Annotated in this window: 65 protein-coding genes and 1 tRNA gene (2 of these 66 only partly in view); 42 read left to right on the top strand and 24 right to left on the bottom strand. The window is 58.8% G+C overall.

Going from position 1 to position 52,032, the window contains the following annotated elements; translation table 11 throughout:
• Both AO353_RS27560 and AO353_RS27555 read left to right on the top strand, forming a co-directional pair.
• A protein-coding gene (locus AO353_RS27560) for an NUDIX domain-containing protein (RefSeq protein WP_054597826.1) crosses the window boundary here: on the top strand, positions 1–501 show its 3' portion. Its footprint begins 93 nt before the window's first position; 501 of the gene's 594 nt are visible here — the last part of the coding sequence; its start codon lies off the left edge, out of view; it ends in the stop codon at positions 499–501.
• A gap of 222 nt (positions 502–723) precedes the next feature.
• Complete coding sequence (locus tag AO353_RS27555) at positions 724–915, top strand: hypothetical protein (protein WP_054597825.1); 192 nt, start codon at positions 724–726, stop codon at positions 913–915.
• A gap of 80 nt (positions 916–995) precedes the next feature.
• On the opposite strand, the gene AO353_RS27550 is transcribed toward AO353_RS27555, so the two are convergent.
• The 5 genes from AO353_RS27550 to AO353_RS27530 all read right to left on the bottom strand — a co-directional run bounded on the left by AO353_RS27550 (position 996) and on the right by AO353_RS27530 (position 4,722).
• Positions 996–1,196: a hypothetical protein gene (locus tag AO353_RS27550; RefSeq protein ID WP_054598363.1), complete on the bottom strand. Its 201-nt coding sequence runs from the start codon at positions 1,194–1,196 to the stop codon at positions 996–998.
• Positions 1,197–1,287: 91 nt separating this feature from the next.
• Positions 1,288–2,001 (bottom strand): SOS response-associated peptidase family protein, encoded by a 714-nt coding sequence (locus tag AO353_RS27545; RefSeq protein WP_054597824.1) that lies wholly within the window; start codon positions 1,999–2,001, stop codon positions 1,288–1,290.
• Positions 2,002–2,029: 28 nt separating this feature from the next.
• On the bottom strand, positions 2,030–2,677 hold the full coding sequence (locus tag AO353_RS27540; RefSeq protein ID WP_054597823.1) for a TetR/AcrR family transcriptional regulator: 648 nt from the start codon (positions 2,675–2,677) through the stop codon (positions 2,030–2,032).
• Positions 2,670–3,521 (bottom strand): 3-hydroxybutyryl-CoA dehydrogenase, encoded by an 852-nt coding sequence (locus tag AO353_RS27535; protein ID WP_054597822.1) that lies wholly within the window; start codon positions 3,519–3,521, stop codon positions 2,670–2,672. The genes AO353_RS27540 and AO353_RS27535 overlap by 8 nt, the downstream gene beginning before the upstream one ends.
• A 16-nt stretch (positions 3,522–3,537) precedes the next feature.
• On the bottom strand, positions 3,538–4,722 hold the full coding sequence (locus AO353_RS27530) for an acetyl-CoA C-acyltransferase family protein (protein WP_054597821.1): 1,185 nt from the start codon (positions 4,720–4,722) through the stop codon (positions 3,538–3,540).
• Positions 4,723–4,855: 133 nt separating this feature from the next.
• Here AO353_RS27530 and AO353_RS27525 point away from each other — a divergent pair, with 133 nt between their 5' ends.
• Positions 4,856–5,878 carry an AraC family transcriptional regulator gene (locus tag AO353_RS27525; protein ID WP_054597820.1) on the top strand — a complete coding sequence of 341 codons (1,023 nt, stop codon included), beginning with the start codon at positions 4,856–4,858 and terminating at the stop codon, positions 5,876–5,878.
• A gap of 160 nt (positions 5,879–6,038) precedes the next feature.
• On the opposite strand, the gene AO353_RS27520 is transcribed toward AO353_RS27525, so the two are convergent.
• The 6 genes from AO353_RS27520 to AO353_RS27495 form a co-directional block, all read right to left on the bottom strand.
• On the bottom strand, positions 6,039–6,452 hold the full coding sequence (locus AO353_RS27520) for a VOC family protein (protein ID WP_054597819.1): 414 nt from the start codon (positions 6,450–6,452) through the stop codon (positions 6,039–6,041).
• A gap of 217 nt (positions 6,453–6,669) precedes the next feature.
• Positions 6,670–8,133 carry a GDL motif peptide-associated radical SAM/SPASM maturase gene (locus AO353_RS27515; RefSeq protein ID WP_054597818.1) on the bottom strand — a complete coding sequence of 488 codons (1,464 nt, stop codon included), beginning with the start codon at positions 8,131–8,133 and terminating at the stop codon, positions 6,670–6,672.
• 152 nt (positions 8,134–8,285) lie between these two features.
• On the bottom strand, positions 8,286–8,867 hold the full coding sequence (locus AO353_RS27510) for a DUF1842 domain-containing protein (protein ID WP_054597817.1): 582 nt from the start codon (positions 8,865–8,867) through the stop codon (positions 8,286–8,288).
• Positions 8,868–8,920: 53 nt separating this feature from the next.
• Positions 8,921–9,553: a DUF1842 domain-containing protein gene (locus AO353_RS27505; RefSeq protein WP_054597816.1), complete on the bottom strand. Its 633-nt coding sequence runs from the start codon at positions 9,551–9,553 to the stop codon at positions 8,921–8,923.
• A gap of 40 nt (positions 9,554–9,593) precedes the next feature.
• Entirely contained in the window at positions 9,594–9,782 is a 189-nt protein-coding gene (locus tag AO353_RS27500; protein ID WP_054597815.1) for a DUF1843 domain-containing protein, read from the bottom strand.
• Positions 9,783–10,095: 313 nt separating this feature from the next.
• Positions 10,096–11,637: an FAD-dependent oxidoreductase gene (locus AO353_RS27495; protein WP_054597814.1), complete on the bottom strand. Its 1,542-nt coding sequence runs from the start codon at positions 11,635–11,637 to the stop codon at positions 10,096–10,098.
• Positions 11,638–11,849: 212 nt separating this feature from the next.
• On the opposite strand from AO353_RS27495, the gene AO353_RS27490 reads away from it, so the two are divergent.
• The 4 genes from AO353_RS27490 to AO353_RS27475 all read left to right on the top strand — a co-directional run bounded on the left by AO353_RS27490 (position 11,850) and on the right by AO353_RS27475 (position 15,879).
• Positions 11,850–12,374 carry a cupin domain-containing protein gene (locus tag AO353_RS27490; RefSeq protein WP_054597813.1) on the top strand — a complete coding sequence of 175 codons (525 nt, stop codon included), beginning with the start codon at positions 11,850–11,852 and terminating at the stop codon, positions 12,372–12,374.
• 262 nt (positions 12,375–12,636) lie between these two features.
• The gene (locus AO353_RS27485; RefSeq protein WP_054597812.1) at positions 12,637–13,926 is read left to right on the top strand and encodes an NAD(P)/FAD-dependent oxidoreductase; all 1,290 of its coding nucleotides are present in this window, start codon (positions 12,637–12,639) and stop codon (positions 13,924–13,926) included.
• Between the two features lie 25 nt (positions 13,927–13,951).
• Positions 13,952–14,509 carry a helix-turn-helix domain-containing protein gene (locus tag AO353_RS27480; RefSeq protein WP_019689871.1) on the top strand — a complete coding sequence of 186 codons (558 nt, stop codon included), beginning with the start codon at positions 13,952–13,954 and terminating at the stop codon, positions 14,507–14,509.
• 23 nt (positions 14,510–14,532) lie between these two features.
• Positions 14,533–15,879 carry a glutamine synthetase family protein gene (locus tag AO353_RS27475; protein ID WP_054597811.1) on the top strand — a complete coding sequence of 449 codons (1,347 nt, stop codon included), beginning with the start codon at positions 14,533–14,535 and terminating at the stop codon, positions 15,877–15,879.
• A gap of 48 nt (positions 15,880–15,927) precedes the next feature.
• On the opposite strand, the gene AO353_RS27470 is transcribed toward AO353_RS27475, so the two are convergent.
• Positions 15,928–16,602 (bottom strand): DUF3313 domain-containing protein, encoded by a 675-nt coding sequence (locus tag AO353_RS27470; RefSeq protein WP_054597810.1) that lies wholly within the window; start codon positions 16,600–16,602, stop codon positions 15,928–15,930.
• A gap of 405 nt (positions 16,603–17,007) precedes the next feature.
• Here AO353_RS27470 and AO353_RS27465 point away from each other — a divergent pair.
• The 3 genes from AO353_RS27465 (at position 17,008) to AO353_RS27455 (ending at position 19,645) form a co-directional block, all read left to right on the top strand.
• Positions 17,008–17,081 (top strand) — tRNA-Cys (locus AO353_RS27465).
• A 400-nt stretch (positions 17,082–17,481) separates the two neighbouring features.
• Positions 17,482–18,354 (top strand): hypothetical protein, encoded by an 873-nt coding sequence (locus AO353_RS27460; protein ID WP_146016091.1) that lies wholly within the window; start codon positions 17,482–17,484, stop codon positions 18,352–18,354.
• A gap of 292 nt (positions 18,355–18,646) precedes the next feature.
• Positions 18,647–19,645 carry a hypothetical protein gene (locus AO353_RS27455; protein ID WP_054597808.1) on the top strand — a complete coding sequence of 333 codons (999 nt, stop codon included), beginning with the start codon at positions 18,647–18,649 and terminating at the stop codon, positions 19,643–19,645.
• A gap of 360 nt (positions 19,646–20,005) precedes the next feature.
• Here the strand turns inward: AO353_RS27455 and AO353_RS27450 are convergent, their stop codons facing one another.
• The 12 genes from AO353_RS27450 to AO353_RS27405 all read right to left on the bottom strand — a co-directional run bounded on the left by AO353_RS27450 (position 20,006) and on the right by AO353_RS27405 (position 25,633).
• A complete protein-coding gene (locus tag AO353_RS27450; RefSeq protein ID WP_054597807.1) occupies positions 20,006–21,070 on the bottom strand; it encodes a tyrosine-type recombinase/integrase in 1,065 nt (354 codons plus the stop codon).
• Positions 21,071–21,073: 3 nt separating this feature from the next.
• Complete coding sequence (locus AO353_RS27445) at positions 21,074–21,331, bottom strand: DUF4224 domain-containing protein (RefSeq protein ID WP_054598362.1); 258 nt, start codon at positions 21,329–21,331, stop codon at positions 21,074–21,076.
• Between the two features lie 2 nt (positions 21,332–21,333).
• Positions 21,334–21,570: a hypothetical protein gene (locus tag AO353_RS27440; RefSeq protein ID WP_054597806.1), complete on the bottom strand. Its 237-nt coding sequence runs from the start codon at positions 21,568–21,570 to the stop codon at positions 21,334–21,336.
• Positions 21,571–21,658: 88 nt separating this feature from the next.
• Entirely contained in the window at positions 21,659–21,880 is a 222-nt protein-coding gene (locus tag AO353_RS27435; RefSeq protein WP_054597805.1) for a hypothetical protein, read from the bottom strand.
• On the bottom strand, positions 21,877–22,296 hold the full coding sequence (locus tag AO353_RS27430) for a hypothetical protein (protein ID WP_054597804.1): 420 nt from the start codon (positions 22,294–22,296) through the stop codon (positions 21,877–21,879). Before AO353_RS27430 ends, AO353_RS27435 begins: the two co-directional genes overlap by 4 nt.
• Before the next feature lie 59 nt (positions 22,297–22,355).
• Entirely contained in the window at positions 22,356–22,673 is a 318-nt protein-coding gene (locus AO353_RS27425) for a pyocin activator PrtN family protein (protein WP_054597803.1), read from the bottom strand.
• 4 nt (positions 22,674–22,677) lie between these two features.
• Positions 22,678–22,845 (bottom strand): hypothetical protein, encoded by a 168-nt coding sequence (locus AO353_RS31260; protein WP_158246525.1) that lies wholly within the window; start codon positions 22,843–22,845, stop codon positions 22,678–22,680.
• Positions 22,832–23,113 carry a phage antirepressor KilAC domain-containing protein gene (locus tag AO353_RS27420; protein ID WP_054597802.1) on the bottom strand — a complete coding sequence of 94 codons (282 nt, stop codon included), beginning with the start codon at positions 23,111–23,113 and terminating at the stop codon, positions 22,832–22,834. Before AO353_RS27420 ends, AO353_RS31260 begins: the two co-directional genes overlap by 14 nt.
• Before the next feature lie 10 nt (positions 23,114–23,123).
• Complete coding sequence (locus tag AO353_RS27415) at positions 23,124–23,714, bottom strand: hypothetical protein (protein WP_054597801.1); 591 nt, start codon at positions 23,712–23,714, stop codon at positions 23,124–23,126.
• Positions 23,711–23,887, bottom strand: coding sequence for a hypothetical protein (locus AO353_RS31440; RefSeq protein ID WP_173859990.1), 177 nt, complete (start codon positions 23,885–23,887; stop codon positions 23,711–23,713). The genes AO353_RS27415 and AO353_RS31440 overlap by 4 nt, the downstream gene beginning before the upstream one ends.
• Positions 23,888–23,973: 86 nt before the next feature.
• Entirely contained in the window at positions 23,974–24,999 is a 1,026-nt protein-coding gene (locus AO353_RS31015; RefSeq protein ID WP_102667272.1) for a hypothetical protein, read from the bottom strand.
• 28 nt (positions 25,000–25,027) lie between these two features.
• On the bottom strand, positions 25,028–25,633 hold the full coding sequence (locus tag AO353_RS27405; protein ID WP_237142942.1) for a LexA family protein: 606 nt from the start codon (positions 25,631–25,633) through the stop codon (positions 25,028–25,030).
• Positions 25,634–25,773: 140 nt separating this feature from the next.
• Between AO353_RS27405 and AO353_RS27400 the strand changes: the two genes are divergently transcribed.
• From AO353_RS27400 to AO353_RS27250, 32 genes are all read left to right on the top strand, one after another.
• The gene (locus tag AO353_RS27400; protein ID WP_054597799.1) at positions 25,774–26,007 is read left to right on the top strand and encodes a hypothetical protein; all 234 of its coding nucleotides are present in this window, start codon (positions 25,774–25,776) and stop codon (positions 26,005–26,007) included.
• A 331-nt stretch (positions 26,008–26,338) separates the two neighbouring features.
• Positions 26,339–26,857, top strand: a complete 519-nt coding sequence (locus AO353_RS27395; RefSeq protein ID WP_054597798.1) for a phage regulatory CII family protein — start codon at positions 26,339–26,341, stop codon at positions 26,855–26,857.
• Positions 26,850–27,077: a TraR/DksA family transcriptional regulator gene (locus AO353_RS30255; RefSeq protein ID WP_081013837.1), complete on the top strand. Its 228-nt coding sequence runs from the start codon at positions 26,850–26,852 to the stop codon at positions 27,075–27,077. Before AO353_RS27395 ends, AO353_RS30255 begins: the two co-directional genes overlap by 8 nt.
• Positions 27,067–29,283, top strand: a complete 2,217-nt coding sequence (locus tag AO353_RS27390) for a VapE domain-containing protein (RefSeq protein WP_054597797.1) — start codon at positions 27,067–27,069, stop codon at positions 29,281–29,283. The genes AO353_RS30255 and AO353_RS27390 overlap by 11 nt, the downstream gene beginning before the upstream one ends.
• Positions 29,276–29,638 (top strand): hypothetical protein, encoded by a 363-nt coding sequence (locus tag AO353_RS27385; RefSeq protein ID WP_054597796.1) that lies wholly within the window; start codon positions 29,276–29,278, stop codon positions 29,636–29,638. The genes AO353_RS27390 and AO353_RS27385 overlap by 8 nt, the downstream gene beginning before the upstream one ends.
• Positions 29,639–30,163: 525 nt before the next feature.
• Positions 30,164–30,502: a phage holin family protein gene (locus AO353_RS27380; RefSeq protein WP_054597795.1), complete on the top strand. Its 339-nt coding sequence runs from the start codon at positions 30,164–30,166 to the stop codon at positions 30,500–30,502.
• Positions 30,503–30,633: 131 nt separating this feature from the next.
• Entirely contained in the window at positions 30,634–31,158 is a 525-nt protein-coding gene (locus tag AO353_RS27375; protein WP_054597794.1) for a terminase small subunit, read from the top strand.
• A 43-nt stretch (positions 31,159–31,201) separates the two neighbouring features.
• Positions 31,202–33,091 carry a phage terminase large subunit family protein gene (locus AO353_RS27370; protein ID WP_054597793.1) on the top strand — a complete coding sequence of 630 codons (1,890 nt, stop codon included), beginning with the start codon at positions 31,202–31,204 and terminating at the stop codon, positions 33,089–33,091.
• Positions 33,092–33,101: 10 nt separating this feature from the next.
• Entirely contained in the window at positions 33,102–33,317 is a 216-nt protein-coding gene (locus AO353_RS27365; protein WP_054597792.1) for a hypothetical protein, read from the top strand.
• Between the two features lie 2 nt (positions 33,318–33,319).
• On the top strand, positions 33,320–34,930 hold the full coding sequence (locus AO353_RS27360; RefSeq protein ID WP_054597791.1) for a phage portal protein: 1,611 nt from the start codon (positions 33,320–33,322) through the stop codon (positions 34,928–34,930).
• Between the two features lie 2 nt (positions 34,931–34,932).
• Complete coding sequence (locus tag AO353_RS27355; protein WP_054597790.1) at positions 34,933–36,165, top strand: S49 family peptidase; 1,233 nt, start codon at positions 34,933–34,935, stop codon at positions 36,163–36,165.
• A gap of 12 nt (positions 36,166–36,177) precedes the next feature.
• Positions 36,178–36,528 carry a head decoration protein gene (locus AO353_RS27350; protein ID WP_054597789.1) on the top strand — a complete coding sequence of 117 codons (351 nt, stop codon included), beginning with the start codon at positions 36,178–36,180 and terminating at the stop codon, positions 36,526–36,528.
• Positions 36,529–36,540: 12 nt separating this feature from the next.
• Positions 36,541–37,569 carry a major capsid protein gene (locus AO353_RS27345; protein ID WP_054597788.1) on the top strand — a complete coding sequence of 343 codons (1,029 nt, stop codon included), beginning with the start codon at positions 36,541–36,543 and terminating at the stop codon, positions 37,567–37,569.
• A 1-nt stretch (position 37,570) separates the two neighbouring features.
• Positions 37,571–37,795, top strand: a complete 225-nt coding sequence (locus tag AO353_RS27340; protein ID WP_054597787.1) for a hypothetical protein — start codon at positions 37,571–37,573, stop codon at positions 37,793–37,795.
• A 2-nt stretch (positions 37,796–37,797) separates the two neighbouring features.
• Complete coding sequence (locus AO353_RS27335; RefSeq protein ID WP_054597786.1) at positions 37,798–38,112, top strand: head-tail joining protein; 315 nt, start codon at positions 37,798–37,800, stop codon at positions 38,110–38,112.
• Positions 38,109–38,774 carry a hypothetical protein gene (locus AO353_RS27330; RefSeq protein WP_054597785.1) on the top strand — a complete coding sequence of 222 codons (666 nt, stop codon included), beginning with the start codon at positions 38,109–38,111 and terminating at the stop codon, positions 38,772–38,774. The genes AO353_RS27335 and AO353_RS27330 overlap by 4 nt, the downstream gene beginning before the upstream one ends.
• Positions 38,767–39,279 (top strand): hypothetical protein, encoded by a 513-nt coding sequence (locus tag AO353_RS27325; protein WP_054597784.1) that lies wholly within the window; start codon positions 38,767–38,769, stop codon positions 39,277–39,279. The genes AO353_RS27330 and AO353_RS27325 overlap by 8 nt, the downstream gene beginning before the upstream one ends.
• Entirely contained in the window at positions 39,276–39,839 is a 564-nt protein-coding gene (locus AO353_RS27320) for a phage baseplate assembly protein V (protein WP_054597783.1), read from the top strand. The genes AO353_RS27325 and AO353_RS27320 overlap by 4 nt, the downstream gene beginning before the upstream one ends.
• A gap of 57 nt (positions 39,840–39,896) precedes the next feature.
• Positions 39,897–40,124 (top strand): hypothetical protein, encoded by a 228-nt coding sequence (locus tag AO353_RS27315; protein WP_054597782.1) that lies wholly within the window; start codon positions 39,897–39,899, stop codon positions 40,122–40,124.
• 5 nt (positions 40,125–40,129) lie between these two features.
• Positions 40,130–40,456 carry a GPW/gp25 family protein gene (locus AO353_RS27310; RefSeq protein WP_054597781.1) on the top strand — a complete coding sequence of 109 codons (327 nt, stop codon included), beginning with the start codon at positions 40,130–40,132 and terminating at the stop codon, positions 40,454–40,456.
• Complete coding sequence (locus AO353_RS27305) at positions 40,453–41,334, top strand: baseplate assembly protein (protein WP_054597780.1); 882 nt, start codon at positions 40,453–40,455, stop codon at positions 41,332–41,334. The genes AO353_RS27310 and AO353_RS27305 overlap by 4 nt, the downstream gene beginning before the upstream one ends.
• A 1-nt stretch (position 41,335) precedes the next feature.
• Positions 41,336–41,941 carry a phage tail protein I gene (locus tag AO353_RS27300; RefSeq protein WP_054597779.1) on the top strand — a complete coding sequence of 202 codons (606 nt, stop codon included), beginning with the start codon at positions 41,336–41,338 and terminating at the stop codon, positions 41,939–41,941.
• Positions 41,938–43,470: a phage tail protein gene (locus AO353_RS27295; protein ID WP_054597778.1), complete on the top strand. Its 1,533-nt coding sequence runs from the start codon at positions 41,938–41,940 to the stop codon at positions 43,468–43,470. The genes AO353_RS27300 and AO353_RS27295 overlap by 4 nt, the downstream gene beginning before the upstream one ends.
• Before the next feature lie 3 nt (positions 43,471–43,473).
• Positions 43,474–43,935, top strand: a complete 462-nt coding sequence (locus tag AO353_RS27290) for a phage tail assembly chaperone (protein WP_081013836.1) — start codon at positions 43,474–43,476, stop codon at positions 43,933–43,935.
• A 104-nt stretch (positions 43,936–44,039) separates the two neighbouring features.
• Positions 44,040–45,206 (top strand): phage tail sheath family protein, encoded by a 1,167-nt coding sequence (locus AO353_RS27285; RefSeq protein ID WP_054597777.1) that lies wholly within the window; start codon positions 44,040–44,042, stop codon positions 45,204–45,206.
• 12 nt (positions 45,207–45,218) lie between these two features.
• The gene (locus AO353_RS27280; protein WP_054597776.1) at positions 45,219–45,722 is read left to right on the top strand and encodes a phage major tail tube protein; all 504 of its coding nucleotides are present in this window, start codon (positions 45,219–45,221) and stop codon (positions 45,720–45,722) included.
• A 14-nt stretch (positions 45,723–45,736) separates the two neighbouring features.
• Positions 45,737–46,336 carry a phage tail assembly protein gene (locus tag AO353_RS31985; protein ID WP_054597775.1) on the top strand — a complete coding sequence of 200 codons (600 nt, stop codon included), beginning with the start codon at positions 45,737–45,739 and terminating at the stop codon, positions 46,334–46,336.
• Positions 46,337–46,486: 150 nt separating this feature from the next.
• The gene (locus AO353_RS27270; RefSeq protein ID WP_054597774.1) at positions 46,487–49,336 is read left to right on the top strand and encodes a phage tail tape measure protein; all 2,850 of its coding nucleotides are present in this window, start codon (positions 46,487–46,489) and stop codon (positions 49,334–49,336) included.
• A 9-nt stretch (positions 49,337–49,345) separates the two neighbouring features.
• Positions 49,346–50,191, top strand: coding sequence for a phage tail protein (locus AO353_RS27265; RefSeq protein ID WP_054597773.1), 846 nt, complete (start codon positions 49,346–49,348; stop codon positions 50,189–50,191).
• Positions 50,166–50,372 (top strand): tail protein X, encoded by a 207-nt coding sequence (locus AO353_RS27260; protein WP_054597772.1) that lies wholly within the window; start codon positions 50,166–50,168, stop codon positions 50,370–50,372. The genes AO353_RS27265 and AO353_RS27260 overlap by 26 nt, the downstream gene beginning before the upstream one ends.
• Before the next feature lie 97 nt (positions 50,373–50,469).
• Positions 50,470–51,516: a phage late control D family protein gene (locus tag AO353_RS27255; protein WP_054597771.1), complete on the top strand. Its 1,047-nt coding sequence runs from the start codon at positions 50,470–50,472 to the stop codon at positions 51,514–51,516.
• A 48-nt stretch (positions 51,517–51,564) separates the two neighbouring features.
• Positions 51,565–52,032 carry the 5' portion of a glycoside hydrolase family 19 protein gene (locus AO353_RS27250; protein ID WP_054597770.1) on the top strand. 192 nt of this gene lie beyond the right edge of the window, so the window shows 468 of its 660 coding nt (coding positions 1–468); its start codon is at positions 51,565–51,567; its stop codon lies off the right edge, out of view.

The following is a 52,032-nucleotide window of genomic DNA, read 5'->3' as shown; positions in this document are numbered from 1 at the left end:
CGCAACAATGGCGTTTGGCAGCGACAAACCCGTGAGGTCTACGACCGTGGCAATGGTGCCGCCATTCTGCTGTTCAATCGCGCGCAAAAAACCATCGTACTGACCCGCCAGTTCAGGTTGCCGGTCTTCGTCAACGGTCATGACGGCTTGCTGGTTGAAGTGGCGGCGGGGTTGCTGGAAGGCGCCTCACCGCAAGAACGCATTCGCGCTGAAGCGGAGGAGGAAACCGGCTATCGCGTTCATGACGTACAGAAGGTCTTTGAGGCTTACATGAGCCCCGGGTCGGTGACCGAGAAACTGCATTTTTTTGTGGCTGAATATGATGCTGCTTCACGCGTCGGATCGGGTGGTGGGCTGGAGGTTGAAACGGAGGACCTTGAGGTGCTGGAGCTGAAGTTCGATGAGGCACTCGAGGCGTTTTACAGTGGGCAGATCGTCGACGCGAAAACCATCATGCTGCTGCAGTACGCGGCGATGAAGGATATTTTTGCGGCGGTTTAGGCTTGGATTTTCGCCGGGCAAAAAAAAAGCCCGCGGGAGAAGGCGGGCCGAAAGTTTCTTGAATGAGCGGCGAGGAATATATCCGCCAAGCGTCGAAATCACTGTGAAAGATGTTTCATATGCACGCCTCGGATCATTCGACCGTTCAACCTATTGAGCCCACAGAACGCTAAACCGGGTGTAAGTTAGGTTCGGACTGTCTGTACTCGAATGGAGGTGACTATGAGTGCTCCGATGCTTAGCAAAATGCAGATGAACGGTTATCAAGTGGTCAGCGTCAACAGCGGTCTCTGGAAGGTCTGTACCCGTAGCGACCGGCTCGGGTCCTTTGGCAGTCGAGAAGAAGCGCTGGCCTACGCCGCGTCATTACCCGCCCGTTCATCCAGAACGAAAGCCGTTCCCAATACACAGTGAGGCGATCATCCGGATGAGTGTGTCGGTCTGCCTTCCAGCCGCGCAAACGAAAAAGAGCCCGCTTATAGCGGGCTCATTCGTCAGGCGTTATCAGTCGACTCAGGTTTGCGTCGATCCTTGCCGGCAGGATTACCGGTGTTCAGAAGTCTTCTCTCCACCATCACATTTTCAAGTGCCTGGCGGTCTGAAGGTTGCAGCTGATGTTCCCTCTCTTTGAGCTCAAGCAGGATCGGGCTGGACCAAGTGCGATAGGTCCGCTCGGCCATTCGAATCGGGTTCATTTTCGTCTCCCAGACCAAGTGCTCGCTAACAGCGCGACACGTTTCCATACCGCGAAAATCCTAGTCGAGAAACCGCGGTGTCGCCACCCGATCAGCCATTGCTTTTGTGATCGCCAGTGATGATCTTACCGATCGGCGTGATGAGATCCGGTCTCTGGTTTTTCACGTTGCCGATTGCCATATCCACCTTGAACCACTCGAAGGTTTCGGCAGGCTCGCCCTGGTGCAGCACCATCTGCTCGGCGCTCTCCTTGGGCATCGCCAGGTTGAGCCACTCGCGGGCCAACTCCGGTGACAGCACCACCGGTCGCCGATCATGTAGATCGACCAGGCCACCGCCACTGTCTGCGGTGAAAATCACAAAACCATCGTCCTTCTTCGGTTCCCGGCCGCCCGCAGGATACTGACCAATGGCCGCGCAGAGTATGGGAGCGCGATCCCGGCGCCGGATAAGGTAAGGCTGTTTATTCGGGCCGCCTTCATAAACCCATTCGAACCAGTTATCGATGGGCACGATGGCGCGGTGCGGCCAGATCGCCCGGAAGAATGAGCCGTGTGCGACTTTCTCGACTCGGGTATTGATCGGCACAGAGTTGTCTTTCGACCAGGCTGGTCGCCATCCCCAGCGTACCCTGTCAGCGTGCAGGGTTTCGCCTTCGAGGTGGAAGAGCGCGACCTGGGTCGATGGCGCGACGTTGTACAGACCCAGAGGCTGGTCGCCCACAGTATTGACCAGGGCATTGGGCATGCTCAGCGCCGCGACGAAGTCGTGGATACCTCGGTACTGCGAAAGTCTTCCACACATTGGAAAATCCTCCGGTGGAGCTTTCAGCTTAGCCGAGTCGCGCCCAGGGCGGAGGCGCCGCGAGCGGATCTAATGTCTGAAGGACTGGCAGATCGCAGGAGGTATGGGCCAGCAAACCTGCAATGGCCCCGGTCAGCAGATTCTCCAGCAGTTCGTTGCGTTCCCGATCCTCTAGCGGGTGCAGCGCCAGCCAGCTGGGTGCGCTGTTGAGCATGCTGGCAATGGTGTGTCCGGCAGCCAGTAATCCTTGTTCACTGAATCGGCGCGAGGGACAGAGGATCATCAGCAATTGCCGTTCGTAATGCTCCTGCAACTGCCGAACATGCACTTGCTGATCCTCGTTCAGGCAACCGCAGTCGCGCTCCACCAGGCGAAAATGCCAGGGCATTTCCCGATGCAGGCTCAGGTGCGCATGGATGACGTCGTGCAGGCTGTCACGCAGGTCTCGCGGCTGTCGCTCGAGGCGTCCGAGGGTCGCCAGCAGCTCCTCGTAAAACTCTTCGATCAAGTCGAGCAACAAGTGCTGCTTGCTCGGGTAATGGTGATACAGCGAGCCTGGGGCAAGCCCCAGGAACGCTGCCAGCTCACGCATGCCGACCTGGCCAAAACCCTTGCTGGCGAACAGCTCCAGGGCCTTGTCCCGGCTCTCGGCGAAGCGTGAGCAACGCTCAGCCATAGGTATGGAAACCGCGGCCGGTCTTGCGCCCCAGGTAACCAGCCGCGACCATTTCCTTGAGCAGCGGCGCGGGGCGGTACTTGCTGTCGTTGAAGCCGTCGTAGAAGGCCTGCATGATCGCCAGCAAGGTATCCAGGCCAATCAGGTCGGCCAGCGCCAACGGGCCTATCGGCTGATTGCAACCCAGACGCATGCCTGCATCGATGTCTTCGGCGCTGGCCAGGCCTTCCTGAAACACCAGGATCGCTTCGTTGATCATCGGCACCAGAATCCGGTTCACCACAAAGCCCGGACGGTTACCAGCGGTGATCGCGGTCTTGCCCAGGCGTTGCGCCAGTTCCAGGGCCAGGGTGTGCGTGGCGTCGCTGGTTTGCAGGCCGCGGATCACTTCGATCAACCCCATCACCGGCACGGGGTTGAAGAAGTGCAGGCCGATGAAACGCGCCGGCGAACTGACGCTCGCGGCGAGCTCGGTGATCGACAACGATGAGGTGTTGGAAGCAATCACGCAGTCGGCGCTGACCTGAGCGGCGATCTGTTGCAACACCCGCAGTTTCAGTTCGAGGTTTTCGGTCGCGGCCTCGATCACTAACTGCACATTGTGCAGGGTGCTGTAGTCGGTGCTGGTGCTGATCTTGTCCAATGCCGCAAGCTTTTGCGCCTCGGTCAGCGATGCCTTGGCGACCTGCCGGTCGAGGTTCTTGCCCACGGTCGCCAGCGCTTTTTGCAGGGCGCTGTCGGAGATGTCCAGCAAGGTCACGTTGAAACCGGCCAGTGCGCAGATTTGCGCAATGCCGTTGCCCATGGTGCCGGCGCCGATGACGCCAATGTTCTGCAGATTCATCGTCATGTCCTTTCCGTCAAACCCGTTCGAACAACACGGCAATGCCTTGGCCGCCGCCAATGCACATGGTCGCCAGGGCATAACGTCCCTGAATCCGATGCAGTTCGTGAATGGCCTTGGTCGCGATGATTGCGCCAGTAGCGCCCACTGGATGGCCCAGGGAGATGCCCGAACCGTTGGGGTTGACCTTCTCGGGATCGAAGCCCAGCTCTTGCGCCACGGCACAGGCCTGGGCCGCGAAGGCTTCGTTGGACTCGATGACATCAAGGTCGGCCACGGTCAGGCCCGCGCGCTTGAGCACCAGGCGAGTGGCGGGAATCGGTCCAAGTCCCATCATCGACGGCTCAACACCGGCGTGGGCATACCCCACCAGTCGGGCCATCGGCTTGAGGCCTTGTTCCTGGACAACTTGCCCGGTGGCCATGATCAGCGCGCCAGCGCCATCATTGAGGCCGGAGGCGTTGCCGGCGGTGACGCTGCCGTCTTTTTTGAATGCGGGTTTCATGCCGCTCAATTGCTCGAAGCTGACCTCTGCCCGTACATGCTCATCCGTCGCAAACGAAACCGTGCCTTTGCGGCTCGCCACTTCGATCGGCACGATCTGCCCGGTAAAACGTCCTTCGGCAATCGCCCGGGCAGCACGCTGCTGGCTGAGCAGCGCCAGTTGATCCTGGGTCTGACGGGAGATGCCGTAGTGCTCGGCGATGTTTTCTGCGGTGATGCCCATGTGGAAGCCTGCAAACGGGTCTTGCAGCACGCCGAGCATGTAGTCGATGCCCTGAATGTCGCCCATTCGTGCACCCCAGCGCGCCTGTGGCAACAAGTAGGCACCACGGCTCATCGACTCGACGCCACCGGCCAGCGCGGCCCCGGTATCCCCCAGCATCAGACTTTGTGCGGCACTGACAATCGCCTGCAAACCCGAACCGCAGAGGCGGTTGACGTTGAAGGCCGGGGTCTCTTTCGGCAGGCCGGCATTCATCGCCACGGCCCGTGAAATGTAGGCGTCGCGCGCCTCCGTCGGGATCACATGCCCCATCACCGCATGACCGATGTGCTCGGGCGCCAGGCCTGAACGTTCAATGGCTGCGCGGCACACGTCGGTTGCCAACTGGATAGGCGGCACATCCTTGAGTGAACCGCCAAAACTGCCGATGGCAGAACGGACCGCGCTCACAACAAAAATATCGGAAGGGTTCATGTGGTTTTCCTGAAAGAGGTCTTTTTTGTTGGGTACGAGTCTAGAATCAGCAACGCCGCTGGCCTATGCCGGAACTGTTCAACGGTGATGGCGTTTTTTGCCACTTTCAGATGCTGAGGAGAGAGACGAGCACATGCGGGATACGGATTCGGTGGCGGTCTATTTCATGTATCCAATGATCCATGCCCTGCGTGAAAATCCGCAGCGTCTGCGGTCGGTACTCGAGCAGGTGGGAATCGATCCGGCACTGATGGATCAGCCTACGGCGCGGGTGCCGGCCACTGCTTTTGCGGCGTTATGGCTGGTGCAGATTCGTGAGCTGAACGACGAGTTCTTTCAGCTGGACTCCCACGGCATGCCGCCAGGCAGTTTCGCCTTGATCTGTCGGGCATTGATTCAGGAGCCGACGCTGGAAAAAGCCATGCGTCAGTGCCTGGCCAATTTCGGCCTGTTCCTGCGGGACTTTCGCGGCACGTTAACGGTGCGTGGCAAGCGTGCAGTCATCAGCTTGCAGACTCAGGCGCAAAACAGCGACGTCGCACACTTCGGTGAAGAGACGTTTCTGGTGTTGATGATCAGCCTGCTGTGCTGGCTCGGCGGGCGGCGCATTCCCATTGATCGTGCGGACTTTCGTCATGAGCGGTTGTCGCTCAATGATGATTCATTGCTCTGGGGCGCCAACCTGACCTTCGGCGCCGAGCGCACCGAGATCGAGTTCGACAGCCGTTATCTGCAATTGCCGGTGGTTCAGGACCTTGCTTCACTCAAGGCATTTTTGCGCAGTGCACCGCAGTGGCTGGTGATTCGTTTCCGTAACCAGCATGGCCTGGCATCGCAGGTTCATCAGCGTTTGCGCAACAGCCATTACAGCCAATGGCCGACCCTGGAGGCGTTCGCGATCGAACAGCATTTGAGCCCCAGCACCGTTCGCCGAAAGCTGGAGCGTGAAGGCTGTTCATTCCAGGAGATCAAGGACGAAGTACGCCGCGGTGTTGCCTTTGAACAGCTGCGCCAGAGCCAATCGAGCATCACCGCGATTGCCGAGCAGATCGGTTTTCAGGAGCCCAGCGCGTTCCATCGGGCGTTCAAGAAATGGACCGGTGAGAGTCCGGGGCGTTACCGGGCGAGGTTCCAGGGCAAGCGCCTCGATGCCTGAGAAGTATCTGTGGCGAGGGAGCTTGCTCCCGCTGGACTGCGTAGCAGGCCCAATTCAGGGCCACTTCGCGCCCCAGCGGGAGCAAGCTCCCTCGTCACAACTGCGGTTTTGCCTGAAACACCGGCTTAAGTGAACAGCACTGCACTCATCGAATAGCGTTTTACTTGTCGGCTTCGCAATTGACCATCCATGGCACCCCGAAACGGTCAACCAGCATGCCGAAGCGTGCGGCCCAGAACGTCGCCTCCAGCGGCATTTGAATGGTGCCCCGGTCCGCCAGCGCGGTAAAAATTCGCTCGGCTTCAGCGATGCTGGTGACATTCAGCGAAACAAAGCAACCGTTGATGCCGTGGTAGGGCCGCTCAGGTGTGGTGTCGGAGCCCATGAGGACCTGGTCGTCGACCACCAGCCGGGTATGCATGATCAGGTCATGGCTACTCGCCGGAATTTGATCGCGAGCCGGCGACTCGCCGAAGGTCATCATCATTTCAAGGGTGCCTTGCAGGCATTGCGCATAGAACGTGAAGGCTGCTTTGCAATCACCGTTGAAGATCAGGTAGGGATTGATTTTCATCGTCAGCTCCAGGAACGCAGAGGGAAAGGGCACTATTTTTTCCAGCGTGCCCGCGTGGGTAAACCATGGGAAAGACGTTCAGCTATCGAGTAGCAGGGGGCTAATTATGGCTGACAGGTGTGGTTTTTTTAGATGATTTTGTTTGCTGCGAGCGAGGGTTATTACCGGTGGAAAAAAGATTGCAGGGGGCGAGTTGCCCCCTGGTATTCAGGCCTCGCTACATCAAGTTGCTTTGCGGCAATCCCAGCAGTCCGGTCAGCGTATTGAGGATGGTTTGTTGCCGGGCGCGGTTGACCTGGTGCTCGGCTTCTGCGGCAGCGACATCGGCAGCGCAGTGAGGGCAGGTCACTTCGTGTGCATGGATGTACTGCAAGCAGCCACGACACAGCGCCAGTTGTGGCGGAATACGTCCTTCGTCAGGCGATTTCTGGCCCTGGTTCGCCCAGGCCAGTTTGATCACCTGGCCACTGTCGCTGACGCTGTTGACCTTCTCGCCGGTGTCGATGCGTTCGGTAATCAGGTCAAAACGTCCGACGGCGAAGGAGGTTTTCGCAGCGTCCTCGAGTTTGACAATTCGTTCGCGCAGTCCCTTTTTCTGCAGATCCAGCGCACGGTAGTGACAGTAGGGATTGTTGCCGGGTTTGCCGAGTAAGGAGTGCGAGGTCCAGGTACAGCCGCCACGGCAGACATCGTTGTAGTAGCAGCTTCGGCAGTAGCCCCACAGATCCTCGACACCGCGCAGGCGGCCAAAGTGCATGCCTTCGCTGTAGTGCCAGATATCGTGCAAGCTCATGTTGCGCACGTTGCCGCCGGAAAAGCCCACCGTTGCCAATGAAGGGCAGCCTTTGACGGTGCCGTCGGCTTCGAGTGCCAGCACGGTTTGCCCGGCCGCGCACCCGCTCCAGTGCACGCGCTCGTCGCCAAAACCACGCCACATATGCTCGTAAGGGCCGTAGTAACCAATATTGTTGCCCACGTTCATCAGCAGGCCGCGATCAACCCCCTCGCGGTAAAGGCGTGCCAGCAACGGCATCACTTCAAGCAGTTGATAGGGCTGCAACAGCAACTCGGGGTGGTCGACGGCATTGCCCATGGCGACCGTCAGCTGGATCTGCCAGTGGGTGGCGCCGAGTTCGATGATCAAGTCCATCAGTTCGGGCAGATCGGGCAGGGTGGCCGCGCCGATCTGGGTGTTGACGCTCACCGCAAGCCCCGACTGTTTGGCGCGTCGCAGGGTATCGATAGCCTTGTCGAACGAGCCCGGAACATTGCGTACGGCGTCATGCAGCGGAGCCAGTCCATCCAGCGAAACACCGACGCCATTGAGCCCGGCATCCACTGCCGCCTGCATTTTTGCCGGCGTCAGGTTGCGGCCACCAGTTTGTATCGCGCAATACATGCCGTGATCGTGGATCGCCTGGATCAGCTGAGTCCAGTCCTTGCGCAAATAGGCTTCACCGCCGATCAAGGTGATCTCGCGGGTGCCGAGTGCCGCCAGGGAATCGATGACATCCAGGCATTCCCGGGTGTTCAGTTCATCCGGGCGTCGATGGCCTGCGCGGGAGCCGCAATGCAGGCATTTGAGATCGCAGGCCAGGGTGATTTCCCAGACCACATGGACCGGCACGTAACGTTTGAGGTCGGTTTCACTGAGGTAGCGGGCGGGGCGATTGTCTGACATGGGAAATCCTTGCGCACAGACACGTACGCGGCACGAATCCATCGAAGTGTTCGCGCCTTCCTTAGCGTCGATGGCGCGAGCGGATTTACCTCTGGGGTTGAAAAGTCCCGGGCTCGGTCAGTGGTGATCTGACCCCGCCCGGGCATTGCCGGTTAGCGTGCTTCCAGTCGGGCGATTTCTGCTTGCAACTGCTCAAGCGCACTGCGCAAGGCGCCGCTGTTGGCCAGTTGCTGCTCGCCCTGGCTCACCACGGATTTCAGCTGCGCCAGGTCACCGCTGGCTTGCGCTTGCTGCACGGCGACGGCGTAGAGCGGGCGCACAACATGTGACGGATGCTCCGGGTGCTGAGCCGGGGCCTGGCTGACAGCCGCATGTCTGACTGTCGTCCAGTGGTCCTGATCGTAGTACTTGTAGTCGGCAAAACCGCTGGCCCAATCGGCGCCTAGAATGCCGCGTAGGTCGAAGGTCTGGGCGATCTGGCTGTAAGGGCCACTCGGGCTGCCATCCAAAGTGAGGATGATGTGGTTTTCCGTATCGGCGGTCAGTTTGGCCTCGGAATACTCACCCCATACCCGGGCACGAAAGTTGAGGGGTGGATACGTGCTTTGAAAAATGCTCGCAACACCGCTGACTTTCTTGTTGACGGTATCCACCAGCAGATCCAGGGTTAAAACCGGTGCGCCGAGTAGCGAGCTGGAAACGTTGAGGCGCGTGTGAAAAAGTCCAATTGACATGGTGCAACTCCCTTAATTGTATTCAGGACAAGCCAGGCACATTCAGTTGCCGGTCAGCGGCGTTCCAGTCGGCCGATTTCACCCTTGGCGGCCTCAAGCGCACTTTGCAGCTGTGGTTGCTGGTCCAGTTGTTGTTTGGCAAGGCTCGCCAGATTTTTCATCTGCGCCAGGTCACCGCTGGCGATGGCACTCTGAATCGGCGCGGCGTACAGCGGCATGATCGGCGGATACGGCAGGATGACCGGGCCCGGTTCCAATGGCGGTAAATAGGCCCTGGAGGGCACTGACTCGACGAGATGGGCGGGCGCATTGACCTTGACCCAGCGCTGACCATTGAAGTACTCGTAGTTGGCGACGCCTGCTTTCCAGTCGCTACCGACCACCAGATGCAACTTGAAATTCACGATGGAGTTAGAGCTCGGGCCACCTTGGTTGCCTTGAACGGTGATGAGGATTTTGCTGACGCCGGGTTTCATCACCGTCATGTAGGTATATTCACCCCAGACATCGGAATGCACATCCAGCGGCGGGTTGGTTGCCTGAGTGATGGCGGCAGTACCGCTCACCGTTTGCTCAGGTGTAAACACCAGCAGATTGAGCGCCAGACTTTGTGCGCCTGGTTGCTGAGTACCAATTTGATAGCAGAGTGGGAATAAACCGACAGATTGTTGAGAAGAACCAGACATAATTATTGCCTCCATTGCAATAGGGGAGCGGAAACAGTGCTTAGTGCTGTTCCAGGCGTGCGACTTCCTTAGCCAACTGCTCGTACGCGCTACTGAGTTCTTTGGGTTCTGGCTTGGATGTATCGCGTTGTTTCAATAAAGCTTTCATTTGCGGCAGCTTGCCTTCCGAGATCGCACTTTGGATTGCGACCCCGTAAGGGGGGACTGGGTGACGAGTTGAGGTGCTCATATCGATCCCTTCCGTGGTGTATGTGGACACTGCTGTCATCAGCAGTTTTTGCAGTTAAGCAGGGGTTGATAAATATGCAATGGGCAATGGGCTAGTACGGCTGATAAATTGTTAATATTATTTTATTAATAGCGACGCGTTAGGACGTTGGCCGTTTGTTATCAGGATCGGCGATGAGGGAAAGTGTGCTGGGTTCTTTTCTCATAAGCAGGGCAAGTTCTTATCGCCATTGATAATGAATATGTGCGGTTGTTTAATTTACGGGTAATTAAGTACGATAGCTCCAATAAAGGCATCGTTTTATTGTGAATCTTCAGCCTTCCTGAGCGGCAATTCGTCGAATGATCTGCAAGGCTTCTTCGCGCAGCAACGGCTGCTTCATCCGCTCGGCTAACAAGGCCATTTTCCGCGAGTATTCGCAGGCGACCACCGCCTCGACCTGTTCGCCCTTGCACAGCAGCGCGATGAAGGCGTATTGCTCGGGGTTGCCTTCGAAGACGATCCGGTCCCATTGGTCGGCATGACCGAGCATCTCGAAGGTCTTGTCGAAGTGATAGGTCCAGAAGAACGGCACATCCACATAGTGTGTATCAGCGCCCAGCATGTTTTGCGCGGCGATCCGTGCCTGCTGCTGGGCCAGGCGCCAGTGCTCGATGCGTGTGGGGAAACCTTGCAATGTAAAGGAGGCGATGTCGCCGGCGGCCCACAGGCCAGGCGCAGCTCGCATGCCTTCGTCTACCGGTAGCCCGCCGTCATCGTCCAGCTCAACACCTTCGAGCAGGTCGGTGACCGGGTTGACGCCGATGCCGATCAGCACCAGGTCGGCGGGAAGTCGATGGCCATTCTCGAGCAGAACGGCCTCGACGTTGTCCTGGCCTTCGAACGCCTTCGGCTGGGTATTGGCATGAAAGACCACGCCGTTGTCTTCGTGCAGGGACAAAATCGCCAGGCCGATGCGCTCACCGAACAGTGTACTGAACGGCGTTTCATGGTGCGCGACGACGCTGACTTCCAGGCCATGGCGGCGCAAGGCCGATGCCGACTCCAGGCCGATGAAGCTGGCACCGATGATGACCACGCGAGAGCCGGGTTTTGCGATGTGCAGAATACGCTCGGCGTCTGCTCGAGAACGTAGCGCTAGGATGTTATGCAGATGCGCACCATCTACCGACAGCGGCCTGGGTTCCCCGCCACTGGCCAGGAGCGCGGCGTCGTAGTCGAAAGTACGCCCGTCACCCAGGGAAACCCTTTTGGCGGCCACATCGAGACGGATGACCTCACCTTGAACCCGCTCGATGTGCTGTTCGTTGTAAAAGCGTTCATCGAGCAGCGGTGGCGTTTCTTCGACGGACATTTCCCCGGCAAGGACATATTTGCTCAGCACCGTGCGGTCATAGCCGGGGTCCGTTTCGCGATCGATCAACACCAGGCGACCGGCAAAGCCGTGTTCACGCAGGGCGGCTGTTGCCGCTGTGCCCGCAGCGCCTGCACCGACGATCACGAAGCAGCGTGAATCAGGGGCACGATTCACTTCGATGGGGGCAAGGGGCTGGTCGTCCACATGTACATCGCCATCGACGATCTTGACCGGATAACGGGTCAACCCATTCAGGGCTGGCGGTTCGCACAACCGGCCATCCTCGACCGTGAACATCGCCTTGTGCCATGGGCAAATCAGCCGACCATTGCAGACAATGCCTTCGTCCAACGGAGCCTGCGCGTGCGGACATTCGCCTTGATAGGCGTAGACCCGTTCGCCGGCCCGCAACAGCACGATCTTCAGTGAGCCGATTTCAACGCGAGTACCGCGGTCTTCACGAAGGTCGGTAAAACGGGCGACGTTGTGCAGGGACATGACCACTCTCTGGGGCGGGATTTTCCGTTGGCGCCGGCAGTGGCGGGGGAGTGTCAGTGAAACTGCGGCCCCGTCTGGCAGGCTCGACCCTTACAGTAAAGCAGTGAAATCGATTGCCCATCGGCACCCTCCATCTACGCTCCAAGGAGCGCTTGCGCTGCGTTACACGCTATGCAAACTGTCGCGACACCACCTGACTGATGGTCTTTAACATGACGGATAGCAAACCCGACAGACACACTCCCAGCGCTCAGGACATCGTCGCTGCACTCGACCTGGAACCCCATGTGGAAGGCGGTTATTACCGCCGGACCTTTCAGTCGGATCAGCAGCCCATGATCGAGACTGCAGGTGGTCGGCGTTATGCGATGACCTCGATCTATTACCTGCTGACGGCTGCGTCTCCCGTCGGCCACTTTCATTTGAACCGATCCGACATCGTTCACTACTACCATCTGGGCGATGCGATTCGATACTTCCTCATTTACCCGGACGGCACGTTGAAAACCGTGGAGATGGGCAATGACGTCACTGCCGGGCAGTGCCTGCAATTGCATGTGCCGGGCGGTGTCTGGAAGGCTTCGCAGCTCGTGGCTGGACCGGCCGCTTACGGCCTGATCAGTGAAGCCGTTTCGCCAGGGTTTGATTTTGCGGATATGCAATTGGGCTGTCGGCGCGGGCTCAGCGAGCTGTTTCCAGAGCATTCGGCGCTGTTTGAGCGACTGGCGCGAGAATAAAACAGTAAGACCAGCACGCACTCCGTAGCAGCTGTCGAGCCTGCGAGGCTGCGTTCGGCTGCATAGCAGTCGTAAAACCCGCCTATACGGTTGATCTGGTCGACCGTGCTGCATGAATTTACGAGTGCTGCGCACTCGAACGCAGGCTCGACAGCTGCTACTGGTCATCCGGTCTGCGAGGGATGAGCAGGATGTTGCGCTCGTGAAATTTATTCTGTAGTTTTTCATGAAATTATAAAAACATAATTTCATGGGTGCCCGAATGTTTCAGCAGTCCTCGCAGCATGTCGCCAGCTATTACGCCCACAGTTGCGCTGATCGCCTGTTGAGCCGAGCCGTTCTGGAAGGTGAACACACTGCCGAGGTGCTGATCATTGGTGCCGGTTTCAGCGGTCTGCATACCGCATTGCGCCTGGCCTTGGCGGGCAAGCGCGTGACATTGCTGGAAGCCAGCCGCGTCGCCTGGGCAGCCTCGGGGCGCAATGGTGGGCAGGCGATTCTCGGCTGGTCGTGTGACATGCCGCCCCTGGAGACTGCGCTGGGTTATGAACGCGCGCGGCGCTTGTGGGACGGCATGCGCTGGGCGGCGCAGGAGTTGCGCGGGTTGCCGGCGCGCCATGGTTTCGACTGCGATTATCGCCCCGGCCACTTGTGGACGTCGGTCATGCCGCGTCGGGTCAGTCTCCTGACCGAGTGGCAACGCGAGGCCAGCCATAAGTGGGGCCACGATGGCCTGCAATTCATAACGCGTGAGCAGTTACCGCAGTGGGTCGCCAGCGAGCGTTATCAGGCGGGGCTCTATGACCCCGAAGGCGGCCATCTGAATCCATTGAAGCTGGCGCTTGGCCTGGCCGCAGCCATCGAGCGTGCTGGCGGCTGCATCTTTGAGCAGAGCAAAGCGCTGAGCTATCGCGAAGAAGGCGATCAGTACCGGGTGACTACCGAGCGCGGGAGCATTCGGGCAAATGTCCTGGTGCTGGCGTGCAACGCCTATCTCGATCAACTCGATCCTGAATTGGCCAGTTGTGTGCTGCCGGTGGGCACTTATCAGGTGGCCACCGCGCCGCTGACCGCCGAGCAAGCCAGCGCGCTGTTGCCGAGTAATGTCTGCGTCACCGACAACCAGTTTGTCCTCGATTATTTCCGTCGCACGCCGGATAACCGCTTGTTGTTCGGTGGCGGCTGCACCTATCTGGGCGGGATGCCCAAAGACATCGCCGCCGCGACACGACCCTATCTGGAGCGGGTCTTCCCGCAGCTCAAGGGTGTCGAGCTGGAGTTTGCCTGGGGCGGGCATATCGACCTGACCCTCAAGCGCACCCCCGACATTGGCCGGCGCGGCGACCTCTACTGGCTACAGGGTTATTCCGGGCATGGAGTGCTTCCAACATTGGCGGGGGCTCGCGCCGTGTCCGATGCGATTCTCGGTCAGCCGGACGAGTTGGCCTTGTACCAGTGTTTGCGTAATGACAGCTTTCCCGGCGGTAAATACCTGGCAGCGCCATTGGAAGCGATCGGCAAGGCCTGGTACCGACTGCGCGACAGCATTTGATGAGTCATCTTCCGGAATTACTGGCATGAACAAGCAAGAAGAAATCGCCGCGCTGGCGATCCTGATCCACGATCTGCGCAAGCACAAGAAATACACCCTCAAGGAATTGGCCGACAAAATCGACCGTTCCGTGGGCTTTCTTTCGCAAGTCGAACGTGGCTTGTCACGGCCGACCGTGGCAGACCTGACCGCGATCAGCGAAACCCTCGGCGTGCCAACCACCTATTTTTACAGCCTGCCAAAACCCAAGGTGTTGCCTTGGGTGACCCGGCCGGATGAGCGCCGCACGTTGTACTACGCCAACGGAATTACCGACATTCTGGTCTCGCCGAAGATCAGGGCCTCGTTCTCGATGCTCGAAAGCCAATTGGAGGCCGGCGCCAGCAGTGGCGAGCGGCACTTGAGCGACAGCTCCGAGCAGGGCGGCTATGTGCTGGAAGGTGCGTTGACGCTGTGGTTGGGCGATGACGACGAGCCGGTCACCTTGCAGGCCGGTGATAGTTTTCAGCTCGACAGTCACACACGCTGTCGCTACGGCAACCTCACTGACCAGCTCACGCGAGTGCTTTGGGTTTACACCTGATAACAATAAAAGGAACAACAACGATGGATGCTGCCTGCTCTGATCTGCTGGCTGAGGTTCGTGCTTTTCGCCAACGCTACCCCGAGGTGCGCTATGTCGACCTGATCTCCCTGGACATTCCCGGGCATTTCTACGGCAAGCGCTATCCGATAGAGATGCTCGAAAAGGTGGCTGCCGGCAGCGCCCTCAAGCTGCCGCAGAACTGCGTGTTACTGGGCGTGCAGGGTGGGCTGTTCAAAATCGGCGACTACTGTTTTAACGACGGCGACCCGGATGCTCTGCGGCGCCTGGTGCCCGGCACGCTCAAGCCGGTGAGCTGGGAATCCAAGCCACTGGGTCAGATGCTGATCACCTCGGACGGCACCGAGAAGCCAATCGTCTTCGAGCCCCGCGAGGTCCTCGCGCAGGTGTTGGAGCGGTTGCGTGGCAAAGGTATTCATCCGGTGGTGGCGTTCGAGCTGGAGTTCTATCTGTTCGATAAACAGCTGCGCGACGGGCAGCCGCAGTTCCCCCGCGATCAGCTGTCGGACGATGCCGATGATCAACCGAACATGCACATCGAGCGGCTGTCGCGCTTTTCGCCAGTGCTCGATGAAATGGTCGAAGCGGCGAGGGCGCAAGGCATCGATACCACGGTGATCACTGCCGAACTTGGGCCGGGCCAGTTCGAGATCAACTTCGGTCATCTTGATGACGGCTTGCGTGCTGCCGACTGGGCGGCGCTGTTTTGCCGTAGCACCCGTGGCGTCGCGCTCAAACACGGTTACCGCGCCAGCTTCATGGCCAAGCCTTACTTGCAGCATCCGGGCAGCGGCATGCATGTGCATGTCAGCCTCTATGATGCCGAGGGTAAAAACCTGCTGGCCGCCAACCAGCAGCAAGCACTGCGGCATGCGGTGGCCGGCTGCCTGGAACTGTTGCCGCATTGCATGCCGATCTTCGCGCCGAACCAGAACGCCTTCCGGCGTTTGGGCGGTACGGTGAACGCGGCGACACGTGCCAGTTGGGGTTTCGAGGATCGCGATGCGTGCGTGCGGATTCCCGATTCGGATTCGAAAAATTTGCGTATCGAGCATCGCCTGGCGGGCGCGGATGCCAACCCGTATCTCGTGCTGGCAGCGATTCTGGTGGGGTTGGAGCAGGGGCTGGAAGCCGGTCGCGAGCCGATCGCAGCGCTCAATGAAGATCGCAACAGCGGGATCGATTTTCCGCTGGAAATGCTCGAAGCCGTGCGCGCCATGCAGCATCAGCCACAACTGCGTGAGGGTTTGGGGGCGGAGTTTGTTGATGTGTACTGCGAGAACAAGCGCCAGGACCACCTGGCTTTTATGCAGGAGATCAGTGCGCGCGAGTATCGCTGGTATCTGTAACGACCGCCGACTCAGCCCTGTGAACTGAGTCGGCGTTTTACCCTGTTGTTAGCGAAGGAATGCCTGCATGTCGCTGGTCAGCTTCTTCAGTGCTGCCTTGAAGTCGTTGGCTGTCACCTGCTGGCTTGTATTCTCCAACTGTTCACCGAAGACCTTGCGAGCGACTTTAGCCACGGTTTGGCCGTTGCTCGCGTCAACCATCTCAGCTTCGATGTACAACTCGGTGTCTTGGTCGCGGTGACCGGTGGCCGCCTGAGTCGCACCTATCGCAGCTGCGACCGGAACCACTTCATACCATTTCATGCCTTCGTTAGAGGCTGTGACCCCGGTAATCGCGGCGCGTACGATCAGGACTCGCGAACCGGCAGGGGCCGACTGAACGTTTGGCACCACACGGTACTTCTGGCTCAGTGTGCTCTTGGCACTGTCCGTCATGTAGGTTTGCAGCTGATCCAGCGTCTGGCGGTTGACTCGCTCATTGGGCTTGGGGGCCGGGTACAGTTCCAGTTGCTTGAAGGCCACCGTGTTGTAAGCGTTCGGGTTCCAGGAAGGCGTCACCCAACGCATGGCTTTCTCGCCGCTGGGGGTGGTGACTTCTTGCAGGTTGCTGTAGTTGGGAAGAAACCCCGAGTATTGTTCCTTCTGTATCACTTTTGAGGTGCAACCGCCAAGCAGCAGGCCGGTCAAGGCAACGCCGATAAGCAAGTTTCTGGATAGGTCCATATTTTTACTCCATGGGTTGAAACGTTTTATTCAGGTCGCCTTAGTGGTAAGGCCGGCATTATCCGTGTCGATGTCGTACCTCACTCAGCCACAGCCCGCCAGAAACCTGGATCCCTCGCGAATCAGCGTAGGTACGAATGGCGAAATATCCAGTAGTGATGCTCGTGGGCGCATTGCCCCGTGATATCGTCTGCCCGCCTGTGGAGTGTATCCGGTAGGGAGCTATAGAATTTTTTTCTTCCTGTCCTTGACATGCCCGGCGAACACGTCCAGAATTGCGTCCATTCCTGATTCAGGAACGAGAAAAACCCTTTAGATATCAAAGGGTTGGAAACAGATAGCAATCCAGTTTCCCTCTCCAGTTTTTATGCGTTTGATGTTGTTTTTAAGGCATCGGACGTTTGGGGCCGAGTAGCAAAATGGTTATGCAGCGGATTGCAAATCCGCCTACGCCGGTTCGATTCCGACCTCGGCCTCCACTATTAAAACCCCGTAGATCAAAGATCTACGGGGTTTTTTATTGCCTGCGATTTGGTAAGTGTTCCGCAACTTTTTGGAGGTGTTCCGCAACCTGCTGGCTTTTTTCGTGGGTAATTGCACTGACTTGACCGCCCGTTTGCATTCGATCTGACCAGTCATTTGCATCGGACTTGACCAGCAGGCTTCGTAACCATGACCGGCAGAGAACGGCCAAGTACGGACATTCGGAGGGTTTGTTACGAAACAGGGAGCGATTCACTCGATTGATCCTGTGAGGCCGCGTGATCAACTCAACTCAACGATGATGATTGTCAGTGGCGAGCGTGCCGAGATAGGCTCCCTCTTCGACGCTCATCGGCGTCGATGGGGTTTCAAATCGAAGAAGGGACGCGAGAATTAATGACTTCAATCATATGCTGGAACAACAAAAGCGAAGATTGGTATCCAGGTCTTTGGGCTGTTGCAGACTCTAGGGTCTCAAGTGGCACAGGGACAATGACGGACAGCTTGCAAAAATTGTTTGTTTTACCCGTTAATATATATCAGGGTGAAGCCACGGTAACTCGAGAGCATTCTCATAAAATCCTGAGTGTTTGTTACGGGTTTGCGGGTAGCACTCTCATCGGGACTAGCGTAAAAGACATCTTGGCGTTGTGCTTGGACAATCTGACTGAGACAAATTATTACGACGAGAACGGTGATATATCTATGTCAATCGAAGAACGAATCCCAAGCATTGAGGAGATTGCTAAATTAACGCAAAAAATAGCGCAAAAGTATCTGATGGCGGTGGGGGCTTATGATCCCAATAGGGCTCGCTGTGAAATAGTAATTTTCGGCTTCTGCAAAAAACATAACGATACAAAACTTTATGTCCTAAATAACTCTCCAGAACAGCCGGCGAAAATTAGCTTTGAAGAGAGAAATATTTCTGATGGAGAGTACGTGATTTTGGGAGACCGGAAGGAGGATGTCCGAAAGGAGATTGAACGTAAAAACATAACATGCGCCGAAGAGCAATATTGGAAAAACAGAACCCCGATCATTGCATTGCAGCAAATAATAAAAAATTCTTCATTAGCAACAATTGGCGGGCACGCTCAGATTTGCATGGCAACCAGGTTCGTTTCTCGCACTATGTACATTTCGGATGTTACTAGCGAAAAAATCCTGCTTCTTGGTTTTGATATGTTTACCGACTTCGGGAAGCTAGGTGGTTTCTCTATCTCTTTCAACCCAACCCTGGGCATTGAAGAGCGTTTGATCGAGTAATAGTTTATTCGCTTTAGACTGGCTGCTGATACAGATTACTGCCTCGCGAGACCAGATTCCGGCGGCGATTTCTGCCCATCTCTCGACCTGCTGCAAAGGGGCGACTGAAACCTTCCATGAGAGGAAGCAATCGGCCAAAAGCGGACCTTAATGACGGATGTGAGCTGCCATGTTCTACCTCGTCTGACCAGGCTAGGTTGCAAAAGTAATTCCGGGTACGCCTATGGACACCTATTGTGAAAGAATCCCCTTATTTACATAATGCGACCATCATTAAGCCGGGAATTAGATAATGTCTAAACAAGAGTTTGACAAGGAAAAACTACTTGAAAATGCAATACACTCAATACAGCTCGGAGTTCATGACTATCAACTGTGCAGTGGCACGGAAATCCGAGCGCTTTCGTCAGCTCGAAACCTATTTGCTGGAATGCTATTAATCTTTAAATATCGTATAGCATCGTTTGCCGCTACACCGGCTGAAGCTGTCGAGCTAATCTATAAGCCAAAATCAATCGTCCCCAAGATTGGTGCAGCAGGTATCGAATGGATCCCCATACTTGAAAGCAACAAGACAATTGACTTTCGAATGATTGGCGAGCGCCTCGACAGCCTAGGAGTTAAAACAGATTGGAAAAAAATCACGACATTACAGCACTGTCGTAACGCGCTTGAACACCTTCACCCCAATCACGGGATTGGAGAGATTCAGCGTTTCATATCTGAACTTTTTCCTATACTCCGGTCTTTCATTGAGGATGAACTTCGCCGAAATCCAGCCGAATTACTTGGCGATGCTTGGCAAATGCTTCTCCAAACACACGACTTTTATGCGCAAGCGATGCACGTCGCTGTAAACAGCTGGAAAGAAGCGGGTATTAAACCTCGTGCTTTCAGTGTCCTATCTACATGTCATTGCCCAAGCTGCGGATCAAAGCTACTCCAGCCTCACCCGATTGACATCCAAAACGGTAAATTTGGAAAAAGGGATTTTCGTTTTCAGTGTGTAAAGTGCAGTCACTCAAGCACTTTGATCGGTTTGATCGAAGATAAGATGTATGAGTCAGAAAGTCTTCGAGACGTGCCTGAGGAGGACGTCCACTGCCCAGCCTGCCACTCAATGAAGTATGACGGAGTAGAATGTAGTGACTGCGGATTAACACCGCACATGCCGCTTTGTAGAGGATGCTTTGAGCCACTCACCATTTATGAATCTGAACATGGCCGGCTTTGTGACGCCTGCTCATATCACCAAATGGCAGATGAGGAATTTGAGCCTCATATAACCTGAGGGAAAGTCGAGTAACTTCACTTTCCAGATGCTGGAAAGTCATCGGGGTTCCATTGTTGCAAGCTCAGGAGCTAGGCAGTCGCTTTTTGTTTTTAGCACGTGATCGGGAGCGTTTCTGCTTGTATGTCCGCTATGGGTTTTCTGCCCTCCTTGACAGGCAGCAATGGGTCGATTGCTGCCTGTCACCACCGGCAGCAGTGGGCAGCCCTCTCCTGAGCATGGTTACTAAGCGTGCTGGTCTAATCTGATGCAAGCGAGTGGTCGGTACCCATGTAATCAGGTGGTCAACTGGGGTGCAATTTCGCATTTTTCGTGGGGGAGCGCCAACCTTGCACCAGGTTGACGCTAGTTGAAGGGGGGTTATTTCGTGGGTTTTACGATCTCGCCCACTCGTCGATAAACCTTCTTGGTCATCTCTTCTGTGGAGTGCCCCAGTAGTCGGCTGGCGTGTGTCAGTTCGATTTCACTTGCGGCTTTCGGGCGAATGTCCTTGAACTGAAACTGGCGAATGCTGATGGCCAGCGCGGTGTCACCGTCAGCCCCTGCCTTGACTGCCGCTTTTTCGCGGGCTTCATCCCAACGGTTGCGCAACATCTGCTGGCTCATCCTGAGCCCGGACGTGTTGGTGATTAGGGTTGAGGTTTTGATACCGTTTAGCGCTCTGCGCTCCTGCAAGTCATCAATAAATGTGCTGAGTCCAGATTGGGCGCCGGCGTCTTCCAGGCGAATACGCAGGCGCTTCTCGGTTTTGCCTTGCCCGATCATCAGGAAGCCGCTGTTCAAATCAGTGGCCGCAATCTTCAGTACATCTGCTGGGCGCTGCCCGGTCAGGTAGGCAAGATCCATCGCGTCCTTGAGTTCCTGCACGGCCTGGGCGTAGACCGCATCCCACACCGTTTCCCCTGCATAAAAGTCACGGGGCGTTTCTTTATTACGTCGAACACCAAAGCAGGGGTTGGCGTTGGTCGTCAGACCCCATTCGCGGGCGACGGTGAACATATGGGAGAGCAGGGCGATTTCCCTATTGGCCCTGACTTTTGCGGTCCTGGCATCTCGATACTGGGCCACCACTTGGGGTGTTATCGAGTCAATGGGCGCTTTCTCAAATGATTTTCTGAGCTGCTTCAGTTCCTTGCGATTGTCCGATTGGGTGCGGGGCTTCTTGCCGGGGATGATTTCCTTTTCATACCTGTCGAACAGGTAGCCCAGCAGGTGGTTAGGCTTGAGCGGCGCCTTGCGCTCAAGCCTGGCCCATTCGACTTTGGCTTGATCGAGGTCGTTGCCCAGTGGGATTTCTTTGCGTTTGCCGTCGGAGTCTCTGCCGTTGTAGTAATACGACGTCCAGATTTCGCCGCTCTTTCGCGTCCGGGATCGGCGGATCATGCGTGGTGGCAGATCCCGGTTTTCAACATTTTTTTGGCGCATTGATTAACTTACGCTCGCCAGGTCGAGTGTCCAGGTTTCAGCGACCGCATTAGAGGCTGAGGGCTTCACGCCCGCTAGCTTCAGTCGGGCGTAGACGCGCCCGACCACCGGTCGTTGTGCGCCGGTAAGCACAAACACCCAAGCGTTTCTCTGCAGCCATTGCCGTTGGTGGGAGGGAGTCTTGTAGCCGGTGATTACAGTGAGCTCCTCATCGGAGAGTGTCTCGGTCTGAGGTGAAGCTGGGTAAGTGGCGCTATGCATGTTCATTTATACCCCTCAACAAGCTGCGCGGGCGGGCGATTCTGAGCGATTAGCGATGCATCAGGTGTGGCTGCCTCGCGCAGCTTTTCGTGGGGTATAAGCACTTCGGCGGTGGCGCTGAGAGGGGCGATAATGCCTGCTGCTGCGCAGCAGAGACTGTTTGTTTCAGGTGAGTCGACGCCATTGGCGTTGCGGAGCAAAACGGTCGATGTCTTGGTGGTGTTCAGTTCCATCTTCATGCCGCTTTCCTCCGATGTTCGATAGCGTGTTGGTCCATCAGGCGCTGGTGAAGCGTGAGCCGTATTGCGGTGGTGCCGAGGATCTGAGTCATGCGGCCTCCTGGACCAGGTCGGCCAGCAGTAGTGCGTTCTTGGTGTCTTTGTGCAATTGGCGCATGGCGTCGTAGCCGATCAGTGCTTTCAACTGGCGGTCGAGTTCTTTGTTGTAGCGAGTGAGCGCTCGCAGTTCGGTGGTGGCTTTGGTGTGCTGCTGTTGCAGAGCGCCTGCCGCCTTGGGGGATAGGCGCATCATTGGAGTGGCATGGCTCATGCGGCATCCTCCTGCGCGACGGGCTTCAGCAGGGCGGCCATGTTCAGGGCTTTATTACGCAGGTCAAGCGCTTGCGTTGCCTGGCAATGGGAATTAACGGCACGGAAGGTGTCTGCGGCGAGCTTGAGTTTTTCTGCGATGGCCAGAAGGTTTTGATGGTTGTCCGGGCTCAGTGCCTGGCTGGCTTTGAGTTTCTTGCACAGTTGGGCCAGTTGCAGGTGATCGGCACGAATGAACCGCAGTGAAGCCTCTAGCTCGTTGATAGTCTTGGCGTTGCTGGCGCGTTCGTTGCGCTTGCCTTCTTCTTCTTCACCTTCGAATCGGCCGTCGATCAAGCCGCCTCGGTAGCCGGCCCAATAGAGAAGGGCGGCCGCGGTGATGAGGCCGATCAGTGCGCAGATTTGAATTGCTGTCATGTGGTGTGCTCCTGGTGGTTTCGAATGGCTGGTGGTGGCAGCCGCTCGAGGTGGTGGTCTTACTCGGTTGGTTCGTCCTGTGGTCGCAGCATCTCTTCGTCCGCCTTGTAGGCACGGATATCGATCAATGAGGCAACATGCCGGATATGCGCGTACTTCGGCGCCTTGCGGCTGGTGTCCAGCGTGGTGATGGGTAGCTGAATCCGTCCGCTGTTGATCTCGGCCACAAACGACTGCTCGTTGAGGTTGCGGAAGTACTGCTCGCGCACTTTTTCCAGTGGGATCAGTACGTCGCCGAAGGTGCGGTAGAGCAGCTCAACGGTGGCTGACTCCGGTGCGGGTTGTAGCCGGAGTGGGGTTTGGCTTGCGTTACTCATTGGCTTATTGAGCCTCCTTGCGTTGTGTTCTTGCCGGGTGATTCCAGGCGTTCAGGCAGTGGCGTTTGGTCAGCTCCCGCAGATGTTCCGGCACTTCGAGAAGCGCAGCGTTGCGCTCCTCGCGTGTGCGCATGGCGACGATCTGACGGGCGTACTCCCTAGGCCACGTCACGGCGGTCTACCGGAATGTCAGGTAGATCGATGCCCAACTGGTCGGCCAGCCAGCGGATGCCGGGTTGTTTTACTCGGGTCGACTGGCTGTATTGCAGGCCGTACTTCTCGTCATACCAGTGGCCGTCCTTGACCCGCAGATACTCTTTGTCGCGTGTGGGATAGGCCGGCAAGTTACCCTTGAGCAATCCTTTTTCCCGCATGAGCTTGATCAGCTTGGGACGTGTGAGTCCGAGCTGGGCGGCTGCTTGGGCGAGTGTGCGTTCCATGGCATCTCCCTCAAGCTGCGTGCGCGGCGGGTGTTGCTGCCGCAGCCAGGTGGTTGATGGACTCGGCCACTTTCTCGTAGATCTCAATGTCGCTACCGCACACGGTGAAGCACTTGGTGCGCGGGCTTTTCACGCCGATGCTCATAATGGTGGTGACGCCACTACGCGTTTTGGTGCGATGCATAGCGACATGGATGGGGAGTTCGAAGCCCATGTCGAGGCTCACGACACCGCCGGTACGCACCAGCTCGAACACCCGCTGCTTGTGCTCGGTATCAAACCGGGCGTATTGGCGGTTGGCGTGTGGGATGTTCAGCAGATCGGCAGTGTTGCTGGCATCGAAGGGGCCGTTGGCAATTTCTTCAATGAAGTCGGCCAGTTTGAGGTGCATCTTCTTTTCGTTCTGCAAGGTCAGCGTGTGGCGCTCGCTGCCCAGCTCGACGGTAAAGAGGGTGTCTGATTTGCTGCGTTCAACTTTCAGGCGGAAAGCCAACGCTTCGCGTTGTGGTGTCGACCGTAGCGTGTGATTAAAGGTCTCGCTCAGATTGACCTGAGCGTTGAGCAATTGCAGGGTGCGATTGTCGAGCTTGAATTTGCTCATGCTGCATACCCTCCGCCATTCGGATCGAACGGCGCGGGGGTGGCGCGGGTTTTCAGCTTTGGTTTGGTGGGGATGAACGCGCAGCCGCATTCGCGGGCCAGGCGGCGAATCTCAAAGATGCGGAACGGGTCAGCAGCGGCCGGATGGACGTGCAGGGTGGCTGTGGTGTGCATGGTATTGCCTCGCTCTGTGGTGGAAGAGTGAGGCAATGATAACCCTAAAGGTTAATTAATCAAGAAAAAATAACCTTTATGGTTGTTTAGTGGGCTGGTGCTTTCCACGTCCAGTCTGAGGGAATACCTTGATCGCGTAATTTATTTTCGCTGATGAAATACACTTCGACTGAGTATTTGAATCTTCTGGCGGAGTTTTTGAGTGCTGCTTCAATATTATTTATAGCGGTAGGCGATAGTGCAATGTTTGATACAACAATTAAATGAAGGGTTACTTTGCGATCGGAAAGGCTGTAAATATTTTGAGCTGCAATATTTGCATCCATTAATGTTTTGTTGAATCTTTCTACCGAAAATTGGGACTTGTCAAAATACTTTATTTCCGCGATGTGAATCGTATCGTTCTTCTCTCCCACCGCGTCAAAAATCAATGGGCTAATTAGCCCGGGTATGTCAAATTTTACGTTAGGTGAGAATTCTATGTTTGTTGCGTGTTTGAGTTTGCGTATGGAAAGATGTTCTATTTCTTTAAGTCGAAGTTTTGACTCTAGCTTTGTCTTTTTCGAAAACTCTTGAAGGTCGAATTTTGTTTGAAATTCATCTTCGGCATCAGGCGTCGTATTTTCAGAGTTTGAGCTTGGTTTACTGATTTCTGTTTGTGTTCCGTTATTTTCCGTAGAGGATGAAGTTCGAGTTTTTTCCAAGGTTTGAGATGAAATCTCTACAGTGGGTGATGTGTTATTAATCGCATTAACTAGCTCGTCTACCCCTGTGGTGCCCGGTACGGTGCTCTGTGCTGGTAGTGTCGCCTCTATGATTTCCTCTTCTAATTTTTCCTCACGTTCACTTGGTGTGACTATGCCAAATAGGTTCAAGAAATGATTTTGGTTTTGATAGTCAGAGGGGGCATATAAGGTTTTATGATTGAAGTTGAGAGTAAGGAAAAAAGTTCCAACTAATAATGCAGGAAATAGCATCAAGAACCAAATGTATGTAGCTTGGTTTTCTGGTGAGATGAAAGGTAGGACAACAGTACCACTAATTTCGGCAATGGCTGCAAATCTGGAAATAACTGTTAAAGGATTTTTGATGTGCCCGGTATGTTCCGTCATGATTTTCCTTGAAGTATGGTGGCGAATCCTAAAGGTCAGAAATTTTCCAGCGAGCGCGACCGCAAATACTCCATTCTTCGGTCATTTTTATTATGCGATCCGGCCAGTCCGGATTCAAGGCGAACAAATATTGTTCGTTTCCTTCTTGTTTCAACTGTTTAAGAGTAGCAGCTTGGTCTCGAGTTCTTTTGGCCGCAACAAAATGACCGGGTAATGCATCTAAGGATGGGTCGATTACAATTTTATCCCCTTCTGAGAACTTGGGCTCCATACTTATTCCTTCGACGCGAAGTATAAAAGCCCGTGGGCCAACTGGCCCTGGTGCATCGATCCATTCTTCAGCATCTCTTGGGTCGAAACTGCCGTGAGCTTCACACCAAGCTCCAGCAGCGATTGATCCTATAACTGGCAATTTACGTCCTGTATGGCTTAGCACCGTGGCGTTATTGAACTCACCTAGCCCGTAGGGCATGTCGAGATAGCCACTGTGAAGCCCCAACGCTTTCTCAATCTCTCGAGCAATCTGATCGCCGATGCCTTTCGTAGGGTTCTTACCCCCGAACGCGCTCACTTGGGCAGGTGCTTTGCCCAGAAGGTCGGCGATGTCAGTCAGGCGGAGCTTCTTCTCAGCCATGACTCTTCTGAAATTCTGTAGCCGGGTGTCTGAGATTTTCATGTGCCGATTTTGGCCGGATTAACCTTTAAGGTGAATATCCATATTGGTGTTGTAATTATTAACCTTAATGGTTAAATTGTGCGTCGGAGGTACACCACATGAAGCTGCGCGACTACATCAACCGTTTGGATTCAGAGGCACTTACGGCCTACGCCGTGCGTTGTCGGATTGCTGTGAGCTACCTGCGTCTTCACGTCAAATACGCGAGCAAAGATCCAAGCGTCTCTTTGATCAAGTCATTGACCCGTGAAAGTGAAGGTTGCGTCTCGTTAGCTGAGGTTCTGGAGCATTTCGGAATTACCGAAACAACTCCAACGAGCAAAGCAGCGTAGTTAGAAAAAAGGCGACCCAAGGGCCGCCCAGTTCCTCCCGGCACGCACCACCACAGCGCTGTCGGGTCGCGGTAAAGATAGGCGGGCACACCACATGCGAACCGTCGATCTTTACCGCGCTTTCCAAGGCACGGATGCCTTGGTGTTGCTGCCTTCTCCACCACAGATTGGGCAGCTGTTGCGCCAGAGGTGAACGACGGATCGTTTGCCTCGGCACGGTGCCGGTGTCGATCCTGAAGATCTAGCCGGCGTTTGGGCCCTTTCAAGCCACGCGGCAAATGTATCACCACTGCATGTCGCGCGGCACTGGCAACTTACAAGGATTAATGCCATGAGCCGAATCGCTCTGAGTTGCGTTGATCGAGCACAGCGGGAAATCCTGCCGCTCGACTTGGCGCTTTACCACGCTGCTCGGGACTATCCCGGCGGCGCCGCTGCAATCGCCGCCACCACCGGCCGCAATCCCACCACGCTGCAACACAAACTCTCACCTACGCACCCGAGCCACACGGTCAACATTCAGGAGTTCGGCGAGATCCTGGAGCTGACCAAGGATCGTCGCATCCTTGATGCCGTGCATGCCTTGGTCGGTGACACGATCTGGCAAGAGTTGGCTGAGACGTACACCAATGACATGCCTGAGACGCTGACTACTGGCATCGCCGAGTATTTCCGGCAGGTGGCAGATCTTGCCGAGACCTGGGCCAAGAGCATTGGCGATGGTGTCGTGACCGATCAGGAACTGGCCGCGATTCGTCTGCAGGTATTCCGTGGCATTCAAGGGCTGCTGGGGTTGTTCAACCGCGCCACCTACGTCAACCAGACGACGCGGGGTGTCGACCGTGGCTGACATTGCCGACTTTGCTAATGACCTGGTGCAGGAACATCTCGACCAGGCACAGGCCGCTCGTAGTGCCGCCAAGCCAGTTTTAGCGGCGCATTCATTTCTGTACTGCGAAGGCTGCGACGGGCCTATTCCTGAGGGCCGCCGGTTGGCTCAACCGGGTTGCACCCAATGTGTGATTTGCCAGTCCATCGATGAAGCGCGGGAGGCTCGCGATGCTCGATGAGGTATTGGGGCAATTTGCGGACTACGGCCTTGAGCCTGCTCAACCACTGGTTTTCGGCAAGCTAACCCGCTGCAAAACCACTCAGGATAAGGGCAAGGAAAAAAACGGTTGGTACGTCGTCCACGAGCATCTGACTGAAAAGAACGAAACGCTGATCTTCGGCAGCTTCGGCGATTGGCGTTCGGGTGAGACGCAGAAGATCAAGGTCAAGGCCGGGCGGATGTCACCTGAAGAGCGTGAGGTCATGCGCGCTCGGCAGGAAGATGCCAAGCGTCGCGCCGCCGAAATCGCGAGTAACGCTGCGCGGCGGGCCGCGAAAAGGGCAGAGGGTTTGTTCGAGCGCATGCCTACCACCGGTCGCAGTGACTACCTGGACCGCAAACAGATCGTTGGCATCAAGGTCCGTTATGCGCCGCGCACCGGTGCCGTTCTGGTGCCGATGAAAAATGCGCGTGATCAGATCATGGGCCTGCAGGTGATCTTCCCGTACAAGCAGGAAGACACCGGTCGCGACAAATCCTACTGGCCGTACGGGATGGCGAAGGAGGGCGCGTTCCACTTGCTCGGTCCACACCCGGAGCCGGGCGAACCCGTACTGGTGTGTGAGGGGTACGCCACCGGCGCCAGCCTGCACATGGCGACCTCGCTCGCCGTGGCCGTAGCCTTCGATGCGGGCAACCTGTTGGCGGTGTGCAAGGCTATGCGCGAGCGCTTCGCCGGATGTCCGCTGATCATCTGCCGTGACGATGACTGGAAGACCAAAAAGCCAAACGGCGATGCCTGGAACCCAGGTGAAGAGAAGGCCAGCAACGCCGCCTTGATCGTCGGCGCCCAGGTGGTCGCGCCGATCTTCTCCGTTGAGCGACAAGACAAGTGGACCGACTTCAACGACCTGCACGTCGCCGAAGGGTTAGAGGCGGTGCGCCGTCAGGTGCTGGCCGTGGTCCGTCCACCGGCTGCCGGTGGCTGGAAAGATCAGCTCGCCCGCAGCGAAAGCGGTGCCTTGATCGCGCACATGCAGAACGTCGAGTTGATCCTCGCCAACGACGAACGCTGGGCCGGGGTTATCAGCTACAGCGCCTTCAGCTCGAAGATCGTCAAGCTGCGTGCGGCGCCTTACGGCGGCGGCACCGGCGACTGGGCCGACATCGACGACATGCGGGTGATGAAGTGGCTCGCGCAGCAGTACAACCTGCGGGTTAAGGCGTCCCATGTAATTGAGGCGGTGAGTGTGGTTGCCCATGACCATGCCTTTCACCCGGTGCGACAGTACTTGCAAAAACTGGACTGGGATCGTGTACCGCGTCTTGAAACCTGGCTCACGGATGTCATGGGGGTGAAGGAAAGCGAATACACGTCGAAAGTCGGCAAGCGTTGGATGCTCTCGGCGGTGGCGCGGGTGATGAAGCCTGGCTGTAAGGCCGACTCGGTGATGATCCTCGAAGGCGCGCAGGGCGCCGGTAAGTCGACGGCAATGAGCATCCTCGGCGGCGAATGGTTTATGGACACGCCTTTCGCCTTGGGCGACAAGGACGGGTTTCAGGCGATCCGGGGCAAGTGGATTGTCGAGCTGGGTGAGCTGGACAGTTTCAACAAGGCCGAAAGTACCAAGGCCAAGCAGTTCTTTTCGGCGTCGACCGATACCTACCGGGAGAGCTACGGCCGCAGAACCATGGATGTGCCACGCCAGTGTGTGTTCGTGGGGACGACCAACCAGGACGAATACCTGAAGGATGCGACCGGTAACCGTCGCTATTGGCCGGTGGCCTGTACCAAGGTCGACCTGGAGCTGCTGCGCTCGATCCGCGACCAGCTGTGGGCCGAGGCGATGTTCTGTTACGACGCGGGGGATCTCTGGTGGGTGACGCTGGACGAGGCGGCGATGTTCGGTGAGGAGCAGGACGAGCGTTTTGTGGTGGATGAGTGGGAAGGACCAATTCTGACTTGGCTGGAAGAGTCGCAGATCGGCGAAACCACCACCGGCAGCGAAGTGTTAGCCAGCGCGCTGAAGCTGGACTACGGGCACTGGAGCAAGCCGGAGCAGATACGGGTTGGTGCGATCATGCACCGGCTGGGTTGGCGTCGTGTGCGTCTGCCGGCATTGGCAAAAAGCGGTCAGCGGCCCTGGGCTTACAAGAAGCCGGCAGGGTGGGGTGGTGCGTCGGCGTTGCAGCGGGAAGCGTTCGAGGAGCCTTGCTTTGATTAAGCGAATCGACGAAATGCTCAAGCTGTGGGCAGAGGATCTGCACAGCCCGCACGAAGGTGGATCGGAGCTGGGCGGCGGCAACATGATTGCCATGCTGATGGAGTGCAAGGGCGAGCTGATTCGCGGCACGCGGGGAAGTCGGGTGCTGTTGGACGAATCGGCGGATATCGAGCTGATCGTCAACAAGCATCTGCCGCCGCAGCTGTCGGTGATTGTGCGCGAGCACTACTGCAATCACGACAGCTTCCTGTCGCAGAAGATCATCTATTGCGGCTGCAGCCGCAAAACCTACTACGAGCGCTTGCACGAGGCTCACGAGTACATCGCCGGCATGCTGATGGGGAAGGCTGCGTGACCCTAGATTTGGCTCCGGCTATCGCTGTCCCATTGGCCCACCTTGTCCCATTGCGTTTCGACGTGGTGGGACAAGCGTGGGCCTTGTGTTTGTTGGCGTGTCCCATTGTCCCAGCAAAAAATGCCTACCGCCCGTGTGAGCGAAGCGCAGACCTGTACGCGCTATTGCGCGCACGCGTGTTTTTCGATTTTCTTCTTTACACGAGAAAAGAGAAAACAGATGGGACAATGGGGCAAAGCCCCGATTTTAGGCGCTCTCAGGCGTCCCATAGCAATTTTGAAGCATGGGACATATGGGACAACGCCGGAACAACAGAATGCCGGGGTGGGATATTCGCCGACATTCGCTAGGCGTTCACCCGGTGTTACCCACTTATTCACCGGGTGGCATTAAAGTGGGGTTGCTGCCAGGAAATTCGACCTGTAAAAAGTAGTCATCTTCGATAGGTGCGACCGCAGAGAGCGGCAGGCACCACACCACCAAACCCGGCCATTGCGCCGGGTTTTTGCGTTTATGGGGTAGGCGATGACAAACGAGCAACAAGCGCTGGCAGAGATGCCGATCTGGTTAGTAATCGTCCTGGCCTTGGTCGGTGGTGTATCGGGTGAGATGTGGCGGGCCGACAAGGATGGGGCGCGGGGCTGGGCATTGTTGCGAAGGCTCGCGCTTCGATCCGGTGCCTGCATTGTCTGCGGGGTGTCGGCGATGATGTTGATGATCGCTGCCGGCATGACGATCTGGACGGCGGGCGCCTTGGGTTGCCTGACGGCGATGGCCGGCGCCGATGTTGCCATCGGCCTTTACGAACGCTGGGCCGCCAAGCGGCTGGGCGTTTCTGAGTCGGCATCGACCGACCACACCTAGGCGGTGCCCCGGCCGGGAGCCGATTTTTCCGGGTCCTCCCAGAGGGGCGCCCCCTACACGGGTCATCGAACTCGCGGATTCTCTGCAGCTGAGAATCTTGCAGGGATGTCCGTCTTTTCAAAGGGTTAGATATGGGCAGGACAGTCAGCAAGGCCGACTTGAGTGAGATCGTTGGCCGTGACGAACGCACCCTGTCCCGCTGGCAGAACGACGGCATGCCGGTGATCGAGTTTGGCCTGGGGCGGGGCAACGAAAACCAGTACGACACCGAAGCCGTGATCCAGTGGCTGATGCATCAGGCCTCGCTCAACGGCAAGAAAGAATCCTCTCGCGACCGACTGGACCGGGTTAGGGCCAACCGCGAAGAGCTGGCGCTGGCCAAGGATCTGGGCGAGGTGGTCATCGCCGCCGACCTGGTCGAGCGCTTCGAGGCCATGATCACCTCGGCCAAAGTCGAGTTGCTCAATACGTTACCTGACGCGCTGGCCACGGAGTTGTCGGCGCGTTATGGCGTGGAAGTGGATGAACAACTGATCAGAGACCCCATCGAATCCATCCTGCGGAGGCTGTCTGACTATGACAAGGATGATGCCCAGTCAGCTGGAGATCCTGACGAACCGGACAATCCGGAGGGCTTTGAGGAAGACGGCGAGTAGCGCGCTACGCGGCGCTTGCCGCAAGTGGGCACCACCGCCACGCATGAGCATCATCGAGTGGGCGGACAAGTACCGCTGGCTCGCACCAGAAGAGGCGGCTCGCCCCGGCAAATACCGATTCGACGTGACGCCACACCTCATCTGGCCTGGTGGCCCGCTGGAAGCGTTGGACGATCCGGCGGTCAGTGAAATTGTCGGCCGCAAGTCGGCGCAGGTGGCCTGGACGTCGGGCGTCCTGGGTAACGCGTTGGGCAAGTGGATCGACATCGATCCGTCCCCCATCCTGGTGCTGTTTCCCAAGGCCGAGGCCGCCAAGCAATACGTCGGTGAAAAACTCGAACCGATGATCGAAGCCACGCCACGGCTGCGCAAGAAAGTCGACCTGCGCAGCCGCAAGCTGCAGCAGCGTCAGGACTTTAAGCGCTTTCCCGGTGGCTTCCTGAAAATGGTTGGCTCTAACAGCCCGGCCAGCGTGAAGTCCACGCCGGTGCCGCGTGTGGCCATCGAAGAACCTGACGACTGCAACCTCAACCTGCGCGGGCAGGGCGACAGTATCAAGCTGGCCAAGGAGCGTCTGAAAACCTTTCGCCGCTCCAAGATCATCATCGGCGGCACTCCGACCATCAAAGGCCTGTCGGCCATCGATGCGGAGCTGGAGCTGTCGGACAAGCGCGTCGGCCTGGTGCCGTGCCACGAATGCGGCCAGGAACACGCGCTGAGCTTCGACAACCTGCATTGCGATGAGGATCCGGCCTATCTGCACGAGGTGTACGGCAAGAAACGGCCGGAGAAGAGCTTCTACTCCTGTCCGCACTGTGGCGCGATCTGGGACGACAACCAGAAAAACGCCAACCTCAAGCACGGTCGCTGGTCGGCCACGGCTGAGTTTCGCGGCATCGCCGGCTACATCCTCAACGAGCTTTACGCCACGTTTTGGGGATCGCGCTTTCAGGTGTTGATGGAGAAAAAACTCCAGGCCGAACACGCAGCGGCGCAGGGAAACATCGGCCCGATGATCGCCTTCGTCAACAGCTCGAAGGGCGAAAGTTACGAGTATCAGAGCGACGCGCCGAAGACCGATGAACTGGAGAAACGCGCCGAGCCTTACACCGAACTGACGGCGCCTAAAGGCGTGCTGATGATCACTGTCGGTGTCGACGTGCAAGGCGACCGCCTGGCACTGGTCATCACCGGCTGGGGCCGTGGCGAAGAATCTTGGCGGCTGTATTGGGGCGAGCTTCACGGCAACCCCATCGACCCGCATGACAGTGTCTGGCAGGAGCTGGACCGGGTCATCTCCCAGCCGATTCCCTCCGACGGCGGCGCGCACTTGGCGGTATCGGCGGTCAGCATCGACAGCTCGGACGGCAACACCAGCGATGCGGTTTACGCTTACGTGCGGGATCGCCAGCGCTACAACGTCATGGCGATCAAGGGTGCATCCGTCGACAGTCGCGACAAGGAGATTTTCACCAAGCCGCCACAGTCGGTGGACACCTCGCAAGACAACACCAAGGCGGCGAAGTACGGCTTGCGGGTACACATAGTCGGCACGCATAAGGCCAAGACGTTGATCGATGGCCGGCTTCGGCTCAAGGGCGTCGGGCCGGGACGCATGCACTGGTACAGCGAGATCCGCTCGGACTATTACGAGCAGCTCACCAACGAAGTGCTGGCCCCACACCCGCGCAACCCCAGCAAGATGGTCTGGCAGAAGAAGGCCGGTCGGCGCAACGAAGCGCTCGACTGCGAGGTGTATGCCTTGCACGCGGCTCGCAGCCTCAAAACCCACCTACTGCGCGATCACGAATGGGACCAGTTGGAGCAGCAACTGCTGCAGCCAACCCTTTTTAACACCGAACAACCGGTCGCACCGGTACCGCGCCGAGCAGTGGCTCGCGGGCGGGGCACCCGCAGTCGAGCGGGCTACTAAGGAAACCATCATGACAGACGCACAACAGCGCCTCGCAGAAGTTCGGGCGGCGATCTCTGACGTCCTGAAAAAAGGCCAGCGCCTGCGTCGTGCGGATCGCGAACTGTATCGCGCCGAGCTGAACAGTCTGCGCTTGCTGGAACAGCAGTACGCCAAGGAGGTCGCGCTAGAGCAAGCCCAGCAACAGGGCCGTGGCCGTAACCGCATCTCTTACATGGCGATCTGACTATGGGCTTCTTTCGAAAGGACCCAGCCGAGCTGCTGATGCGCGAGGCCATCCGGCTCGCCAAATCGGCATCCGGCGCCCGGCCCATCGTCGCCCAAGGTGGCGGGGGCGGTGTCGAGACCCGCTGGCGCGGCGCTTCCCGCGTGCTGCGCAGCATGGCCAGTTGGATTCCCGGTCTGGGTAGCCCGCGCCGGGATCTCGACCAGAACGAACGGCGCATGCTGGTAGCCCGTTCGCGGGACGCCATGCGCAATCATCTGATTGCTCGGGCGGCCATCACGCGCCTGCGCACCAACGTCGTCGGCACCGGGCTGGTCTGCCGCTCGCAGATCGATCACGACGCGCTGGGCCTCAGCGAGCAGCAGGCGGACGAACTGAACACACAGCTCGACCGGCTGTGGTCGTTGTACGCCGATGATCCGCGTGAATGCGATGCCGAAGCGACCTTGAATCATTACCAGCTGCAGGCGCTGGTGATGATCTCGTCGATGGTCTGCGGTGACGTGCTGATTGCCAGTCCCGACGATGAGCGTCCGGGCTGCGTGTTCAGTACGCGCCTGCAGTTGATCGAATCGGATCGAGTGTGCAATCCGGCTGGGCAATTGGACGGCACCAACCTGGTGGACGGTGTCGAGTTCGACCGGCTCGGCGCGCCGTTGGCTTATCACGTCTGCACCGGATATCCCAATGAGTTCACCGCAGGACAGTCCCTTCGCTGGGAGCGGTTGCCGGCATTCGGTGAGGCCACCGGTCGTCGGCGGGTCATGCACGTCATGGCCGACAAGGAGCGGCCCGGCCAGAAGCGTGGTGCACCTTATCTGGCTCCGGTGCTGGAGCCTCTGCAGAAACTGGAGCGCTACAGCAGTGCCGAACTGATGGCGGCGGTGATCTCGGCGATGTTCACCGTGTTCATCAAGAAAACCAACGATTTTCAGGTTTCCAACCTTCCGCTAACGGCGCTCGCCAACGAAGGTGATGGGGCTGGTGGTGACACCACAGCCGATGGCGAACTGGCTCTGGGCGAGGGCGCCATTGTCGATCTAGGGCAGGGCGAGGAACCGGTGATTGCCAACCCAGCACGCCCCAATGCGCAGTTCGATCCGTTCTTTACCTCCGTGGTCAAGGAAATCGGCGCGGCCTTGGAGCAGCCGATGGAAGAACTGTTGCTGCATTACAGCAGCAGCTACAGCGCGGCCCGTGCGGCGATGCTGCAGGCGTGGCGCTTCTACAGCCTGCGCCGCTGGTGGCTGATCTGCGACTTTTGCCAGCCCAGCCGTGAACTACTGATCGATGAGGCCGTGGCGCGGGGACTGATCAAGCTGCCGGGCTATGCAGAACCAGCCAAGCGCAAGGCGTACTGCCAGGCGATCTGGATCGGTCCGGCACGCGGCGCCATTGATGAGTTGAAGGAAGCCAACGCCGCCGGCAAGCGCATCGAGATCGGCGTCAGCAACGAGACGCTGGAAACCGCCGCGATGACCGGCGAGCCGTGGCAACAGGTGTACCGACAGCGCGTGCGCGAAGTCGAGCAACGCCGCACGGACGGTTTGCACGTCCTGCCCAAAGGGCGCGAACAGGAAACGCCGCCGCCCAACAACCCCAACGAGGAATAACCATGCCCCGCGCATTTGAGCTGGCGGCCTCGCAGCCCTGGCTGATGCTGCCTGGCGCCCTGGACAACCTGCTGACCATTGCAGACCGGATGGGCGACCCGGCGGCGCTGGAAACCCGCACCGGCATGCGGCTGGACAACAGCCGGAGCGTCAGCGTCCGCAACGGGGTGGCGATCATCCCGGTAGTCGGTCCTGTGTTTCGCTACGCCAATCTCTTCACCGAAATCAGCGGCGCGACCAGTACCCAAGTGCTGGCCACCGACCTGCAGGCGGCACTGGACGACCCCAAGGTCAACGCGATCATTCTGAACATCGACAGTCCAGGTGGTGTGGCTGCCGGCATCAACGAGCTGGCCGATCACATCCATGCAGCCCGTGACCGCAAACGCATCGTCGCCTACATCGGAGGCACCGGAGCCAGCGCAGCCTACTGGATCGCTTCAGCGGCCAGCGAGATCGTCATCGACGAAACCGCGCTCGCCGGGAGCATCGGCGTCGTGGTCGAGGCTGTCGTAGAGGGTGAGGCATCCAGCGGTCGCAAGCGCTACCAGATCGTCAGCCGCAACGCGCCCAACAAGCGCGTGGATCTGGCCACCGAGGAGGGCCGGGCCAAGGTCGGCGAAACAGTCGACGCCATGGGCGACGTGTTCGTGGCCAAGGTCGCTCGCAACCTGGGCGTGGATCCGGAACGTGTACCCGAGATGGGCGACTTTGGTGGTCTACGCGTTGGCGCCGCCGCCGTCGAATCCGGCCTGGCTCACCGCCTGGGCTCCCTTGAAACACTGATTACCGAACTGGCCAAACCGGCCGCAACCCAACCGAGGAAATTCAACATGACCACCGTCAGCAGCACGGCGGAGTTGCGTGAGGCGCTGGCCGCCGGCGCGGATCCGCAAAGCATCCAGATTGCTCAGGCCAGCCAGCCAGATCTGGAAAGCATCCGCACCCAGAGCCGCGAAGAAGGCGCAACCGCCGAACGGCAGCGGATCACCGGCATCAATGCGATGGCCAGCAAGGGCTTTGAGACCGAGATCGCCGCTGCCATCGATGCCGGAACGTCGGTCGAGGCCACTGCACTGCAACTGTTTAAGGCGGCGCAGGATCGCGGCATTTCCCTGAGCGCGATCAAGTCCGACGCCACTGGCGCGTCGACTTCCACCCCGTCCGGCAACAATGATCAAGGCGAACGCAAAGCCGTAGTCAACGCCATCGTCGAGGGCGCCTCGCGCCGCTGATTGGAGAACCTCATGAGCAACCCTGAACGCCAAACCTACATCCCCGATCAGCTGTCGGCCGGTGCCTTCCCGGTGATGATCGACAGCGCCGTGATTGCGACAGGGCAGAAACTTAGCCGTGGCGCTGTCCTCGGTCAGGTCAAAGCCAGCAGCGAATACGTGCTGTGCACGGCAGCGGCCACCGACGGCTCCGAGGTACCGAAGGCGATCCTCGACCAGGCCACCGACACCAGCAAGGGCGCCCAGGCGGCACCGATTCGTCTGACTGGTGAAGTGCTGGCCCACCAACTCATTCTCGGCGAGGGCCTCACCCTGGCGCAGGCGAAAGCCGCGCTGCGTTCCCTGTGCCTGTTCGTTCGCTAACTGGAGCTTCCGATGGATATTTTTGATACCCGTACCATGCTGGAGGCGGTCGAGCAGATGCCGACTGCACGACGCTTTCTGATGAACACCTTCTTCAATGGCGGCAGTCCGGTGACGTTTCCGACCAAGACGGTGGACATCGACATCATCAAGGGCAAGCGCAAGATGGCGCCGTTCGTTCACCCACGTCTGCCGGGCAGCGTGTCGTTGCGCGATGGCTACACCACCAGCAACTACACGCCGCCTTATATCCAACCCAAGCGTGAAACCACCGCCGAACTGGTGCTCAAGCGTGCAGCCGGCGACAACCCGTTTTCCTCGCGCACTCCGCTGGAGCGAGCCGGACAACTGCTGGGCAAGGATCTGCGCGACCTTGATGACGAGATCGTCCGTCGTGAAGAGTGGATGTGCGCCCAAGCGCTGACCACCGGGAAAGTGCGGGTGATCGGTGAGGGCGTGGACGACTCCATCGACTTCCTGATGGCCAGCGACCACAAAATCAGCCTGGGCAGCGGTCAATGGGGCACTGCCGATGGCGACCCGATTGCCAATCTGCGTGGTTGGAAGCGCAAGATCGCCAAAGATTCCGGGCGCACGGCCAGCACCGTGGCTATGAGCGGTGAAGCCCTGGATGCGTTTCAGTCGAATGCGACGGTGATAAAGCAGCTCAATACCCGCCGCGTCGACATGGGCCTGATCAAGCCCGAGGAACTGCCGGACGGCGTGACCTACCTGGGTTACCTCAACGATCCGGGCGTCGACCTCTACGGCTATGACGAGTGGTACCTGGACGATGATGACGACGAGCAGCCGATGATTCCGGCTGGTGGGCTGATCCTCGGTTCCACCTCGACGCGCAACGCTATGTTGTACGGCGCCATTCAGGATCTGGAAGCGGTAGAAAGCGGCTTGGTCGAGGCGGCGCGTTTCCCGAAAAGCTGGGTGACGCAAGAGCCGAGCGCCCGTTGGCTGAAGCTGCAGAGCGCAGTGTTGGCCGGCCTGCTGGAGCCCGACGCTTTCATCTACGCCAAGGTGGTGTGACATGGCCAAAAAAGCCGAGTTCCTGGTGATCGACGGTTGCGTGCAGGATGGCCGCACCGTGGTGGTGAAGGGCGAACCGTACACCCCACCAAACAAGGAGGTGGCGGACGCATTGATCGCTGAGGGTCGCATCGTTCCGATCAAGGAACCACTGGCGCAGCAGCTGCTGCGTGAAACTCGGGGCCGTGCCGGTGATACCGACGACAGCTCTGACGACGGTGCGTAATCGTGCGCTTTCGGGAGTTGAGCGACGACATGGACGCCCTGGTGTTGGATGGCCTGGGCGACGTTGGGCGAGTCGGCGGTCGCGAGATTGCCGGCTTTTTTTCGGCACCCTGGCTGCAGCCGCGCATGGGGCGCATCAACACGGCGCTGCGGGAGCCGCAGTTCGAGGTCCGCGTCAGCGATGCCGCAGGGATTGATCCGGGTCAGTTGGTGGTCATCGACCTGCCGGTGCAGGACGGTGGCGGCGCCTATGACCTGGTGAAACTAGAACCGGACGGCACCGGCTGGGTGGCGTTGCTATTGAGGGCGAAGGCATGAGCGTCGGCAGTCATTTCAAGTCTTCGGCCAGCGGCGGAATGATCTCGCTGCAAACTTCTGCAGCGGATCTGCAAGCGTTCCAGGACTTTGCCAAGTTAGTGCCGAAGGCGGCTGCCGTTGCCCAGCGTCGAGCGATCAACAAAACTCTGGGTTGGCTGCGTACGCACATTGCCCGCGCTGTCGGTCGGCAGGAACGGATCGCCGTGGCGGCCGTACGTAAGCGGTTGCGTGCTTACCCGGTCATCGGCGGCGCTATGAGCGGCAAGCTGTGGTTCGGTCTCAATGCCATTGAGGCGAGTCGGATCGGTCGGGCACGGCAGAGCAACTCCGGCGTATCTGTGGCGGGTCGACGTTATCAGGGGGCCTTCTACAAGAAGGTCTATGGCAACAGTGCGGACATCTGGATTCGTACGGCAAGCAAGCATTTCAATACCGACGACTACCCCGACAGCACGGTGAGTGCGCGAGGTGGGGCGAGTTCGGGCTGGATTGCCGAACATGACAGTCGGTTCCCACTGGCCAAGGCCAAGGTTTCCCTGGAACAGGCCCGACCGCATTTTGAAAGCTGGGTTCAAAAGGCCGATGAACGTCTGCTGGAGATCCTGAAACAGGAACTCAACTTTGAGTTGCAGAAGTACCTCAAGAGGATAGGCAATGTCTGACGAGCCTTTGAGCCTGGACCAGCTTTATCAGGCTGTTGAACAACATCTGACGACCCATCTGCCAGGCGTGCAGGCCGTGACGGTATGGCCGAACATTTCGGACCGCGTTGCGTTGCCGGCGGTGTTTCTGGAGCTGGCCGAGATCGAGCCAGGTCCCGACATTGGTACCGGCGAAACCACGTTGGTGTGCAAGTTCGAGGCGCGCATCATCGTCGACCCGATCAAGCTGCACCATCAACGGCAGGCAGTGCAATTGGCGACCCAGCTCGCCGTGTTGCTGCGCGCACAGACGTGGGGGTTGCCGGTCGATCCCGCCGAGTTCGTACAAGCGCAGCAGGACTGGACCCAGCCGGCACTAGATGGCTACACCGTCTGGCTGGTGGAGTGGACGCAGCAGATTTACCTCGGTGCCGAGCAATGGCCATGGCCGGAGGAGCCGCCTGGCTCGCTGGTAATTGACATCGCCCCGGGCGACGGCTCATTTAACCCGGAGGATCTGCAGTGAGTTATGTAAGCGCCCAGCATGACCGCATGCTCGCGGGAGTGGTCAAGGATTGTTATGTGGTCGGCTTAGACCTGTCCGCCTCCCCGCCAGCGTGTCGCGTCTCGGATGGTGAGTGGACCAGCGCCTGGGTGCGCTGGCACAGCATCGCCGCCGGCAAGGCCAGGCACTGGCGGGCGCCGTCCATGGGCGAGCAGGGGACGTTGGTCAGTGTCAGTGGTGACGTATCACAAGGCACGTTTATCCCGGGCCTGTACGGTAATGCTGGCTCGCCGCCGGATAACCGCGACCATGTGGAGGTTTGGCGGTTTGATGATGGCGGGTCGCTCATTTACGACTGGCAGGCCAAGAGCTACAGCATCACCCTGCCGAGCGGCACGGTGACCATCAAAGTCGCCAGCACGGAAGCGGTCGTAAGCGATAGCGCCGTTACCGTAACGACCGGGAATATCAACCTGAAAGCAGCGGTGCTGATCGACGGTGCGTTACACGTCACGAAAGGCATCACCAGTGCCGGCGCGATCATCGACGCCGGTGGCAACAGCAACCACCACACGCATTAATTTCAACCCACGACAGCCCGCCTAGTGCGGGCTTTTTCATGCCTGGAGAAAAGAGACATGGCCAAGACCGCCGCAACACCTGCCACCGATGAGCAGGTGACCCCTGAGGGTGCCCCGGAGCTGCTGAGGTTCCGCGACAAGGTCTATACGTCGCGGCTGCTGATCGTTCCCGGTACCGACCGCACCTTGCCGGTGAGCAAGGCGGTTGTAGAGGTTCCGGTGTCCGACCTTGATGCCGTCAAGTTCCTGAAAGCCAACGAAGAATTCGAAGCGCTCAAGGAGTGATGTAGATGATCGGAATGGATCGCCACACCGGCCTACCCATTTCCGGCATCGCGCACTTGCGCCAATCCGTTACAGACATTTTGGGCACGCCGTTGGGCAGCCGCCGGCATCGGCCGGAGTACGGCAGCAAGCTCCGGCGGTTTGTTGACTTGCCCGTTAACGAGGGCTGGAAAAGCGCCGTACAGGCTGAAGTCGCTCGCGCCCTGGGGCGTTGGGAGCCGCGTTTGAAACTGGATCAAGTGCGCGTCCTTTCCGTTATCGGCGGGCAAATCAACCTGAAGATCGTCGGGCAGTACCGGGGCGACGGCGTCACGCTGGAGGTAGCCGTATGAGTATCGTGGATCTGTCGTCGTTACCGGCGCCGACCGTGTTGGAGCCTCTGGACTTCGAAGAGGTGTATCAGGAAGGGCTGGGGGTTTTTCGCGGGTACATGGGGGGCAACTGGACCGCTGCACTTGAAAGTGATCCGGTGGTTAAGGTGCTGGAGGTCGCTGCTTACAACAAGGTTGGCAACCGCGCCCGGGTCAACGATGCGGCCAAGGCGCAGCTTCTGGCGCATGCCATACGCGGCGACCTCGATCACTTGGGGGCCAACGTCAATCTCAAGCGCCTGGTCATTCAAGCCGCGGATCTGTTGGCGGTGCCACCGGTGCCGGAGGTCAAGGAGGATGACGACCCGTTTCGGGAGCGTATCCAGTTGGCCTATGAGGGGCTGACCACGGCCGGCCCGCGTAACAGCTACATCCTGCACGCGCGTAACGCCTCGGGGTTAGTGGCGGATGCCACGGCCGAAAGCCCGGCGCCTTGTTACGTTACGGTAACGGTGCTGGGTTTGGATGGGGAAGGTGTGGCACCGCCGGAGCTGTTGGCCACGGTGGCGGCTGCGCTGAATGACGACGACGTACGGCCGGTGGGGGATCGGGTGACGGTGCAGAGCGCGCAAGTGATCCGCTACCAAATCAACGCGATTTTGCACATGGCCAGCGCCGGCCCCGAAGCAGATGCCAGTTTGGTCGAGGCGAAAAGCCGATTGGCGGCCTGGATCAATCCGCGCAGAAGGCTGGGCGTTGAGGTGGCACGGTCCGGCGTAGACGCTCAGTTGCACGTTGCCGGCGTCTCCCGGGTTGAGCTGGTCGGCTGGCAGGACCTGGCCCCGACCAAGTCCCAGGCGGCGTTCTGTACGGGCTACACCGTGACGCTGGCGGGCTGACATGAAAAGCCTACTGCCGATCAACAGCACGCAACTGGAACGGGCCATGGAGGCCGCGTTTTTCGAGAAGACGATTATCCCGCTGCGCGACCTCTACAACGCCGATACCTGCCCGGTGCATTTGCTGCCGCATCTGGCGTGGGCGTGGTCGGTGGATCGCTGGGACTACCGATGGACCGAGGCGACCAAGCGCGCCGCCATCAAGGCCTCTTACTACATCCATGCCCACAAGGGGACCATCGGCGCGCTGCGCCGTGTGGTCGAGCCCCTGGGCTACCTGATTGAGATTATCGAGTGGTTCAAGACGGTGCCGGAAGGCATCCCCGGCACCTTCGCGCTAAAGGTCGGCGTTCTCGACACCGGTATCACCGAAGAAATGTATCAGGAGCTTGAGCGCCTGATTGACGACGCCAAGCCCGTCACGCGGCACCTGACGGGGCTGGCGATCAGCCTCGAAACTCAAGGCGCTTTGAATATCAGTGTCGCCCTGTACGAGGGCGATGAAATCGACGTTTACCCGCCGGTCATGCGTGACATCGAGGTCACCGGGACTATCGGCGTGGTCGGGCGCGAACACTCCATAGACACCCTGGACATTTATTCATGATTGATCAGAACTCGCAGTTTTTCGCGATCCTTACGAACGTGGGGATGGCCAAGCAGGCGAACGCCGACGCGCTCGGCATTCCCTGGAAGTTCACCGAAATGGGCGTGGGTGATGCCAACAACACCGACCCTATCCCCAGCGCCGCGCAAACCAAACTGATCAACGAATGGCGCCGCCGTCCACTGAATCAGGTCCGGGTTGACCCGATCAACCCGGCGGTGATCATCGCCGAGCAAATTATCCCGGCCGACGAGGGCGGGCACTGGATTCGCGAAATCGGTCTGTACGACGCGGACGGGGATCTGGTGGCGGTGGCCAACTGTGCGCCGAGTTTCAAGCCGGTCCTGTCGCAAGGCTCCGGCCGTACCCAAGTGGTGCGGATGAATTTCATTGTGTCCAGCACCGGCAACATCACGCTCAAGATTGACCCGTCCGTGGTGTTGGCTACCCGCGAGTTCGTCGAAATGCGAATCATGGAAGAGCTGTACAAGCTCGACATCAAACAGTCGGTGCGGGTGGCCACCACGGCCAACATCGCGCTGGCGGGCCTGCTGACCATTGATGGCGTTGTGTTAGCGGCCGGTGATCGGGTGTTGGTGAAAAACCAAGCCGTCGCCAAGGACAACGGCCTGTACATCGCGGCGGCTGGCGTGTGGGCTCGTGCGGCGGATGCCGACAGCAATGCCGAAGTGACCTCGGCGCTGCTAGTTTCGGTCGAGCAGGGCACCACGCTGGCCGACACGCGTTGGCAGTTGGTCACGGATGGGGTGATTGTCCTGGGCACTACGCCGTTGACGTTCCAGAACGTGACCCAGGGTTTTGCGCCGATCAATTCGCCGGCGCTGATCAACCCCACGGCGAACACGCCGCCGCAGTTCAATAGCTCGCAATTGTTGGCGACCACCGAGTTCGTACAGCGGGCGCTGGGAAGCCTTTCCGGGTTTTCCCCATTTCCGGCATCCAGAAGCCTCACAGTAGCCGATATCGGCAAGGCGATCTGGCCTTCCGCTGCCTCACTGACGTTGACACTACCTACCCCGGCCAGCCTTGGCGTGCCTAATGGTGTGGCGGTTCTCATCTTTACCACCAGTGTTGGGGTGACGCTGGCGGCTGGGGCTGGGGCAAGCATTAACAGCCCGCTCGGCAGCGCCCTTTCAACCTTTGCAGTGAAGCTCGGGCAGAGCCTAATTCTCATTGCTGCTGGGGTAGGAACCTGGCAAATCGTCAATTCAACAGCTGATCTGGGGAGTAACGCAGACTTCGCGTCAGTTCTTGGGGTTTCTGCCGCAAGTCAGCAACTCCCTGGCTTGTCGATTAAGGTAGGAAACATCAACAACGTATCGACTGCCGCATCTTTACCATTAACGTTTCCCGTGTCATTTCCGGTGGCTTGTATCGCCCTGATTTTAACGGGGTGGAGTGGAACGGCTGCCGCTTATACGCATATCGGTCGGGATAAGTCCGGTGCAACACTTCAGAGAGGATCTAACACTAACTATCTTCTTGATTATATTGCGATAGGGTTTTAATAAATGGCTAAGTACTACTGTCGTATCAACGATACACGGGGTGGTTTTTTTGATTCTGTCCGCCACGGAGAAATCGGAAGTCCTGACTGCACAATTCCAGAAGGCGCAAAGGAAATTACGGACGAGCAGCACGCCGAGTTAGTGTCCGCCCAAAATAATGGGAGGTTGATCGTTCCTGACGCCGATGGCTATCCGATTGCCATAGATCCACCGCCGCCCAGTGAAGAAGAGTTGGCTGCTGCCGAGCGGGTTTGGCGGGATCAGCGCCTATCTGAAACCGATGGTGTGGTGACGCGCCACCGTGATGAGTTGGAAGAGGGCGTAGAGCCTACATTGACGGCCGCGCAGTACACCGAGCTTCAGGCGTACCGCCGAGCGCTGCGCAACTGGCCGGAAGCGGGAGAGTTTCCGTTGATTGAACACCGCCCGCCGACGCTTCTCTGGCTGGCTGGTCAGCTCCAATAAACGCCCCGCACTGACGGGGCGTTTTCTTTCCCGTTACGCGTAACACAAACACCCCTCACAGCCTCGCTTATGCGGGGCTTTTTCGTTTCTGGAGATTGAGCTTTATGAGTTTCTTTCACGGCGTTACGACCACCGATGTCAAGACCGGTGCGCGCACCATTTCGTTGCCGTCGTCTTCGATCATTGGCCTCTGCGACACCTTCACCCCGGGCGTTCTCGGGGGTGGCACCGCCAAGGCTGGCGAACTGAAGTTGATCACCACCGAGCGCGAAGCCATTGCCGCTTTCGGTGCCGATTCGGCGATCACCAAGGCATGTAAGGCAATCTATACCAAAGCCAAGGCGGTGATCGTCGCCATCGGCGTGCCCAAGTTGGAAGACGCCGCGCTGCAAACCTCGGCGATCATTGGCGGGGTGTTGGCCTCAGGTCAGCGTACCGGCCTACAGGCCTTGCTGGACGGCAAAAGCTTGTTCAACGCCCAGCCGCGGTTGTTGATCGCGCCGGGCCATACGGCCACGCAAGCGGTGGCTACGGCGCTCGACAGCCTGGCGCAGAAGCTGCGGGCCATCGGCATCATCGACGGGCCAGGCACCACCGATGAGGCCGCCATGGCCTACGCCGAGAACTTCGGCAGTCGCAACCTGTTCATGGTCGACCCGGGCGTCCAGTACTGGGACACCGGCCTCAGCAAGACGGTCGATGCGCCGGGTTCGGCCTGGGCGGCGGGCTTGTTCGCCTGGACTGATGCGGAATACGGCTTTTGGGCGTCGCCGTCGAACAAAGAGTTAACCGGCATCACTGGCACGACCCGCGCCGTCGAGTACCTGGACGGCGACGAGACGTGCCGGGCCAACCTGCTGAACAACGCGAATATCGCGACGTTCATTCGCGACGATGGCTACCGCCTGTGGGGTAACCGCACGCTGTCGAGCGATCCGAAATGGGCGTTCGTCACCCGCGTTCGCACGCTGTTCATCCTCATGGATGCCGTGCAAGCCAGTCACAAGTGGGCCGTTGACCGCTCGATCACCAAGACTTACGTCAGTGATGTGACTAACGGTCTGGATGCGTTCATGCGCGACCTGAAAGCCCAGGGCGCGATTATCAACTTCGAAGTGTTCCCGGACACCGAGCTGAACATGCCCAGCCAAATCGCCGAGGGCAAAGTCTATTGGCGCATTCGCTTCACCGACGTGCCGCCAGCCGAAAACCCAACTTTCCTTTTCGAAGTCACCGAACAGTGGATGACCGAAGTTCTTGAAGCAGCCTAAGGGGCCTAGTCAATGATTCCTCAAACTTTGTTTAACACCAACCTGTTTGTCGACGGGGTGAGCTTTGCCGGCGACGTGCCAAGCCTGACGCTGCCCAAGCTGACCACCAAGACTGACGAGTATCGTGCCGGCGGCATGGCCGGTGCCATCGAGATGGATCAGGGCCTGGAAAAGATGGAGGCGTCCTTTGTCACCAAGGGCGTGCGCCGTGAGTCGCTGAAGCACGCCGGCCTGGCCGATGGCTCGGCCTTCAATGCCACTTTTCGGGCTGCTTTCAAGGGGCAGAAGGGGGCGATTACTGCCGTTGTCGCCACCTTGCGCGGCCGGCTCAAAGAGGTCGACCTGGGCGACTGGAAGGCCGGCGATCCGGCCGAGATCAAGCACGCGATTGCGGTCGCCTACTACAAACTCGAAATCGACGGCCGCCTGATGTACGAAGTCGACATGGTCGCCGGCGTTCAGGTGATCGACGGAAAAGACCAGCTCGCCGAAGTGCGCAGCGCACTCGGCCTCTAAGGGAATAGATTCAGATGACTCAAGCAACTGATAAGAAACTGCCGGAATGGCTTTCGATCACCCCTGAGCGCGCCGTCGTGACGCTCTCGCGCCCAAGTGCCGCCAATGGGATCAAGGTCGATACGTTGACCTTGCGCGCCCCGGCCGTGCGCGAAGTGCGGGCGGCCGACCGGGCCTCGAATGGTGATGAAGAGCAGCGTGAGCTGACGTTGTTCGCGGGCTTGGCCGAGGTAGGCATCAAGGATCTGGAAGGCCTGAAGCTGGTGGACTATCGCCGTGTACAGGCGGCCTATTCGCGCCTGGCGCCTGATACCGATTACTCGCCGTCGATGCCGGCGTGGCTGTCGATCACCACCGATAACGTTATGGTCACGCTGTCGTGCCCGAGCGAAATCAACGGCGTAACGGTCGATAAGTTGTCCATGCGTTCCCCGACCGTTCGCGACGTTCGTTCGGCGAATCGTGAGGCGGGCGGCGATGACGAGCAGCGCGAGCTGGTGTTGTTTGCCGAACTGTCCGGTGCGCCTGTCGCGGATCTGGAGGGCCTAAAACTGGTGGACTTCAACCGCTTGCAGGCCGGCTATTTTCGTATGGACCAAGACAACGGGGTTTGATCCCAGCGTCATCAAAATGGCCGCGAAACGTCTAGCAGCGGAAACCGGATTTTCCGCCGCTGAGATTCTGTCGATGCCGTTTGCTGAGATGGTTTGGTGGCTCACGGATTGAGCCGCCTTCGGTAAGGCTGTGCAAATGGGGGCCATGACATGGCGAACAAACTCGCTCTCGGGCTGGTGATTGGCGGCGCCGTCAGTTCGACGGTCGGCGCCGCGTTCAAGGACGTCACCGGGCGCATCAAGCGCCTTGAGGATGAAGGCAAAAAAGCGCGCGTGTTACAGCGGGCAATCGGCGACACCATCCGCTTGCGCGATGAGTGGAAGAAGGCCCATGACAGCGGTTCCGCTGGGGCGTCCAAGCTGCTGGGGCGGTTGAACTCCAACCTCGACAGTTTGAAGAGGCAGGGCGTCGAAGTTGGCCGGCTGGAAAAGGCCTATCGGTCCATGGGGCAGGCGGCCAACAAGGCCGAGTTCAAGGCCAAGGGGCATCAACAGCTTGATGCCGGAAAGGCCGGCATGAAAAGCGCGGTCGGCGCTGCTGTCGTCGGCGTTGGGGCTCTGGTGGTTCCGACGAAGGTCAGCGCGGACTTCGGGGCCATTGTTCGTGACATCGCGATCAAGGCCGGCGTTGCCAACAAGCCACAAGAACAGGAGATGTCGCGCAAGATCATTGATACCTCGCGCGACACTGGCATGGCGCGCAACGACGTAGCCGATGTGGTCAACCAGCTGGTTGGCGCCGGTATGGAGTTAAGCAAGGCCCTGGAATACGCGCCCGTCGCGGCGAAGTTTGTCGTGGGGCAAGGGTCGAGCGGTGTCGATACGGCGAAGATGATCAATGCCCTGGGGCAAAACGCCAAGATCACCGACGCCAAGCAGATGCAGCAGGCGCTCGAGGCGATTGCCTATCAAGGGCAGGCGGGTAGCTTTGAAGCGGCCGACATGGCCAAGTGGTTTCCTGAGCTGTTGGCGAACATGGGCAGCATTGGTATCACCGGCATGGATGCGGTGACGCAGTTGGGCGCCATGCTGCAAGTGCAAATGAAGACGGCCGGCAGCTCGGACGAGGCGGCTAACAACCTTAAAAACTGGATGGGCAAGATCGGTGCAACCGATACGGTCCAGGCCTACAAAAAGGCCGGCATCGACTACAAGGGTTCGATGCAGACCGGCTTGCAGAACGGTATGTCCACGCTGGAAACCAGCATGGCGTTGGCTCAGAAGTACATTCAAGCCACCGATCCGAAGCGCGCGGCGGCCATGGCCGAGGCGACGTCCAAGATCAGCAAGGAAGCCGATCCGGAAAAGGCCAAGGCCATGATGGCCTCGCTGGAAGAGTCCCTGAAGACCGGCGACCTGTTCGCCGACATGCAGGTCAAGGCCGCGCTGTCGGCCTACATGCAGAACAAGGCGCTGTACAGCCAGCTTAAAAACGATTCACGCGCTGCAACCGGCATCCTCGATAAAAACCTCAGCGAGCGGCGCGAGTCGTCATCGCAGAAGTGGGCCGAAATGGCTCAGTCGATGGATGACGCCATGCGCAGCGTGGGGGATGCGCTGCGCCCGGTCACGGATACCGTGGCCGAGACGCTGACCAAAGTCACCAAGAGCATTACCGCGCTGTCTGACAGCTCGCCCGGGGTGGTGACGGGGATCGTGGCGGTCGGTGGGGGATTGATCACGCTGAAGGGCCTGTTCAGTTCGTTCAAGATGGGTAAAGGGCTGTTCAACCTGGCGCGCGGTTCGTTGGGTGGTGGCAAAGCCGGCGAAGTGCAAAAGGTCTTTGTGACCAACGCCAAAGACGGCGATGGCAAGGATGCAGAGCCCAAGGGCAAGGCCGGCAAAGCGTTGTCGCTGGTGGAGACCGGGCTCAAGGCGGTAGCGGCCCTCAAGGGGAAGCCTGCCGATGGCGACGCCGAAGCGGAGGGCGAGGACGACAAGAAGGCCGGAAAATTCGATCTGGTTTCGACCGGCCTCAAGGTGGTTTCGCTGGCGAAGGAGGCGACTTCAGGGGGGGGGGAGGACGGTGAGGCAGGATCGGGTGACGACGGCGTCAAGAAGGTGTTCGTCGTCAATGCGGGGGCCATGGGGAGCGCCGCTGAAGGCCCTGGTGAAACGTGCCGCCGTGGTCGCGGTGCAAGACGTAATCCTTCGCGTCGTCGGTCACGCCCGCCTGTACCGCGGCCGCCGGTGCCCGTACCACGACCGCCGATTCCACCGGTGCCGGTTCCAAGCGGTGCGATGGCCAGGCTCGGCGGGGTGGTGCAAGCGGTTGGCAAAATCGGCAAAGCCGCCAAGATGATCCCCGGTGGTTCGCTGATGGATGCCGGCGCCATGGCATTCGAAACTTACCAGACGGCCAAGACCCAGGACGAAAAGGCCGAGGGTTATGGCGCGGCCGCCGGTAACCTGGCCGGCACCATGGCCGGCGCGGCGGCAGGGGCGGCCATTGGCTCGGTAGTGCCGATTATCGGCACCGCCATCGGCGGATTGGTTGGCGCCTATCTCGGCAGTCAGGGCGGCGAGGCGTTAGGCGGCTCCCTGGGTAAGTCGCTGTTTGGTGGTAAAGATGACAAGCCCGAAGAAAAGCCGGCAGCACCGATCACGCCGTTATTGATGGCGCCGCGCCCTGGTCCGGCGGTCCCCAGCTTGGCCGCCTTGACCCAGCCGCTGAATGGGGCGAACGGTTCCGGCGCGTTGCTGATGGCTCAAGCAACGGCCCCGCAAGGGCCAGTGTTGGGCGATGTCGCTCGCTCATTGGCGGTTCAGGCGCCGGCCAAGCCGGCGGCCGTGGTGATCCAGCCCAAAGAGCCAGAGAAACCTGTGCCGGCCAAAGTGGATCAGCAGTTTCAATACTCGCTGAGTATGCCGGTCACGGTGCAAGGGGATGTCAAAGACCCGCAACGCTTGGCCCAGGACCTGATGCCGCACATGCAACGGATGATGGCGGATGCCGCGAAACAGAACGCCGCCAAGCTGTACGACGAACCCCACGTTTAAGGAGGCCGCATGGCTTATATGGAGCAGTTGCAATCGGGCCTCAAGTACCTGGTGGAAGCAGGGGAAGCTGGCCGGCGCAGTGCGGACGGCATGCTGGGGCCGGTCAACGGTGCGATCAGCGAAATCACTGGTGCTGCGTCCGAGCTGGAAAACATCCCGTTTGTGGGGCCGGCTATCGGCGCCAAGCTTCAGCGGGTGATGCGCGGCGTAGACGCCGCCCAGGCCAAGGTCGGCCAAGTGGTGGCGGTGTACGGCCGTGCGACCCGGGCGGCCACTGAAGTACAGGAACGGTTGGGCACGCTGAAGGAGCAGGCGGGCAAGGCGGCGACGGCGATCAACAACATCGCCGGCAAGGTCAGCCCGTCGCTGGCCAACATCGTGCCCACCAGCTCCTTTGCCGTGGATGCTACGCCAGCGCCGGAGGCGGTGAAGCCGTTTCCGCATCTGATGATCATCCAGCCTCGTGACCCCAAGTTGCAGCCCTACTTTTTCAATCTGGACACGGCGGCTTTCGACGAGCTGAGCCGCTCGACCGAGTTCCGCTGGGCCTCGCAGGAGCGGCTGACGCGCCGCCCGGCGCAGCAAGCCATAGGGATGGGGGAGGAGAAGCTAACGCTCAAAGGCACGATTTACCCGGACTTCAAGGGTGGTCTAAAGCAGCTCGACACGCTGCGCAGCATTGGCGCCAGGCTTCAGCCGCTGACCCTGACCACGGGCTATGGCGAGGTGATGGGGACTTGGTGCCTGAAGAATATCAACGAGGAGCAGGGCGCGCTGTTGCACGGCGGGATTCCCCGTAAACAAGGGTTCACACTGGAGTTTGCGCGCTATGGCGACGACATGCAGAACGTCTGACGGGGACATGCTCGATGTCATCTGCCACAACGTTTATGGCCATCTGAACGGCACCACCGAGGCGGTGCTGGATGCCAATCAGGGGCTGGCGGACGAGCCCCAACCCTACCGCACTGGGGTGGTGATCGTGTTGCCGGATCTGCCCAGCCCGACCAAGGAGGGGATTAGCTTGTGGGATTGACCACGGACGGCACCGCCGCCGGCGGCCCGTTGCGTTACGCGTAACGACACTTTGTTTTCTGACCCGCCTTGTGCGGGCTTTTTTTTGGACAAAATCCATGACTCCCACTTTTCGAATCGTTGCCGATGGCGCCGATGTCACGGCGCTGATCAATGATCGGCTGTTGTTGCTGCGCACCTCTGACAAACCGGGCATGGACTCCGACGAGTTTGAGTTGCGCATTGATGACCGTGACGGCCAGGTGCAGTTGCCTCGGCGTGGCAGCTCTATCGAGGTTTACCTGGGCTATGCCGAAACGTCTCTGGCGCGTCTGGGGCGTTACACCGTGGACACGGTCGAGGTGTCGGGTCCGCCGGACACCATCGTGATCAAGGGCAAGGCCAGCGACATGCGCGGCAGTGGCAAGACCATCCGCAGCGGAAGCTGGGAGGACGTGCCGCTGTCGAAGATCGTGGCCGACGTCGCCGCGCGTAATGGCTGGCAGCCGGTGTGCCCAGTGACGACAAAGGTCGCCCGGGTGGATCAGCTCAGCGAGTCCGATTTTAATTTCATCACGCGCCTGGCCAAGCAGTACGACTGCACGGCCAAGGTCGCTGACGGCAAGCTGTTGGTGATGCCGCGTCAAGGCGGCCAGACCGCCAGCGGCAAAGCGTTCGGCGCGATCACCCTGACGCGTAGCGACCTCAGTCGCTGGCAGTTCAGTTTGGGCGACCGCAACTCGCACAAGGCCGTGGCGACCAAGCACCAGAACAAGAAGGACGGCAAGCTGGCGGTCGTCACAGTGAACAACGACGACGCCCCGGCTGGCTTGCCGGCGGTGCATACCGACCGGCATATCTACCCGAACAAGACCGCCGCCGAGTCGGCCGCCAAGGCGCGTTTGGCGGCGTTCAATCGCTCGACCGCTGACGTTCGTCTTGAGATGCCCGGCCGGACGGACATCTTTGCCGAGCGGCCCATTAATGCCCAGGGGTTCAAGGTCGGCCTCGATGGCGAGTACTTGGCGGATTCGGTCGAGCAGGTGTTCACCCAAGCCGGCTGGTCGACCACCGTCGAGTGCAATGCCGGCAAGCAAGGCAAATCCAAAGGCAAGAAAAAGAAAGAAACGAAGCCGCTCAAGGTTGTGAGCGTCGAGAAGCTGTAACGCATCCCATCGCCGCCTGAGTGCGGTTTTTTTATGTCTGGAGTTTGTATGCCCATCACTCAGCAGCAGTTGCTGCAAATCCTCCCCAACGCCCGCCCAGTCGCGGGCGTTTTTGTGCTGGCGCTCAATCGAGCCATGGCGCGTTTCGACATCTCGTCGCCGGTGCGCCAGGCGGCCTTTCTCGCCCAGGTGGGGCATGAGTCGGGTCAGCTCAGGGCGTTGTCGGAAAGCCTCTACTACAAAGACGCCGAGCGGGTCGCTCGGATGTTCAAGTATGGCTTTGACCTGAATCACAACGGCCTTGTAGATCCGGCCGAGATCGAGGACGCCAAGGGCTACTTGCGCAACTCAGAAAAGCTGGGCAACCGCGTGTATGGCGGTCGTAACGGTAACGGTCCTGAGGCCTCGGGCGATGGCTATCGCTACCGCGCCCGGGGCGGAATCGGCATCACCGGCCGGGACACCTACCGGCTGTGCGGCAAGGCCCTGGGGTTGCCGCTGCTGGAACAGCCCGAG

The sequence above is a fragment of the Pseudomonas fluorescens genome (genome assembly GCF_001307155.1).
Classification (GTDB): Bacteria; Pseudomonadota; Gammaproteobacteria; order Pseudomonadales; family Pseudomonadaceae; genus Aquipseudomonas; species Aquipseudomonas helvetica.
This window is presented reverse-complemented; position numbering and strand designations above follow the sequence as displayed.

What these genes read in the sequence shown, in the direction of transcription:
- AO353_RS27555 (WP_054597825.1), top strand. Translation starts at nt 724, where the DNA reads ATGAGTGCTCCGATGCTTAGCAAAATGCAGATGAACGGTTATCAAGTG.
- AO353_RS27550 (WP_054598363.1), bottom strand. Translation starts at nt 1,196, where the DNA reads ATGAACCCGATTCGAATGGCCGAGCGGACCTATCGCACTTGGTCCAGC.
- AO353_RS27545 (WP_054597824.1), bottom strand. Translation starts at nt 2,001, where the DNA reads ATGTGTGGAAGACTTTCGCAGTACCGAGGTATCCACGACTTCGTCGCG.
- AO353_RS27540 (WP_054597823.1), bottom strand. Translation starts at nt 2,677, where the DNA reads ATGGCTGAGCGTTGCTCACGCTTCGCCGAGAGCCGGGACAAGGCCCTG.
- AO353_RS27535 (WP_054597822.1), bottom strand. Translation starts at nt 3,521, where the DNA reads ATGAATCTGCAGAACATTGGCGTCATCGGCGCCGGCACCATGGGCAAC.
- AO353_RS27530 (WP_054597821.1), bottom strand. Translation starts at nt 4,722, where the DNA reads ATGAACCCTTCCGATATTTTTGTTGTGAGCGCGGTCCGTTCTGCCATC.
- AO353_RS27525 (WP_054597820.1), top strand. Translation starts at nt 4,856, where the DNA reads ATGCGGGATACGGATTCGGTGGCGGTCTATTTCATGTATCCAATGATC.
- AO353_RS27520 (WP_054597819.1), bottom strand. Translation starts at nt 6,452, where the DNA reads ATGAAAATCAATCCCTACCTGATCTTCAACGGTGATTGCAAAGCAGCC.
- AO353_RS27515 (WP_054597818.1), bottom strand. Translation starts at nt 8,133, where the DNA reads ATGTCAGACAATCGCCCCGCCCGCTACCTCAGTGAAACCGACCTCAAA.
- AO353_RS27510 (WP_054597817.1), bottom strand. Translation starts at nt 8,867, where the DNA reads ATGTCAATTGGACTTTTTCACACGCGCCTCAACGTTTCCAGCTCGCTA.
- AO353_RS27505 (WP_054597816.1), bottom strand. Translation starts at nt 9,553, where the DNA reads ATGTCTGGTTCTTCTCAACAATCTGTCGGTTTATTCCCACTCTGCTAT.
- AO353_RS27500 (WP_054597815.1), bottom strand. Translation starts at nt 9,782, where the DNA reads ATGAGCACCTCAACTCGTCACCCAGTCCCCCCTTACGGGGTCGCAATC.
- AO353_RS27495 (WP_054597814.1), bottom strand. Translation starts at nt 11,637, where the DNA reads ATGTCCCTGCACAACGTCGCCCGTTTTACCGACCTTCGTGAAGACCGC.
- AO353_RS27490 (WP_054597813.1), top strand. Translation starts at nt 11,850, where the DNA reads ATGACGGATAGCAAACCCGACAGACACACTCCCAGCGCTCAGGACATC.
- AO353_RS27485 (WP_054597812.1), top strand. Translation starts at nt 12,637, where the DNA reads ATGTTTCAGCAGTCCTCGCAGCATGTCGCCAGCTATTACGCCCACAGT.
- AO353_RS27480 (WP_019689871.1), top strand. Translation starts at nt 13,952, where the DNA reads ATGAACAAGCAAGAAGAAATCGCCGCGCTGGCGATCCTGATCCACGAT.
- AO353_RS27475 (WP_054597811.1), top strand. Translation starts at nt 14,533, where the DNA reads ATGGATGCTGCCTGCTCTGATCTGCTGGCTGAGGTTCGTGCTTTTCGC.
- AO353_RS27470 (WP_054597810.1), bottom strand. Translation starts at nt 16,602, where the DNA reads ATGGACCTATCCAGAAACTTGCTTATCGGCGTTGCCTTGACCGGCCTG.
- AO353_RS27460 (WP_146016091.1), top strand. Translation starts at nt 17,482, where the DNA reads ATGACTTCAATCATATGCTGGAACAACAAAAGCGAAGATTGGTATCCA.
- AO353_RS27455 (WP_054597808.1), top strand. Translation starts at nt 18,647, where the DNA reads ATGTCTAAACAAGAGTTTGACAAGGAAAAACTACTTGAAAATGCAATA.
- AO353_RS27450 (WP_054597807.1), bottom strand. Translation starts at nt 21,070, where the DNA reads ATGCGCCAAAAAAATGTTGAAAACCGGGATCTGCCACCACGCATGATC.
- AO353_RS27445 (WP_054598362.1), bottom strand. Translation starts at nt 21,331, where the DNA reads ATGCATAGCGCCACTTACCCAGCTTCACCTCAGACCGAGACACTCTCC.
- AO353_RS27440 (WP_054597806.1), bottom strand. Translation starts at nt 21,570, where the DNA reads ATGAAGATGGAACTGAACACCACCAAGACATCGACCGTTTTGCTCCGC.
- AO353_RS27435 (WP_054597805.1), bottom strand. Translation starts at nt 21,880, where the DNA reads ATGAGCCATGCCACTCCAATGATGCGCCTATCCCCCAAGGCGGCAGGC.
- AO353_RS27430 (WP_054597804.1), bottom strand. Translation starts at nt 22,296, where the DNA reads ATGACAGCAATTCAAATCTGCGCACTGATCGGCCTCATCACCGCGGCC.
- AO353_RS27425 (WP_054597803.1), bottom strand. Translation starts at nt 22,673, where the DNA reads ATGAGTAACGCAAGCCAAACCCCACTCCGGCTACAACCCGCACCGGAG.
- AO353_RS27420 (WP_054597802.1), bottom strand. Translation starts at nt 23,113, where the DNA reads ATGGAACGCACACTCGCCCAAGCAGCCGCCCAGCTCGGACTCACACGT.
- AO353_RS27415 (WP_054597801.1), bottom strand. Translation starts at nt 23,714, where the DNA reads ATGAGCAAATTCAAGCTCGACAATCGCACCCTGCAATTGCTCAACGCT.
- AO353_RS31440 (WP_173859990.1), bottom strand. Translation starts at nt 23,887, where the DNA reads ATGCACACCACAGCCACCCTGCACGTCCATCCGGCCGCTGCTGACCCG.
- AO353_RS31015 (WP_102667272.1), bottom strand. Translation starts at nt 24,999, where the DNA reads ATGACGGAACATACCGGGCACATCAAAAATCCTTTAACAGTTATTTCC.
- AO353_RS27405 (WP_237142942.1), bottom strand. Translation starts at nt 25,633, where the DNA reads ATGGCTGAGAAGAAGCTCCGCCTGACTGACATCGCCGACCTTCTGGGC.
- AO353_RS27400 (WP_054597799.1), top strand. Translation starts at nt 25,774, where the DNA reads ATGAAGCTGCGCGACTACATCAACCGTTTGGATTCAGAGGCACTTACG.
- AO353_RS27395 (WP_054597798.1), top strand. Translation starts at nt 26,339, where the DNA reads ATGAGCCGAATCGCTCTGAGTTGCGTTGATCGAGCACAGCGGGAAATC.
- AO353_RS27390 (WP_054597797.1), top strand. Translation starts at nt 27,067, where the DNA reads ATGCTCGATGAGGTATTGGGGCAATTTGCGGACTACGGCCTTGAGCCT.
- AO353_RS27380 (WP_054597795.1), top strand. Translation starts at nt 30,164, where the DNA reads ATGACAAACGAGCAACAAGCGCTGGCAGAGATGCCGATCTGGTTAGTA.
- AO353_RS27375 (WP_054597794.1), top strand. Translation starts at nt 30,634, where the DNA reads ATGGGCAGGACAGTCAGCAAGGCCGACTTGAGTGAGATCGTTGGCCGT.
- AO353_RS27370 (WP_054597793.1), top strand. Translation starts at nt 31,202, where the DNA reads ATGAGCATCATCGAGTGGGCGGACAAGTACCGCTGGCTCGCACCAGAA.
- AO353_RS27365 (WP_054597792.1), top strand. Translation starts at nt 33,102, where the DNA reads ATGACAGACGCACAACAGCGCCTCGCAGAAGTTCGGGCGGCGATCTCT.
- AO353_RS27360 (WP_054597791.1), top strand. Translation starts at nt 33,320, where the DNA reads ATGGGCTTCTTTCGAAAGGACCCAGCCGAGCTGCTGATGCGCGAGGCC.
- AO353_RS27355 (WP_054597790.1), top strand. Translation starts at nt 34,933, where the DNA reads ATGCCCCGCGCATTTGAGCTGGCGGCCTCGCAGCCCTGGCTGATGCTG.
- AO353_RS27350 (WP_054597789.1), top strand. Translation starts at nt 36,178, where the DNA reads ATGAGCAACCCTGAACGCCAAACCTACATCCCCGATCAGCTGTCGGCC.
- AO353_RS27345 (WP_054597788.1), top strand. Translation starts at nt 36,541, where the DNA reads ATGGATATTTTTGATACCCGTACCATGCTGGAGGCGGTCGAGCAGATG.
- AO353_RS27340 (WP_054597787.1), top strand. Translation starts at nt 37,571, where the DNA reads ATGGCCAAAAAAGCCGAGTTCCTGGTGATCGACGGTTGCGTGCAGGAT.
- AO353_RS27330 (WP_054597785.1), top strand. Translation starts at nt 38,109, where the DNA reads ATGAGCGTCGGCAGTCATTTCAAGTCTTCGGCCAGCGGCGGAATGATC.
- AO353_RS27325 (WP_054597784.1), top strand. Translation starts at nt 38,767, where the DNA reads ATGTCTGACGAGCCTTTGAGCCTGGACCAGCTTTATCAGGCTGTTGAA.
- AO353_RS27315 (WP_054597782.1), top strand. Translation starts at nt 39,897, where the DNA reads ATGGCCAAGACCGCCGCAACACCTGCCACCGATGAGCAGGTGACCCCT.
- AO353_RS27310 (WP_054597781.1), top strand. Translation starts at nt 40,130, where the DNA reads ATGATCGGAATGGATCGCCACACCGGCCTACCCATTTCCGGCATCGCG.
- AO353_RS27305 (WP_054597780.1), top strand. Translation starts at nt 40,453, where the DNA reads ATGAGTATCGTGGATCTGTCGTCGTTACCGGCGCCGACCGTGTTGGAG.
- AO353_RS27300 (WP_054597779.1), top strand. Translation starts at nt 41,336, where the DNA reads ATGAAAAGCCTACTGCCGATCAACAGCACGCAACTGGAACGGGCCATG.
- AO353_RS27295 (WP_054597778.1), top strand. Translation starts at nt 41,938, where the DNA reads ATGATTGATCAGAACTCGCAGTTTTTCGCGATCCTTACGAACGTGGGG.
- AO353_RS27290 (WP_081013836.1), top strand. Translation starts at nt 43,474, where the DNA reads ATGGCTAAGTACTACTGTCGTATCAACGATACACGGGGTGGTTTTTTT.
- AO353_RS27285 (WP_054597777.1), top strand. Translation starts at nt 44,040, where the DNA reads ATGAGTTTCTTTCACGGCGTTACGACCACCGATGTCAAGACCGGTGCG.
- AO353_RS27280 (WP_054597776.1), top strand. Translation starts at nt 45,219, where the DNA reads ATGATTCCTCAAACTTTGTTTAACACCAACCTGTTTGTCGACGGGGTG.
- AO353_RS31985 (WP_054597775.1), top strand. Translation starts at nt 45,737, where the DNA reads ATGACTCAAGCAACTGATAAGAAACTGCCGGAATGGCTTTCGATCACC.
- AO353_RS27270 (WP_054597774.1), top strand. Translation starts at nt 46,487, where the DNA reads ATGGCGAACAAACTCGCTCTCGGGCTGGTGATTGGCGGCGCCGTCAGT.
- AO353_RS27265 (WP_054597773.1), top strand. Translation starts at nt 49,346, where the DNA reads ATGGCTTATATGGAGCAGTTGCAATCGGGCCTCAAGTACCTGGTGGAA.
- AO353_RS27260 (WP_054597772.1), top strand. Translation starts at nt 50,166, where the DNA reads ATGGCGACGACATGCAGAACGTCTGACGGGGACATGCTCGATGTCATC.
- AO353_RS27255 (WP_054597771.1), top strand. Translation starts at nt 50,470, where the DNA reads ATGACTCCCACTTTTCGAATCGTTGCCGATGGCGCCGATGTCACGGCG.